The sequence below is a fragment of the Pseudomonas sp. RHF3.3-3 genome (assembly GCF_048069595.1).
Taxonomy (GTDB): Bacteria; Pseudomonadota; Gammaproteobacteria; order Pseudomonadales; family Pseudomonadaceae; genus Aquipseudomonas; species Aquipseudomonas fuscovaginae_B.
Genome location: NZ_CP182250.1, coordinates 877,698 through 934,720, shown reverse-complemented (window position 1 = coordinate 934,720; position 57,023 = coordinate 877,698). Strand labels below are relative to the sequence as shown.

51 protein-coding genes and 1 pseudogene (2 of these 52 cut by a window edge) are annotated in these 57,023 nt (G+C 65.1%); 37 read left to right on the top strand and 15 right to left on the bottom strand.

Annotated features, from left to right (window positions below; genetic code table 11):
• Together ACMGT0_RS04160 and ACMGT0_RS04155 are read left to right on the top strand one after the other, a co-directional pair.
• Positions 1–209, top strand: the 3' portion of a protein-coding gene (locus tag ACMGT0_RS04160) for an A24 family peptidase (RefSeq protein ID WP_054060087.1). Its footprint begins 262 nt before the window's first position; 209 of the gene's 471 nt are visible here — the last part of the coding sequence; its start codon lies off the left edge, out of view; it ends in the stop codon at positions 207–209.
• A gap of 111 nt (positions 210–320) precedes the next feature.
• A complete protein-coding gene (locus ACMGT0_RS04155) occupies positions 321–1,106 on the top strand; it encodes a response regulator transcription factor (protein WP_416771598.1) in 786 nt (261 codons plus the stop codon).
• Between the two features lie 162 nt (positions 1,107–1,268).
• Here ACMGT0_RS04155 and ACMGT0_RS04150 read toward each other — a convergent pair whose 3' ends face one another.
• From ACMGT0_RS04150 to cpaB, 5 genes are all read right to left on the bottom strand, one after another.
• Positions 1,269–2,159 carry a type II secretion system F family protein gene (locus ACMGT0_RS04150; protein WP_273822266.1) on the bottom strand — a complete coding sequence of 297 codons (891 nt, stop codon included), beginning with the start codon at positions 2,157–2,159 and terminating at the stop codon, positions 1,269–1,271.
• A 1-nt stretch (position 2,160) separates the two neighbouring features.
• Positions 2,161–3,057, bottom strand: a complete 897-nt coding sequence (locus ACMGT0_RS04145) for a type II secretion system F family protein (RefSeq protein WP_054060084.1) — start codon at positions 3,055–3,057, stop codon at positions 2,161–2,163.
• 12 nt (positions 3,058–3,069) lie between these two features.
• Positions 3,070–4,344: a CpaF family protein gene (locus tag ACMGT0_RS04140; RefSeq protein WP_054060083.1), complete on the bottom strand. Its 1,275-nt coding sequence runs from the start codon at positions 4,342–4,344 to the stop codon at positions 3,070–3,072.
• Complete coding sequence (locus ACMGT0_RS04135; RefSeq protein WP_054060082.1) at positions 4,344–5,531, bottom strand: AAA family ATPase; 1,188 nt, start codon at positions 5,529–5,531, stop codon at positions 4,344–4,346. The genes ACMGT0_RS04140 and ACMGT0_RS04135 overlap by 1 nt, the downstream gene beginning before the upstream one ends.
• 104 nt (positions 5,532–5,635) lie before the next feature.
• Positions 5,636–6,562 (bottom strand): Flp pilus assembly protein CpaB, encoded by a 927-nt coding sequence (cpaB, locus tag ACMGT0_RS04130; RefSeq protein WP_416771594.1) that lies wholly within the window; start codon positions 6,560–6,562, stop codon positions 5,636–5,638.
• 304 nt (positions 6,563–6,866) lie between these two features.
• Here cpaB and ACMGT0_RS04125 point away from each other — a divergent pair, with 304 nt between their 5' ends.
• From ACMGT0_RS04125 to ACMGT0_RS04110, 4 genes are all read left to right on the top strand, one after another.
• Positions 6,867–7,058: a Flp family type IVb pilin gene (locus ACMGT0_RS04125; RefSeq protein ID WP_054060080.1), complete on the top strand. Its 192-nt coding sequence runs from the start codon at positions 6,867–6,869 to the stop codon at positions 7,056–7,058.
• Between the two features lie 68 nt (positions 7,059–7,126).
• Complete coding sequence (locus ACMGT0_RS04120; RefSeq protein ID WP_026007664.1) at positions 7,127–7,540, top strand: response regulator; 414 nt, start codon at positions 7,127–7,129, stop codon at positions 7,538–7,540.
• Positions 7,541–7,736: 196 nt separating this feature from the next.
• Positions 7,737–8,030, top strand: a complete 294-nt coding sequence (locus ACMGT0_RS04115; RefSeq protein ID WP_054060079.1) for a hypothetical protein — start codon at positions 7,737–7,739, stop codon at positions 8,028–8,030.
• A 51-nt stretch (positions 8,031–8,081) separates the two neighbouring features.
• Positions 8,082–9,431: an MATE family efflux transporter gene (locus tag ACMGT0_RS04110; RefSeq protein WP_416771592.1), complete on the top strand. Its 1,350-nt coding sequence runs from the start codon at positions 8,082–8,084 to the stop codon at positions 9,429–9,431.
• On the opposite strand, the gene ACMGT0_RS04105 is transcribed toward ACMGT0_RS04110, so the two are convergent.
• The 6 genes from ACMGT0_RS04105 to ACMGT0_RS04080 all read right to left on the bottom strand — a co-directional run bounded on the left by ACMGT0_RS04105 (position 9,432) and on the right by ACMGT0_RS04080 (position 16,116).
• Positions 9,432–10,211: a DUF4123 domain-containing protein gene (locus tag ACMGT0_RS04105; protein ID WP_081006054.1), complete on the bottom strand. Its 780-nt coding sequence runs from the start codon at positions 10,209–10,211 to the stop codon at positions 9,432–9,434.
• Entirely contained in the window at positions 10,208–11,500 is a 1,293-nt protein-coding gene (locus tag ACMGT0_RS04100) for a contractile injection system protein, VgrG/Pvc8 family (protein ID WP_416771589.1), read from the bottom strand. The genes ACMGT0_RS04105 and ACMGT0_RS04100 overlap by 4 nt, the downstream gene beginning before the upstream one ends.
• Positions 11,501–11,751: 251 nt before the next feature.
• Positions 11,752–13,665, bottom strand: a complete 1,914-nt coding sequence (speA, locus tag ACMGT0_RS04095; RefSeq protein WP_054060075.1) for an arginine decarboxylase — start codon at positions 13,663–13,665, stop codon at positions 11,752–11,754.
• 289 nt (positions 13,666–13,954) lie between these two features.
• On the bottom strand, positions 13,955–14,326 hold the full coding sequence (locus ACMGT0_RS04090; protein ID WP_017903778.1) for a translation initiation factor Sui1: 372 nt from the start codon (positions 14,324–14,326) through the stop codon (positions 13,955–13,957).
• 173 nt (positions 14,327–14,499) lie between these two features.
• Positions 14,500–15,045, bottom strand: coding sequence for an NUDIX hydrolase (locus ACMGT0_RS04085; RefSeq protein ID WP_054060073.1), 546 nt, complete (start codon positions 15,043–15,045; stop codon positions 14,500–14,502).
• 3 nt (positions 15,046–15,048) lie between these two features.
• A complete protein-coding gene (locus tag ACMGT0_RS04080; protein WP_017903776.1) occupies positions 15,049–16,116 on the bottom strand; it encodes a DUF2333 family protein in 1,068 nt (355 codons plus the stop codon).
• A gap of 325 nt (positions 16,117–16,441) precedes the next feature.
• Between ACMGT0_RS04080 and ACMGT0_RS04075 the strand changes: the two genes are divergently transcribed.
• The 13 genes and pseudogenes from ACMGT0_RS04075 (at position 16,442) to ACMGT0_RS04015 (ending at position 33,550) form a co-directional block, all read left to right on the top strand.
• Positions 16,442–18,103 carry a response regulator gene (locus ACMGT0_RS04075; protein WP_054060072.1) on the top strand — a complete coding sequence of 554 codons (1,662 nt, stop codon included), beginning with the start codon at positions 16,442–16,444 and terminating at the stop codon, positions 18,101–18,103.
• Between the two features lie 1,509 nt (positions 18,104–19,612).
• Positions 19,613–20,119, top strand: a pseudogene (locus ACMGT0_RS04070) (methyl-accepting chemotaxis protein); the annotation flags it as partial.
• Between the two features lie 266 nt (positions 20,120–20,385).
• Complete coding sequence (gene aroQ, locus ACMGT0_RS04065) at positions 20,386–20,838, top strand: type II 3-dehydroquinate dehydratase (RefSeq protein WP_054059592.1); 453 nt, start codon at positions 20,386–20,388, stop codon at positions 20,836–20,838.
• Positions 20,839–20,886: 48 nt separating this feature from the next.
• Positions 20,887–21,351, top strand: a complete 465-nt coding sequence (accB, locus tag ACMGT0_RS04060; protein ID WP_017903772.1) for an acetyl-CoA carboxylase biotin carboxyl carrier protein — start codon at positions 20,887–20,889, stop codon at positions 21,349–21,351.
• 17 nt (positions 21,352–21,368) lie between these two features.
• A complete protein-coding gene (accC, locus tag ACMGT0_RS04055; RefSeq protein ID WP_054059593.1) occupies positions 21,369–22,727 on the top strand; it encodes an acetyl-CoA carboxylase biotin carboxylase subunit in 1,359 nt (452 codons plus the stop codon).
• Between the two features lie 254 nt (positions 22,728–22,981).
• Positions 22,982–23,860: a 50S ribosomal protein L11 methyltransferase gene (gene prmA, locus ACMGT0_RS04050; protein ID WP_054059594.1), complete on the top strand. Its 879-nt coding sequence runs from the start codon at positions 22,982–22,984 to the stop codon at positions 23,858–23,860.
• Between the two features lie 30 nt (positions 23,861–23,890).
• On the top strand, positions 23,891–25,219 hold the full coding sequence (locus ACMGT0_RS04045) for a DUF3426 domain-containing protein (RefSeq protein WP_416771585.1): 1,329 nt from the start codon (positions 23,891–23,893) through the stop codon (positions 25,217–25,219).
• A gap of 174 nt (positions 25,220–25,393) precedes the next feature.
• Complete coding sequence (gene dusB / locus ACMGT0_RS04040) at positions 25,394–26,407, top strand: tRNA dihydrouridine synthase DusB (protein WP_054059595.1); 1,014 nt, start codon at positions 25,394–25,396, stop codon at positions 26,405–26,407.
• Entirely contained in the window at positions 26,404–26,724 is a 321-nt protein-coding gene (gene fis / locus ACMGT0_RS04035) for a DNA-binding transcriptional regulator Fis (protein ID WP_003186237.1), read from the top strand. Before dusB ends, fis begins: the two co-directional genes overlap by 4 nt.
• 80 nt (positions 26,725–26,804) lie before the next feature.
• The gene (purH, locus tag ACMGT0_RS04030; RefSeq protein ID WP_054059599.1) at positions 26,805–28,412 is read left to right on the top strand and encodes a bifunctional phosphoribosylaminoimidazolecarboxamide formyltransferase/IMP cyclohydrolase; all 1,608 of its coding nucleotides are present in this window, start codon (positions 26,805–26,807) and stop codon (positions 28,410–28,412) included.
• Between the two features lie 154 nt (positions 28,413–28,566).
• On the top strand, positions 28,567–29,862 hold the full coding sequence (purD, locus tag ACMGT0_RS04025; RefSeq protein WP_416771582.1) for a phosphoribosylamine--glycine ligase: 1,296 nt from the start codon (positions 28,567–28,569) through the stop codon (positions 29,860–29,862).
• A 100-nt stretch (positions 29,863–29,962) separates the two neighbouring features.
• On the top strand, positions 29,963–32,743 hold the full coding sequence (locus ACMGT0_RS04020; protein WP_054059597.1) for a hybrid sensor histidine kinase/response regulator: 2,781 nt from the start codon (positions 29,963–29,965) through the stop codon (positions 32,741–32,743).
• 210 nt (positions 32,744–32,953) lie between these two features.
• On the top strand, positions 32,954–33,550 hold the full coding sequence (locus tag ACMGT0_RS04015; RefSeq protein ID WP_054059598.1) for a MarC family protein: 597 nt from the start codon (positions 32,954–32,956) through the stop codon (positions 33,548–33,550).
• A gap of 7 nt (positions 33,551–33,557) precedes the next feature.
• On the opposite strand, the gene cobJ is transcribed toward ACMGT0_RS04015, so the two are convergent.
• The 4 genes from cobJ to cobG are packed head-to-tail and all read right to left on the bottom strand — an operon-like array spanning position 33,558 to position 37,990.
• Positions 33,558–35,258 (bottom strand): precorrin-3B C(17)-methyltransferase, encoded by a 1,701-nt coding sequence (gene cobJ, locus ACMGT0_RS04010; RefSeq protein ID WP_416771580.1) that lies wholly within the window; start codon positions 35,256–35,258, stop codon positions 33,558–33,560.
• Complete coding sequence (locus ACMGT0_RS04005) at positions 35,255–35,986, bottom strand: precorrin-2 C(20)-methyltransferase (RefSeq protein WP_054061570.1); 732 nt, start codon at positions 35,984–35,986, stop codon at positions 35,255–35,257. The genes cobJ and ACMGT0_RS04005 overlap by 4 nt, the downstream gene beginning before the upstream one ends.
• The gene (locus tag ACMGT0_RS04000) at positions 35,986–36,612 is read right to left on the bottom strand and encodes a precorrin-8X methylmutase (RefSeq protein ID WP_054062177.1); all 627 of its coding nucleotides are present in this window, start codon (positions 36,610–36,612) and stop codon (positions 35,986–35,988) included. Before ACMGT0_RS04000 ends, ACMGT0_RS04005 begins: the two co-directional genes overlap by 1 nt.
• On the bottom strand, positions 36,605–37,990 hold the full coding sequence (gene cobG / locus ACMGT0_RS03995; RefSeq protein ID WP_416771577.1) for a precorrin-3B synthase: 1,386 nt from the start codon (positions 37,988–37,990) through the stop codon (positions 36,605–36,607). Before cobG ends, ACMGT0_RS04000 begins: the two co-directional genes overlap by 8 nt.
• A gap of 135 nt (positions 37,991–38,125) precedes the next feature.
• Here cobG and cbiE point away from each other — a divergent pair, with 135 nt between their 5' ends.
• The 18 genes from cbiE to urtD all read left to right on the top strand — a co-directional run.
• A complete protein-coding gene (cbiE, locus tag ACMGT0_RS03990; RefSeq protein ID WP_416771575.1) occupies positions 38,126–39,328 on the top strand; it encodes a precorrin-6y C5,15-methyltransferase (decarboxylating) subunit CbiE in 1,203 nt (400 codons plus the stop codon).
• A gap of 90 nt (positions 39,329–39,418) precedes the next feature.
• A complete protein-coding gene (locus ACMGT0_RS03985; RefSeq protein WP_416771574.1) occupies positions 39,419–40,516 on the top strand; it encodes a cobalt-precorrin-5B (C(1))-methyltransferase in 1,098 nt (365 codons plus the stop codon).
• An 8-nt stretch (positions 40,517–40,524) separates the two neighbouring features.
• The gene (locus ACMGT0_RS03980) at positions 40,525–41,250 is read left to right on the top strand and encodes a cobalt-precorrin-6A reductase (RefSeq protein ID WP_416773411.1); all 726 of its coding nucleotides are present in this window, start codon (positions 40,525–40,527) and stop codon (positions 41,248–41,250) included.
• Positions 41,251–41,305: 55 nt separating this feature from the next.
• Positions 41,306–41,641 (top strand): type II toxin-antitoxin system RelE/ParE family toxin, encoded by a 336-nt coding sequence (locus ACMGT0_RS03975; protein WP_416771572.1) that lies wholly within the window; start codon positions 41,306–41,308, stop codon positions 41,639–41,641.
• A 5-nt stretch (positions 41,642–41,646) separates the two neighbouring features.
• A complete protein-coding gene (locus ACMGT0_RS03970) occupies positions 41,647–41,970 on the top strand; it encodes a DNA-binding protein (protein ID WP_416771570.1) in 324 nt (107 codons plus the stop codon).
• Positions 41,971–42,132: 162 nt separating this feature from the next.
• Entirely contained in the window at positions 42,133–42,537 is a 405-nt protein-coding gene (locus tag ACMGT0_RS03965) for a DUF2946 domain-containing protein (RefSeq protein ID WP_054060497.1), read from the top strand.
• Positions 42,538–42,584: 47 nt separating this feature from the next.
• The gene (locus ACMGT0_RS03960) at positions 42,585–43,070 is read left to right on the top strand and encodes a copper chaperone PCu(A)C (RefSeq protein WP_416771568.1); all 486 of its coding nucleotides are present in this window, start codon (positions 42,585–42,587) and stop codon (positions 43,068–43,070) included.
• A gap of 21 nt (positions 43,071–43,091) precedes the next feature.
• Positions 43,092–43,565, top strand: a complete 474-nt coding sequence (locus tag ACMGT0_RS03955) for a DUF2946 domain-containing protein (RefSeq protein ID WP_416771566.1) — start codon at positions 43,092–43,094, stop codon at positions 43,563–43,565.
• A 143-nt stretch (positions 43,566–43,708) separates the two neighbouring features.
• A complete protein-coding gene (locus ACMGT0_RS03950) occupies positions 43,709–45,742 on the top strand; it encodes a TonB-dependent copper receptor (protein WP_416773409.1) in 2,034 nt (677 codons plus the stop codon).
• Between the two features lie 113 nt (positions 45,743–45,855).
• Entirely contained in the window at positions 45,856–47,238 is a 1,383-nt protein-coding gene (locus ACMGT0_RS03945) for a PepSY-associated TM helix domain-containing protein (RefSeq protein WP_416771564.1), read from the top strand.
• Positions 47,239–47,389: 151 nt separating this feature from the next.
• Positions 47,390–49,510: a TonB-dependent receptor gene (locus ACMGT0_RS03940; protein WP_416771562.1), complete on the top strand. Its 2,121-nt coding sequence runs from the start codon at positions 47,390–47,392 to the stop codon at positions 49,508–49,510.
• A 14-nt stretch (positions 49,511–49,524) separates the two neighbouring features.
• Positions 49,525–50,313: an ABC transporter ATP-binding protein gene (locus ACMGT0_RS03935; protein WP_054061146.1), complete on the top strand. Its 789-nt coding sequence runs from the start codon at positions 49,525–49,527 to the stop codon at positions 50,311–50,313.
• The gene (locus tag ACMGT0_RS03930) at positions 50,310–51,260 is read left to right on the top strand and encodes an ABC transporter substrate-binding protein (RefSeq protein ID WP_054062168.1); all 951 of its coding nucleotides are present in this window, start codon (positions 50,310–50,312) and stop codon (positions 51,258–51,260) included. Before ACMGT0_RS03935 ends, ACMGT0_RS03930 begins: the two co-directional genes overlap by 4 nt.
• Positions 51,257–52,267: a FecCD family ABC transporter permease gene (locus ACMGT0_RS03925; RefSeq protein WP_416771559.1), complete on the top strand. Its 1,011-nt coding sequence runs from the start codon at positions 51,257–51,259 to the stop codon at positions 52,265–52,267. Before ACMGT0_RS03930 ends, ACMGT0_RS03925 begins: the two co-directional genes overlap by 4 nt.
• A gap of 288 nt (positions 52,268–52,555) precedes the next feature.
• Positions 52,556–53,821 carry an urea ABC transporter substrate-binding protein gene (gene urtA / locus ACMGT0_RS03920; RefSeq protein WP_054061503.1) on the top strand — a complete coding sequence of 422 codons (1,266 nt, stop codon included), beginning with the start codon at positions 52,556–52,558 and terminating at the stop codon, positions 53,819–53,821.
• A 177-nt stretch (positions 53,822–53,998) separates the two neighbouring features.
• Positions 53,999–55,504: an urea ABC transporter permease subunit UrtB gene (urtB, locus tag ACMGT0_RS03915; protein WP_416771557.1), complete on the top strand. Its 1,506-nt coding sequence runs from the start codon at positions 53,999–54,001 to the stop codon at positions 55,502–55,504.
• A complete protein-coding gene (urtC, locus tag ACMGT0_RS03910) occupies positions 55,504–56,583 on the top strand; it encodes an urea ABC transporter permease subunit UrtC (RefSeq protein ID WP_054062165.1) in 1,080 nt (359 codons plus the stop codon). Before urtB ends, urtC begins: the two co-directional genes overlap by 1 nt.
• Positions 56,580–57,023, top strand: the 5' portion of a protein-coding gene (urtD, locus tag ACMGT0_RS03905; protein WP_054061351.1) for an urea ABC transporter ATP-binding protein UrtD. Its footprint extends 417 nt past the window's final position; 444 of the gene's 861 nt are visible here — the first part of the coding sequence; the start codon lies at positions 56,580–56,582; its stop codon lies beyond the right edge, outside the window. Before urtC ends, urtD begins: the two co-directional genes overlap by 4 nt.

Sequence of the window (57,023 nt, the reverse complement as noted above, 5' to 3'; positions counted from 1 at the left end):
CCAGCGACAGCCGCTACCTGCTCGGGACGGTCATCGGCGCCGGCGTCGCCAGCCTGCTCTGGCTCTGGCTGGGCCCGCGGCTCTGGCCACTGCTGGGCAAGCCGCTGAAGCGGATGCTGCACAACCTCGAGCCGGGAACCTCGGACAAACAGCCGTTCGCGCCTTTCCTGTGGGTCGGCCTGCTGTGCATGACCACCAGCCTCCATTAGGGGCCGCGATGTACAGCGGGCGAAAGTGCGTCTACTTTTATCTCAGGCCCCCAGGCTGCGCGCGTGGGCAGGGAACTCGTGGTCATTGGCTTGCAAAGCATGGAGTAGCGCGTGAACAGGCTTGTCTCTGAGATGAAGGTGCTGGTGGTCGATGACGAACCGCTGATCGTGGAAGAACTCTGCGAATTTCTTGAAAAAAGCGGCTATCGCTGCGTGCCCGCCCTGACCAGCCAAGTGGCCATCGACCGTTTCAGGGAAGACTCCGGGATCGCCCTGGTGCTGTGCGACCTGCATCTGCCCGACCTCGATGGCGTCGAGCTGGTGCATGAGCTGCAGCGCCTGGCCGGCAAGCGCCGGATCTTCGAGTCGATCATGCTGACCGGGCGCGCCGACAAGCAGGACGTGATCAAGGCCCTGCGTGCCGGGATCGCCGATTACTACCAGAAACCGGTGGACCTCGCGGAACTGCTCGAAGGCATTCAACGCCAGGAGGCGGTGATCGCCGAACGCCTGCACCATGAAAGTCTGGGTCACCTGAATCAGAAGCTGCAATTTCTCGCCGAGTCCATCGATGACCTCTATCACGACCTGGACAGTGTCCGACGCTCGCCCCAGGGGCGTCGCGAGGAGGCCGCCGAAGACGCACCGAACACGGCGCAGGGCCCGGCGGATGCGCAGATCTTCAGCCAGTTGTCACCGCGCCAGATCGAGGTGGCGCGCCTGGTGGGCAAGGGCCAGACCAACTACCAGATCGCCTGCGAACTGGGCATCACCGAAAATACCGTGAAGCTCTATGTGTCACAGGTGCTGCGACTGACCCACATGCATAACCGCACGCAACTGGCCCTGGCACTGTCGCCCACCGGGCCAAGGCAGCGGGATGCGGCGGCTCACTGAACCCGCCTAGGCTGTGTACGAAATTGTTTGAAACGCAGGTTAGGCAAGGCAAAAACCGGCGAGGAACGGCCGGGGTCGCGCCCGACTTTACTGGAGTAAATGAGCATTCCGAGCCGGTTTTTAACGCCGCATAACCAAGTTTCAAGCGATTTCGTACATAGCCTAGGACGTGCCGAAGGCCTTGCTCAGGGCGGTAAAACCCGGGCCGGCGAGCACGATCAACAACGCCGGAAACAGAAACACCATCATCACCACCGACATCTTCGCCGACATCTTCGAGATGTACTCCTGCAAGCGGGTCAGGCGTCGGTCATCGAGCAGTTGCTTGAGCGCCAGCAACGACTTCATCGCCCCACCGCCCTGCTGGAGCAGTTGCTGGAGAATGACGCAAGTGTCGTCGAACTCGTCGACCGCCAGAAACCGCGCCATCTTGCCCAGTTCCTCGCTCAACTCCAGACCGGAATCGACCCTGGCCAGGACCAGTTGCAACTCGCCGCTCAGCACCGGCAGCAGTTGCCGGGATTCGCTGGCGAGCACCCGCAACGCCTGCTCCACGGCCATGCCCGACTCGAAGAGGATGCGCAACAGCGGAATGAAGGTCGAAACCTCGACAGTGACCTGCCGCTGCCGACGCGTGGCGGCCATGACCAACAGGCGCTTGGGCAGCAGATAGCCGGCGGCCAGCCCGAGGAACGGCGCGATCCACGGTGATTCCAGCTCGGTAAAGAACAGCCCCTGTACCAGCAGGACGAGCACCAGCACCAGTATCGGCGTGCCGATCTGGCAGGCGGCGAACAACGAGCGCTGGTTCGCCTTGCGCCAACCGATACGGTTGAGCAGCACTTGGGTTTCGTTGTCGATACTCACCGAGCGCTGGCCGAAACGGGTTTCACCCAGAACACGCAGCCAATCGCTCAGCTTGTGTCGCTCACGCACCATGTGCCCCTGCAAACGCTCGGTCACCGCCCGTTCGCGCTGGCGCCTCTGCAGCCTGTCGCCGACGATCAGCACCAGGGCGGCGAGAAACAGCAGCACACTCATCAGCAGGGCCATGTCATACGCTCCGCAGCATGCGCCACAGCGCCAGGCAACCGAGCGCCTGCAGACCAAAGGAAAACAGCAGCATCCGCTGGCCGCTCGGATCCTGCCACATGTTCAGCAGATACCCCGGGTTGGTCACCATGAAGTAACCCGCCACGCTGATCGGCAGGAGCGCCAGGACCACCGCGGTCATGCGGGTCTCGCCGGTCATCGCGCGCAGTTGCCGCGCGGCCTGATCGCGCTCGCGGATCAGCTTCATCAGGTTTTCCAGCAGTTCGCTGGCATTGCCGCCGTAACGGTGGTTGACCTTCAGGCCAAGGGCCAGGAAGCGAAACTCCTCGCGCTCGTAGAACTCGGCGAAATCGCTGGCCGCCTCCGGCAGGCTGACGCCCAGTTCGACGTTACGCCGGATACGCGCCATGGACTCGCGCAGCGGATCGGCCGACGCCTCGATGCCACCGAGGATCGCATCGGCCAGGGTCCGCCCGGACTTCAGGCTGCGCACCGCATAGTCGAGCATCTGCGGCAATTGCTCGACCATCCGCCGCACCCGCCGCCGGTAACGCCAGCCCACGAACAGCCTCAGGCCTAGCGGCGGTATCAGCAACACCAGCACCAGACCGACCACCCCCACTGACAACCCTCCCAGGAAGACCAGCGCCATCCAGACGACCAGCCACAGGACCAGCCGCTCACCCGGACGATCCAGCCCGGCACGCAGGAACAGCCGGTCCAGATGGTTCCTCAGCGGGCCGGCGGGACTGGCGACAGTCACCAACTCCGGCTGCCCCTCGGTCAGACGGCTGAGCACCCGCTCGTTGCCGGTCTTGCGCATCGCCAGGTAGAACAGCCGCAGCGAGAGCCCGAGCAGCAGCAGGCAGGTGAGCCCAAGCAACAGCGGAGCGAACATGGCCAGACCTCCTCAATCGTCGAAACCCAGGTGCAACTCGCGCCGCAGCTTGTCGCCCGCCGGGTTGACGGCATCGCGCTGGAAACTGAAGCCGTTGCGGCGATCGAGCCGGAACAGGGTGTTGGTGACATAGATGTCATCGCGAACCCCGACCACCTCCACCACTTCGCTGACACAGCGACGGCCATCGGGCAGGCGGGTCAACTGGATCACCACGTCCAGCGCCGCGCAGATCATCTGGCGCAGGGTCTTCTCCGCCACTTGGCGTCCGGTCAGCCCCACCAGGGTTTCCAGGCGCAGCAGGGCGTCCTGGGCATTGTTGGCGTGCACCGTGCTCATCGAACCGTCGTGGCCGGTGTTCATCGCCGTCAGCACGTCGAGCACTTCCACGCCGCGAATCTCGCCGAGGATGATCCGATCCGGGCGCATCCGCAGGGCGTTGCGGATCAGGTCGCTGGACCTCACCTCGCCATGGCCCTCGGCGTTCGGCGGACGGGTCTCCAGGCGCACCACATGGGGATGGTTGAGTTGCAGTTCGGCGACGTCCTCGATGGTGACCAGGCGCTGGTGACGGTTGATCAACTGGCTGAGGATATTGAGCAGGGTGGTCTTGCCGGTGCCGGTGCCGCCACTGATCAGGATGTTGCAGCGCTTGCCCACGGCGTCCTGGAAGAATTCGAGAATGGCCTGGTCGATGGTCTGCATCGCCACCAGATCGTTGCTCTTGAGCATGTCCTTGCGAAACTTGCGGATCGACAGGCAAGGACCGTCCAGGGCGATCGGCGGAATGATCGCGTTGACCCGGCTGCCATCGGGCATCCGTGCGTCGACCATCGGTGACGACTCGTCCAGGCGTCGACCGAGGGGCGCGAGGATCCGCTGGATGACCCGTTCCACGTGGTGGTCGTCGATAAAACGCAGGTCGCTCTGGTGCAACAGGCCATCGCGTTCGAGAAACACCCGATGCGGTCCGTTGACCAGAATCTCGGTGACCGCCGTGTCACGCAGCAGCACCTCCAGCGGACCGAAGCCGGTCAGTTCATCGACGATCTCCTCCGCCAGCCGCTCCATCTCGTAACGGGAAATCGCCAGGTGCAGGCGCGACACATACTCGCCGACCTTGTCGATGACGAACTGCGCCAGGACCTGGCGCGAGCCTTCCAGCAGGTTCTTCCCCGACTCCTCGATGGCATCAATGATGTAGCGATGCAAAACCAGCTTGAGCCCTTCATGATCGGTGTTGCCGGCCGCTCCACGGCTCTGGCCGCCGAACAGTTTCTCGCTCATCACTTATGCCCCCAGATCCGGTTGAGCCAGCCCTCGGCGGTCCTGGTACGGCCCTCGGAGCGCTTGGCCAGGTGCTCGCCCAGGGACTTGAGGCCCTGGGTCAGGGCTTCGCGCGGGGCCAGCTCGAACAGCGTCTGGCCCTGGTTCTTCGCATTCAGCCGCACCTCGACATTCAAGGGCAGTACCGACAGGACCGGCAGCCCGAACGTCTTGCCCAGGGTTTCGGAGTCCGGTGAAACATTCTTGAGATAACGGTCGACCAGCAGCCGCGCGTGGTCGAGCTTCATGCCCTTTTCCCGCCACAGGTTGAGGATCGTCAGGTTGCGTCGGCAATCGAGCACACTCTGGTCGGTGTACCAGAGCAGCTTGTCGCAGTGACTGACGAAAGTGCGCAGGGCCTCGCTGTCGGACTGTCCGGTGAGATTGACGATGATGTGCTGGAAGTGCTGGCGCAGGGCGCTGAGCAACATGTACAACTCGGCGGCGCTGGTGCGCTTGAGGGGCTCGTCGGCACTGGCATAGGCGAGGATGCGCAGCCCCTCTTCGGTGCGGGTGAAGGCGCTGTCGATCATCGTCGAGTCCAGGCGGCGCAGGTGGCGCAGCGCGTCGCCAAAATGGAACGAGCTTTCCAGACCGAGCAACGCCAGGCTGTCGCCCCGGGGCAGGCCGAGGTCGAGCAGCAGGGTCTGTTGCCCGCTTTTCTGCACTACCAGTGCCAGGTGAGTGGACAACAGTGCCCCATCGGCATTGCCCTGGGCGCCGTACAGAACGGTGAAACCGCCCATCTGCGCACTCGGTGCCACCGCCGGCAGGCGCTTGCTCAGGCGTCGGACCAACCCGGCCACTTCGCTGGAGCGCGAGCCGTAGGCGACGAAGTCCCGGGCTCCGGCGCGCATTGCATTGAGCACCAGCTGGTTGTCCATGCCGTCGCCGAGGGCGACGATCGCCAGCATCGGCTTGGCCTCCAGCAACCCTTCGATCAGGGCGCTCTGGGCCACCAGGTTCTCCCGGTCGAGGCCGACGAAAATCAGCCCGGCAAAGGTGACGTCCACCAGCGACAGCAACTCGTCGAGACTGCCGCCGGCGCTGACCACCTGGCCCAACGGCGCCAGGGCGCCCTGCAGCCATTCCAGGTCGGTGGTGTTGCGGGTGATTGCCAGGAAGGTCTGGCTCAGGCTCTGGCTCATTTCGATAATCCGCTACGTTGCACCGACAAACGCCACCGGAACAAGGCCCGGGCCACTCGTTTGACGCTCGACAGGGATCCACTCATCCGAAGCTTCCTTGCAGATCAGGGTGTTGATTGACTGACTTGGTTGCCACGGATCACCACGGCCCCCTGGCCACGCCCGCCGCTCTCGACAACCGGGGGCTGGCCCCTGGGGGCCCCGGCCAGGGCCAACTGGTTGAACTGGAACAGCTCGGCGCTGGCCGCCTTGAGGTTGGCGGCACCGACCTTCTCGCCAGCCCAGTAGCGAGGCAACAGGTGCTCATCGGCACTGCGCACCGCCAGGCGCAGGGTGCCGACCTGAGTCGCCAGCATCAACCGGCTCAACAGCGGTTCGGGAACCGCCAGCACCACGGTGCGGGCAGACGCGCGACGCAGTTCCTGATTGGCCCGCTCACTGGCACTGGCGCCCGACGCGGGCTTGCCATCATTGGTCAGGCCCAGTTGCTCGCCGACGCTGAGCAGACGCATCGCCGGAATCACCACCTGGGCCGACTGCTGCAGATTGCTGGCATCCTGGCGCAGGAACAGCAGCACATCGACATAGTCCCCGGGCGTCAATTGCCCGCCGGCCCCGATCACCTCGTCCACGGCCACTGCCAGCGCGCGCTCGTCGGAACGGATCATGCGTGCCAGCGGGCCACCGGCCTGGAAACTCTCGTCACTGAGCCAGGTCCCGGCCTTCAGGGGCCGCCAGGGAATGCGGTCCACCGCTTCCTGCAACGAACCGAAGCTGCCGGGTGGGGCGATACGCAGGCGCTCGATCACCAGGTCGGCGGCCGTCAGGGGAACGAAGGGAGGGACATCGTGGGCCAGCACCACCACCGGCTGGCGCGCCGGTTCCTCGGCAGCGGCCGGGTTGTCCACAGGTGCGCTGACGGCCGGAACCACAGGTGCCGGCGGATGACTGAGCATCAGCCCCCAATATCCGACAACCAGCGCTGCGATCAACAAGATGGCCGCCAGCCCCATGGTCACTCGACTGTTCATGACGGCTCTCCCTTTCCGACTGCGCGACCCGCGAAACCCTCGCATTCAGGCAGCTATGAACATCAACTTTTTCGCTATTTGAAGGTAGTCCAGCTAGGACGAAATGCCATTACCCAACCGAAAATATCCGCAGATTAGAGAAAGGAAACCGACGTTTATTGACGCCAACCTTCGGACTAATACTTTGTGATTAATCCTTTCTTACAGTTGTTGCCCGCCGCTTTGTTGACGATGCTGTGATGGCATAGGGAAACCATGTCGTAAGGCGGCTGATACAGCGTTTAAAGACGTAAGGAGTTGTCAGATGATCCTTGATTTCATTACCAGGCTGTATGTTCAGGTTCAGCTTTTCATGAGTCGCAAGGAGGGTGCTTCGGGTATCGAATATGCGATTGTGGCGGCGATGGTGGCGGTCGTGATTGCAGGACTGTCGACTGGAATCGGTGACAAGATCAAGACAGTTTTCACAAACCTGTCCTCAGGCTTGGGGACTTGAATTCAGCATTCTTTTCTACCTCGAAGAGGCGCTACACTCTCAAGACGAATCAGCCACAGGAATCGTTCATGACTTCCTCTGTTCCCCCACGCCAACAGCTCCTTCTAGTGGATGACGAAGAGGACGCACTCCTGGAGCTGGCCGAGTTGCTGGAAGGAGAAGGGTTCTCCTGCTTCACCGCGACCTCGGTCAAGCAGGCCCTGTTCCACTTGACCAAGCACCCCGACATCGCGCTGGTCATTACCGACCTGCGCATGCCCGAGGAAAGCGGCATGTCGCTGATCAAGCGGCTGCGCGAGCACACCTCACGCCAGCACCTGCCGGTGATCGTGACCTCCGGGCATGCCGACATGGACGATGTCAGCGACATGCTGCGCCTGCAGGTGCTGGACCTGTTCCGCAAACCCATCTATCACGTGCGCCTGCTGGAAACCCTCAACAACCTGTTCCCGCAGCCGCGGATCCATGTCGTGGGCTCCTGACAACCCGCGTTTGCGAGAGCGGGCCTGCCTGCGAAGAATGCCGCCTGGCCCGCCAGCCTGAAATGACCACCGCCGCTCCAGGGACCGCCCCCAGCGATCAGCCCCTGTTCTCCACACGCCATGCCAGCGGGAACCTTGCTGCCAGTTCCACAGCCAAAGGCTACAATCCGCGCCACACGCTCACCAGGGTACGCATATGCAGGTAGAAGGCTTTTTCGAGTGGCTGGGTCGGGTGCTCGGCTCGGTGATCCGCTTCATCGTCGATGGCCTGGGCGGACTGTTCAGCCTGCTGGCCAACGCCGGCGGCAACTTCATCGACGGCCTGGCCCGGGCCCTGGGCATGGACACCTCGCTGATCAGCATCCTGGCCCTGATCGTCGGCCTGATGTTCCTCTACTCGGCAGTCCGGGCCTTCATGCGCGCCTCGATCTTCCTCGGCATCATCTGGCTGCTGCTCGGGCTCTGGCTGCTGAGCTGGATCATTCACTGACGACCGCTGCGCGACCGACGGCTACAATGCGCGCTCTTGCGAGGAGCCTGCATGTCCACCCTGCTCACTGACTGGCGCGACCGCCCCACCCATCGGCGGGTTTGGGCGCTCGCCGCACCGATGATTCTGTCGAATATTTCCGTTCCACTGGTGGCGCTGGTCGACAGCACGGTGATCGGTCACCTGCCCCATGCCCACCAGTTGGGCGCCGTGGCGGTGGGGGCCAGCCTGTACATTTTCCTGGCCTGGGCCATGGGTTTCCTGCGCATGGGCTCTACCGGCTTCGCCGCCCAGGCCGCCGGACGCGGCGACGGGACCGCGCTGCGGCAGGTTCTCCTGCAGGGGCTTCTGCTGAGTCTGCTGCTGGCGCTGTTTCTCGGGGTCATCGCACTGCCCTTCAGCCATCTGGCGCTGCAAGTCATGCAACCCTCGGTCGAACTGCGGCAACTGACCCTGGACTTCTTCCATACCCGCCTGTTCGGGCTGCCGGCGGCACTGGCCAGCTACGCGCTGGTCGGCTGGTTCCTCGGCACCCAGAATGCCCGGGCGCCGCTGGCGATCCTGCTGACCACCAACCTGATGAACATCGCCCTGAACCTGTGGTTCGTACTCGGCCTGGAATGGGGCGTGGTCGGCACGGCGCGGGCGTCGGTCGTCGCCGAATGGAGCGGTGCCCTGCTCGGCCTGGCGCTGACCGGCGGCGCCCTGCGCAGCTACCCCGGCAAGCTGGCCTGGGCAGCCTTGGCCCTGTGGCGCAACTGGCGTCCCTTGCTGACCGTCAACCGCGATATCTTCATCCGCAGCATGGCCCTGCAATCGGTGTTTTTCCTGATCACGATACAAGGTGCCCGCCTGGGCGACGCCACCGTCGCCGCCAATGCCCTGCTGCTCAACGGCCTGCTGCTGACCGCGCACGCCCTCGATGGCCTGGCCCATGCGGTCGAAGCCCTGTGCGGGCACGCGATCGGTGCCGGGGATCGTCAGACCCTGCGTCGCTCGCTGGTCGTTGCCGCGGGTTGGTCACTGCTGGCCAGTCTCGGCTTCGCCTTGCTGTTCCTGCTCGGCGGACATCTGTTCATCACCCTGCAGACCGACATCCCCAGTGTGCGCGAAACCGCCTTTGGCTATCTGCCCTACCTGGCCGCGCTGCCGCTGGTCGCGGTCTGGAGTTATCTGCTGGACGGCTTGTTCATCGGTGCCACCCGCGCCCGTGAGATGCGCGACGCGATGCTCGCCAGCGTGCTGATCGCGTTGCCCTTCGCCTGGATCCTGAGCCGCTACGGCAATCACGGCCTGTGGATCGCGTTCCTGCTGTTCATGTCGCTGCGCAGCCTGACCCTGGGCGCTAGTGCCTGGAAACTGCAGCGGCGGGATCGCTGGTTCAACAGCCCGACGCACTAGTCAGCCCCGCGCCCGCATCCAGGCCTGGCGCAGATGCTCCAGGCGCTCGCCCGGCGTATCGCCCGGTAGGCCGGATGGAAATGGCGCCGCTGGATACTGCGCCCGCAACCATAGCCAGTCATCGAGGCTGGCACTGTCGCGAAAGCCCTGGGCGACGCCCTCCTGCAGATGACCCCAGGTCCTGGCGTAATCGTGGCCGCTGGCCCGGCTCCACTGGTAGGCATGCCGCTCCAGCAGACACACCTGCAGCCGCCGCTGCTGAGCGGCACTGAGGGGTTCCCCGGCGCCGAGGGCCGCCCCTTCCAACTGCGGATTGATCAACTGCTGCCAGCCGAGACAACCGGCAGCCTTGTCGGCCCAGGTGCCGCCGTACCAGTAGAGAAGACTGATCGGCCCAAGCCAACGGCTCAGTTCACGGCTATCGGTACCGTCAAAAAAATAGCTGGCGGTCTGCGGGTTGTAATAGCTGACCACGCCCTGACGCTCGCCGTCGAAGCGCACCACCAGCATCTGCCGCAAATGGGCCAACAGGACGGGGACGGGAGCCCGGCTACGCAGGAACAGCCCACCCCAGGCCGTGGGCCGGGCCTGGCTCAGCGTCGCCAACGGACAATCCGCCGCCAGTCGCAGCAGCCGCGGCCCCCAGTCACGCACACCGTGGAACGGCGTACCCTCGAACAACGGGTAGCTTTCGTAGTGCGCATAGCGCTCCCGCAAGGCCGCAACCAGGCCGGGTGCCGTGGGGATATCCAGCAGCAGCCATGTCGCATTCGTGTTCACGGCAGGCAACCCCGGCAACCGCAGGAAGCTGGCCGGCTATCGCTTGCGGGGGGGCACAGCAATACCAGTGGATGCCCCATACGCAACAGTTCACATACCGGGTCACCGGCAGACTGCGCCTGCCACTGCCGGGTCTCGGCGCGCCCGACAATGTGCGGCCGGTCCGGGTCGCCATCGGCAAACCGCACCCAGAGCGGCGTCCCCACCTCCAGCCCTGCAACGAATGCATCGGCGTCGGCCATCGCCGAGCGGTCGAGCGGCAGGTGGCAGGTGCTCTGCCGGGCACCCTCGCCCTGATAGAAGACCAGCAACTGCACGGCGAGCCGCACTTGCCCGTCCGGGCTGGCGCGCCTCTCGCCAGCGGCCAGCCGGGCCCGAAACAGGCCGGACAACCGCGGTTTCGGATAACGGCGGGAGGTGCGCAGTGCCACCTCCCAGGAGGTCGCGCTGAACAGGTTGCGGTAGAACAACCTCCAGGGTTCGCGCAGGCTGCTGTCGCCGCGATGCTCAAGCGCCGTGATCAGCCACAGGCGGTTCCACGCCGCGCAGGGGTGCCCGGACAGCGGCATAAAGGCTGCACAATGAAGCCCCGGCAAATCGCTTTCGCCCTGCGCCAACTCCTGGCCGCGCCCGCCACGGCGGGGCAGCCGCCCCGACAGGGCGACCTGGAAATCCTCGACCCCGGGTCCGTCATCCGGGCAGAAGCGCGCTTCCCGGGTCCGCCGCAAGGCACCCAGCCCATCGGTGAATACCAGGCGATGATGGTTCCGCGAGTGCTGGAAGTGAAAGTGGATGCCTTCCTCGGCACAGAGTCGCTGGACGAACGCCAGGTCGGATTCGTCGAACTGCACGCAATACGGTCGCGGGACACAACGCGCCTTGAGGGAGAAACGAAACGCGTCATCCCGCAGGCCGTGCTCACCCAGCACCTGGGCAATGATCCCCGGTACCGTGCGCTGCTGGAACAGGCGCCGACGCAGGCGCTGCGCCAGCAGCCCCAGGCGCGGCCCGAGAAACAGCCGGCAGTGGCCCGGAGCCAGGCCGGAACAACGCAGGTTGACGCCCTGGATCTGTGCATGGATACCCTGATCGGCGGCCCCCAGGCACAGAAAACAACTGCGGTACATCAGCCTGCCCGGATCCGTTCCAATGGTCTCGTCGGGCACGTCCAGTTCGAAGGCGAACAGCTCGCTGACCGCCTCGCGACCGCTGAAGGAAGTGACAGCCAGAGGACGGGACAAGCCGGCAACATCCAGACGGAAAAACGGCTGGTTGGCTGGATCGAACATGGATATTCCTCTACATGGGCCCGACGTGGACCGGGGATTTTCGCCGAGGGAAAAGAGCGAGTAGAGGGGCAAACAGGCGTTAGAGAAATCACCTACACAAAACACGGAAGCGATGAAGCCATCACTTTGCCGTTAGGCAATAAAAAACCCACCGCAGAGGGTGGGTTTTCGAGATTCAGACCAAGCCTACACGATCAAAGGAAAAAGCCCTTTATTGAAAGGGCTGGTTCCGAGGAACTATCGGCCTTGCCTCATGAGGACAGGTAGGACGAACGGGTCAGGCCCAGACGCAATGCATCGAGGAACTGGGTCCGCTCCTTGACGCTGATGCTGGCACTGGCGACCTTGTCGCGGTAGTGGGTCATCAGTTCCTCCGGCGACAGGTGCACATAACGCAGCATGTCCTCGATGGTGTCGTGGGTTTCGATACCGGCGTGGTACACGCTGCCGTCGGCATTCTGGTAGATGTTCACCGAGTCGGTGTCACCGAACAGGTTGTGCATGTCGCCGAGAATTTCCTGGTAGGCACCGACCAGGAAGATCCCCAGCAGGTAGTCTTCGCCTTCGTTCACCGCGTGCACCGGCAGGCTGGTCTCGATGCTCTGCTCGTCGACGTACTGCTTGATCTTGCCGTCGGAGTCGCAGGTCAGGTCCTGCAGCACCGCACGCCGCAGCGGCTCCTCGTTCAGCCGATGCAGCGGCAGGATCGGCAACACCTGGCCGATGGCCCAGGTATCGGGCAGGCTCTGGAATACCGAGAAGTTGCAGATGTACTTGTCGGCGAGCTTGTCGTTGAGTTCGTCGAGCACCTGGCGGTGCGAACGCTGGCGGGCCTTCAGCGAGTTGTGCAGGCGCCGGCACACGGCGAAGTAGCACTGCTCGGCCAGGGCCTTCTCGGCCAGGGTCAGCTTGCCATCGGCGTACTGGGTGGCCACGTCGCTCATGTAGTGGGTGGCGCGCCAGTAGGTTTCGGTGACCATCTCGATATCGGTCGGGCCCAGCAGTTCCACCAGCCACTGCACGGTTTCCGGCAGGTTTTGCGGATTCTCGATGTGCGGCACGTCGTCGTTGTGTTTCTCGACGTCGGTCACCTGCACCACCAGCATCGCGTGGTGGGCGGTCAGCGACCGGCCACTCTCGGAGAAGATGTTCGGATGCGGCAGGTTCTGCGCGTCGCAGAACTCCTTGAGCATGCCGACCACGACACCGGCGTAGTCATCCATGTCGTAGTTGATCGAACTGGCGTTACGCGAGTGGGTACCGTCGTAGTCGACCCCCAGGCCGCCACCGACGTCGATGTGATCCACCGGCAGGCCGAGGTTGCGCAGCTCGCCATAGTAGCGGATCGCTTCCTTGAAGCCGTACTGGTAGTCGGCCAGGTTGGCGATCTGCGAACCCATGTGGAAGTGCAGCAGGCGGATGCCCTGGTCGAGGCCGGCCGCGCGGAAACGCTCGACCACCGACAGCAGTTGCGCCGCCGACAGGCCGAACTTGGATTTCTCGCCACCGGTATCGGCCCACTTGCTCGACGCCAGGGACGACAGGCGCACCCGCAGGCCGACCTGGGGCTTGACCTTGAGGGAGGCGGCCTCCTCGATCACCAGTTCCACCTCGGACTCTTTCTCGATCACGATGAACACGTTGTGACCGAGCTTCTGGCCCATCAGCGCCAGGCGAATGAACTCGCGGTCCTTGTAGCCGTTGCAGACGATGGTGCCGCCTTTCGGCGCCAGCGCCAGCACCGCCAGCAGCTCGGGCTTGGAGCCGGCCTCCAGGCCGATGGAGACGTTCTGGGTGGCGATGATGTTCTCGATCACCGCTTCCTGCTGGTTGACCTTGATCGGATACAGCGCGGTGTACTTGCTCTGGTATTCCAGGCGCGCGATGTTCGCGTCGAACGCGCCGGTCAGTTGGCGGACGCGGTCCTGCAGGATATCCGGGAAGCGCACCAGCAGGGGCAGGGACAAGCCGCTCTTGCGCAGCTCGTCGACCTGCTCGAAGAGATCGATGGGCGAACTGTTCGGGCCGTTCGGACGAACCTCTACGCGACCGGCATCATTGATCGCGAAATATCCGGCCCCCCAATGGCGAATCCCGTAAACACTGCGGCTGTCCGCAACTGTCCATTGGCTGCCATCGTCTTTGCGTGTGCGTCGTACGGACATCGAAGTCCCCTATAGAAGAAGTCAGGTAGCGCCGCCTGGACCCAGGCTGCGCGCAGTCTAAAGAATGAAAATGACGATTCGCCTGTATCCGTGTGAGACCACGGATACAGCTCCGAGTTTAGGCTCTGTACACTATGTATCCGCGCTCGCCCAGGCTGCGTTGAAAACATTTCGTACAGCCCCCAAGAGGCTGTGCGGGAACAGGCTCTGTGAAAACCATGGGCGCGACTGCCAGGCCGGGTTCATCCGGGCTGGCGGGTCGACTGCACGGTGGTTTTCACAGAGGCTGCTAGCCGCCGGACTTCTTCGCCTTGAAACCGTGTTTGACCAGCTCGCCCAGCAGCAACTCGACATGGTCGCCCTGGATCTCGATGACGCCGTCTTTCAGGGCGCCACCGGTACCACAGCGTTTCTTCAAGGTACTGGCCAGTTCCTTGAGGGCGTCTTCGGCCAGGGGCACGCCGGTGATCGTCGTCACCGTCTTGCCGCCACGGCCCTTGCTTTCGCGGCGCACGCGGGCAATACCGTCGCCTTCGGGGATACGGGTCTGTTTGCAGGTACAGGCGGCCACCGGCTGGCTACAGTCGGGGCAATGTCGGCCTGCGTCGGTGGAAAACACCAGGCCGCCGAGAGCGGCGAAGGATGCGGCTTTTTTGGCCACCGGCAATCCTCTTGGGAGGACGAAAGACTGGTCGAAAGCCATGACGGGCGACGACCGCGAAGCCCCACTCAGGCAGGGGCAGCGCTACTCAAGGCGGCCAGGCCGCTTGAGCTTGAAAAGTCGCGCAGTGTAACGGCAAAAGGCCGATGACCCAAGAGCCAATCGGCGCCATTTCATGAAGGTTTTGCGACGCCCTGCAAATAGCGCTTCAGGGCCGCCAGGGAGTCCGGGCAGTAGGGCTTGCGCGCGCTTTCCTCCACGGCGGTATCCACCGCGACGAAACGTGCCTCCAGCACTTCTTCCGGTTGCAGGCGCAAGGGCCCGTCCCAGACAGCACTGAACACCGCACACCAGAGCCGGTTGCCCGGCTGATCGAAGAAGAAACGCTCGTGGGCGGTCAAGGGTACGCCACTGACGCCCAGCTCCTCCTCCAGCTCGCGGGCGGCCGACTCGGCGTAGCTTTCATCGGCCTGGACCATGCCGCCGGCCGCCACGTCCCAGTAGCCGGGATAGATGGCCTTGCTCAGGGTCCGCCGATGCACGCACAGCTCACCGGCCGAATTGAACAGCAGGATATAGGTGCCACGTCCGATCAGGCCGCGCTCACGCAACTCGGCGCGGGCGAGGCTGCCTTGCAGGCGATCGTCGTCGTCGACCCAGGCGATCAGCTCGGCATCGGAGGCGGCGCGATGCGCCACCTCGTTCGGGGAGACATTCATCGATCAACCCTGGTTGAGCAGTTGGCGCAGGTCGATCACCGCGGCGTTGGCCCGCGAAATGTAGTTGGCCATGACCAGCGAGTGGTTGGCCAGGACGCCGAAGCCGCTGCCGTTGAGGATCATCGGGCTCCAGACCGGCTCCTGCGAGGCTTCCAGCTCGCGGATGATCTGCCGCACGCTGACCGTCGCATTCTTCTTCGCCAGCACGTCGGCGAAGTCGACCTCGATCGCCCGCAGCAGGTGCGACAGCGCCCAGGCCTGGCCACGGGCTTCGTAGAACACGTTGTCGATCTGCAGCCACGGCGTCTCGACCACTTCTTCGTCAACCTGCGGCACCTGGCCCGGGGCCACGCTTTCGGTTTTCAGCGCGGAGTTCAGCTTGACCCGCCCGACACTGGCCGACAGGCGCTGGGACAGCGAGCCCAGGCGCGTGGCGACATCGCCGAGCCAGTTGTTCAGGTTGTCGGCACGGGCGTAGAACAGCGCGTTGTTCTGGTTAGGGTCGGACAGCCGGGCCTGGTAGCGATCCAGGGAGTTGATGCCCTCCTGGTACTCCGCCTCACTGGACGGCAGCATCCAGCTGCGGTTGTCGAAGTTGAAGCGCGGCTCGGCCTTGGCCAGGTCGGCGTCTTCGGCCGACTGCGATTGCGAGCGGGCGAAATCCTTGCGCAGGGCGCGAGTCAGGTCGCGCACCTGGACCAGCACGCCGTATTCCCAGCTGGGAATGTTGTCCAGCCAGACACCAGGCGGGAAACGATCGTTGGAGAGATAGCCACCCGGCTTGTTCAGCAGGGTACCGACCACCGTCTTGAGGGTCTCGACCGTGGTATAACCGACGACCATCTTGCGCCCCTGCTTCTCGGCGGCCATCTGCGCGTTCTGCTGGACGGGAAACAGCGCCGGCTCCTGGCTCCAGTACCAACCGAGCAGAATCGTCACCACCAGGTACAACCCGACCAGGGTTGCCAGGGCACGACTGAACAGCAGGCCGGCAAAATAGCCGCGGGGTGCCGGCGAGGGTTCTGCAGCGCGTTCCGGCGCGCTGCCTGCGCGTTTTTTCCAGTCCAGCATGGCTCTATTCCTTTCGATCGCTTGAGTTCATCGGTTGACCACAACCCTGGCCCATCGTGCCCTGCCCAACCGAATTCGCCTCAAGGCCGGCGTTCGTCGGGCAAGGCACGGCCGCGTTGCCATCCATCGCCCCACTATAAATCAAGCGGCTGCGGGACGCTTCATGCAAGCGCCGCCCAATTGACCATCTCCGTCACTCCGGACGCTGACCAGAGGGTCACGAAATGAATTCGAGAAGTTGACGCATGGCACATATACCGCGACCACAGAAGTGCTAGCATAGAGCCACTATTTCCTCCGCCGTTCGTCTAACCAGTAGCCCGATATGAGCGAGCCAGAAGACCCCAACCGCGAGCGCCTCAGGCAGCACTTTGCCCAGCGGGTCATTCACCAGGCCCGCCAGATCCTGGAGATATGGCAACGCCTGCAGCGCAGCGAATGGTCGAGCGGCGACATGTCCGAACTCAATGAGGCGAACCTGCGCCTGCTGCGTTTCGCCGAACGTTTCGAACAACCGGAACACGTCCAGCTGGCCCATGGCATCCATCGCTCGCTGGAGGCGGTCGACGCCAACCGTGGTCGTCTCAGCAGCGGCCTGATCACCGAACTCAATCGCCTGATGCAGCGTCTGTCGCGCACCGGCCTGCGCCATGGCGACCAGCTTGAGCACACCTTCCTGCCGCCGTTGCGCAAGCCGGTCTATGTGATGCTGCAGGATCACGAGCGCGCCGAGCGACTGGCCAAGCAACTGGAATTCTTCGGCCTCGGCGCCCAGGCGCTGGAAAATGTCGCGGCGTTTCGCTCGGCCATGGCCGAACGCCTGCCGGCCGCGATCGTCATGGACGTCGACTTCAGCGGCAGCGGCATGGGCCTGCACCTGGCGGCCGAAGCCCAGCTCGGCCTGGAACAGAAGCTGCCGCTGCTGTTTTTCAGCCTGCATGAAACCGACACGCCCACCCGCCTGGCCGCCGTGCGCGCCGGTGGCCAGGAATTCCTCACCGGAACCCTGGAGGCTTCCAGCCTGCTGGAAAAGATCGAGGTGCTGACCTGCGTCGCCCAGTACGATCCGTACAAGGTGCTGATCATCGACGATTCACGCGCCCAGGCCCTGCACACCGAACGCCTGCTCAACAGCGCCGGCATCGTCACCCGGACCCTGATCGACCCGATCCAGGCCATGGCCGAACTGGCGGACTTCCAGCCGGACCTGATCATCCTCGACATGTACATGCCGGCCTGCACCGGTACCGAGCTGGCGAAGGTGATCCGCCACAACGACCGCTATGTCAGCGTGCCGATCATCTACCTGTCCGCCGAGGACGACCTGGACAAGCAGCTCGACGCCATGAGCGAAGGCGGCGACGACTTCCTGACCAAGCCGATCAAGCCCCGCCACCTGATCACCACCGTGCGCAACCGCGCGGCCCGGGCGCGCAACCTCAAGTCGCGGATGATCCGCGACAGCCTGACCGGCCTCTACAACCACACCCATATCCTGCAACTGCTCGAGGACTGCAGCTTCCGCGCCCGCCGCGAATGCAAGCCGCTGAGCTTCGCGATGCTCGACATCGATCACTTCAAGCGGGTCAACGACAGCCACGGCCATCCCATGGGCGACCGGGTGATCAAGAGCCTGGCGCTGTTTCTCAAGCAGCGCCTGCGCAAGACCGACTTCATCGGCCGCTACGGCGGCGAAGAGTTCGCCATCGTCATGCCCGATACCGACCTGGAATCGGCCTATAAGGTGCTCGAAGAAATCCGCCAGCGCTTCGCGGAAATCCATTACCCGGCCCAGCCGGAAGACCTGTGGTGCACCTTCAGCGCCGGCGTGGTCGAACTGCAGGAGGACAGCGACAGCCTGATCATGGCAAGCCAGGCCGATGAAGCCCTCTACCGTGCCAAGCATGCCGGGCGCAACCGGGTGCAGGTGGCGAGGCAAAGTGCCACTTTTTCATCGGATTCGACGGAGTCCGTCATAACGCTGTAATTAAACAGCAATAAATTCAGGCGCTTACCACTCTTGTCGTGGATAGGATCGAGAATGCGCCTGAAGTTGCTGACCAATCTCAACACCCTGCTGCTCGTTGCCGTCTGCCTGGCACTCGGGGCCACGCTCTGGTGGTCGCAGCGGGCGCTGGAGCGCCCCTATCAATTGATGGAACGTTATCTGGGCCTGTCGCAGCAGTTCCAGAACCAGGCCGCGCGTAATATCGAAGACTACCTGGGCAGCGGTGACGCCCTGCGCCTGAGCAGCGCCGGACAGTCCATCGAAGCGATGGACAAGGAAATCACCGCCCTGCCGCCGTCGATGACCGAAAGCCTGCGCGCCAGCCTGGCCGCCCTGAACGACTTCAGCAAGACCGACCTGCTGGCCGCCGGCAAGCTGGCCGGCGATCCACAGGCCCTGTTGCTGCAGGCCGAACGCGAGCTGGGCGGCAACCTCGAACAGTTGACCCGGTACGCCACCGGCGTCAGCAGGCCCGAGGCCGCGGCCTATCTGCCCCCCCTGCTGGCGGCCTCCTCGCACCTGGCGAAACTGTCGCTGGCGCGGGAAAAGCTGGTCAGCAGCGGCCGCAGCGAGCTGGCCGCCGACGTCGAGCGCGAACTGGCCAGCATCCGCAGCCAGGCCGAACAGCTGCAAGCCCTGCCCCTGCTCGGCGTGACGTCCAGCAGTGAGTCCGGCGCGGACGACTTCAACGCCATGATGGGCCTGGAGGCCACAGAGAAGGCTGCGGCCGAAGACACCGGCGTCGGCCTCAAGCGCGAGCTGCACAGCCTGCTGAACCGCTACCCGGCCGAATTGGCCCGCACCCGCGAGCAGATCCAGCGCCGAGCCGACCTGGCGGCGGCGACCCACCAGAAAATCAGCGCCGTGCAGCAGGCGATCGCCGCCATGGAGCCGCTGGTCCGCGCCCAGCACGGCCAGATCGAGAGCGAGGTACGCCTGATGCAGGGCGCGATGATCGGCCTGATCCTGCTGATCGCCCTGTTGATCGACACCCTGCAGCGCAAGTTGGCCCGGGTCCTGACCAACCTCGCCCCAGCTCTTTCGATCTGGGCCGAAGGCGACTTCAGCCGGGACATCCAGTTGGGCAGGACCAACCGCGAACTGCACGATATCGAAGCCTCGCTGAATCGCCTGCGCGCCTACCTGGTGGATCTGGTGGGCACCATTCGCGAGAACGCCGAGCAGGTCGCCGGCAGCAGCCGTACCCTGGCCGACCTCAGCCGCGGCCTGCACAGCGGCGCCGAACGCCAGGCCGGCGACACCGGACAGATCCGCGATGCCCTGGGGGAACTGGAGGCGACCATCCAGCAGGTCAGCGGCGATGCCAGCCAGGCGGCGGACGCCAGCCGCAGTGCCGGCCTGGCGGTCGAGCACGGCCAGACGGTCATCGCCCAGAGCCTGGCCGGCCTGCATGCGCTGGTTGGCGAGGTGCAGGGCAACGCGCAGATGATCGAGCACCTGGCCGAGGAATCGGCGACCATCGGCGGCGTGCTGACGGTGATCCGCTCGATCGCCGACCAGACCAACCTGCTGGCGCTCAACGCCGCCATCGAGGCCGCCCGCGCCGGGGAAATGGGCCGAGGCTTCGCGGTGGTAGCCGAAGAGGTGCGAACGCTCGCCCAGCGCACCGCCGGTGCCACCGGAGAAATCCAGACCCTGATCGCCGGGCTGCAGAGCGCCGCCCGCGAATCGGTGGAAGGCATGCGCACCCAGGTCGAACACGCCGAGGCCACCGCCAGCCAGGCCCAGGCGGCCGACGGCGCGCTGGATGAAATCGTCGGGGCGATCCAGACCATCTCCGACACGGCGGTACGCATCGCCGACGTCACCGCCCAACAGAGCGGCGCGGTCAGCGAGATCCGTGACCACAGCGAACGTATCCACCAACTGGGCGAGGACAATCTGCTGCGCATCGGCGAAGGGCGCAGCCAGGGCGAGCGACTGCTGGAACTGGGTAAACAGCTGAATACGGCGGTGCAGGCTTTCCGCGTCTGAGCAGGCAGGCCTGCCATTTTCTCCATGCCCGCACAGGGTATTCTCACGGTCCGGCCGGTCGTTCCATGAACCTCTGGTCAGCCCCTGTAGGCAACGTCGCCGAACCGGCACTGAACGTGAATGACCGGTTTTCGTATATGAGTCACAAACTTTTCGCGAACATCGGACATCGTGCTGGCTATTGCGGTCAACTGGACAGTCGCCGGCCCTTTGCGGCATAGTCGGCGCGCATTGACACCTGCGCACCGATGACAAGGAAACAGCCGATGGCGACCCTACTGGTCCTGAACGGACCCAACCTGAACCTGCTGGGCACCCGCGAGCCGGGCGTCTACGGCGCGGTCACGCTGGCCGAGATCAACCAGGACCTGGAGCGCCGGGCCCGGGAGGCCGGGCACCATCTGATGTATCTGCAAAGCAATGCCGAGTACGAGTTGATCGATCGGATCCATGCCGCCCGAGACGAAGGCGTGGACTTCATCATCATCAATCCGGCAGCTTTTACACATACAAGTGTCGCATTACGTGACGCATTGCTGGCAGTGAGCATCCCATTCATCGAAGTGCATCTTTCGAACGTGCACAAACGCGAACCTTTCCGCCATCACTCCTACTTTTCCGATGTCGCGGTAGGAGTGATCTGCGGCCTTGGCGCCAGCGGTTACCGACTGGCCCTGGAGGCCGCCCTAGAGCAGCTTGAAAGACTGGCAACAGCTTGAACGACAAGCGATAAACGCCCCTGACCGACCCTTGGGAGTTGACGATTCATGGATATCCGTAAAGTTAAGAAACTGATCGAATTGCTGGAAGAGTCCGGCATCGACGAGCTCGAGATCAAGGAAGGCGAAGAGTCCGTACGCATCAGTCGCCACAGCAAGGCCCCGGCGCAACAGTACTACGCGCCCGCACCGGTACAGGCTCCGGCTCCAGCCGCCGCGCCGGCCGCTCCAGCTGCCGCCGCTGCCGCGCCTGAAGCTGCCGCCGCACCGAAGCTGAACGGCTTCGTGGTCAAGTCGCCGATGGTCGGTACTTTCTACCGCACCCCGTCGCCAACCTCGGCTCCGTTCGTCGAAGTCGGCCAGACCGTCAAGAAAGGCGACACCATCTGCATCGTCGAAGCGATGAAGATGATGAACCACATCCAGGCCGAAGCCAGCGGTGTGATCGAATCCATCCTGGTAGAAAACGGTCAGCCGGTTGAGTATGACCAGCCGCTGTTCACCATCGTTTGAACCGCGGAGTGCCTTCGATGTCCAAACCTGCGAAGCTGGAAAAAGTCCTGATCGCCAACCGTGGCGAGATTGCTCTGCGTATCCTGCGCGCCTGTAAGGAACAGGGCATCAAGACCGTAGCTGTTTACTCGACGGCCGATACGGAACTGATGCATGTGAAACTGGCGGACGAAAGCATCTGCATCGGCCCGCCCCTGGCCACCCACTCGTACCTGAACATCCCGAACATCATCGCGGCTGCCGAAGTCACCGGCGCCACCGGGATTCACCCAGGCTACGGCTTCCTCGCGGAAAACGCCGACTTCGCCGAACAGGTCGAGAAATCCGGTTTTGCCTTCATCGGCCCGAAAGCCGACACCATTCGCCTGATGGGCGACAAGGTTTCGGCCAAGGCAGCCATGATCGCCGCCGGCGTTCCGACCGTACCCGGCTCCGACGGCCCGCTGCCTGAAGACCCGGAAACCGCTCTGCGCATCGGTCGTGAAGTCGGTTACCCGGTGATCATCAAGGCCGCTGGCGGCGGCGGTGGTCGCGGCATGCGCGTGGTGCACAGCGAGGAAGAGCTGGTCGAAGCGGCCAAGCAGACTCGCGAAGAGGCCGGCGCCTGGTTCAGCAACCCGATGGTCTACCTGGAGAAGTTCCTGACCAACCCACGTCACGTGGAAGTTCAGGTGATTTCCGACGGCCAGGGCCATGCGATCCACCTCGGCGACCGCGACTGCTCGCTGCAGCGTCGTCACCAGAAGGTCCTGGAGGAAGCTCCGGCACCGGGTATCGACGAAAACGCGCGCAAGGAAGTCCTGGCCCGCTGCGTCCAGGCCTGTATCGACATCGGCTACCGCGGCGCCGGTACGTTCGAGTTCCTGTACGAGAACGGCCGCTTCTACTTCATCGAGATGAACACTCGCGTGCAGGTGGAGCACCCGGTATCGGAAATGGTCACCGGCATCGATATCGTCAAGGAGATGCTGAGCATCGCCGCTGGCAATCCGCTGTCGTACACCCAGGATGACGTGAAGATCCACGGTCACGCGCTGGAGTGCCGGATCAACGCCGAAGACCCCAAGACCTTCATCCCGAGCCCTGGCCTGGTCAAGCATTTCCATGCTCCAGGCGGCAACGGCGTGCGGGTCGACTCGCACCTGTACAGCGGCTACAAGGTTCCGTCGAACTACGACTCCCTGATCGGCAAGCTGATCACCTGGGGAGCCACTCGCGACGAAGCCATGGCGCGCATGCGCAACGCCCTGGACGAAGTCGTGGTGGACGGGATCAAGACCAACATCCCGCTGCACCGCGACCTGGTTCGTGACGCAGGCTTCTGCGAAGGTGGTGTGAACATTCACTACCTGGAACACAAGCTCGCCCACCAGTGAGTCGGTGATCCGAACGACAAGGCCGCTTTCGAGCGGCCTTGTCGTTTTCTGCAGGAGCGGGCTTGCCCGTGAAGCGGTGCGGCGCAGGACACGGAGGCCAGTCGGTGGATAACCTTCGCCAACAAGCCCGCTTCCAACCCGACAGGCCCGTTCCCGGCAGAGCAAGCCCACTCCCACAAAACATCGCGCTGGCGTAAACTGCCGCGTTTCTCGCGACCACCCCGGTCGCACACTCATTTTCACAGGTGCCCGCCATGCCTTGGCTGCAAGTACGCCTCGCCATCAGCCCGGAACAAGCCGAAACCTACGAAGACGCTTTCCTGGAAGTCGGCGCTGTTTCGGTAACCTTCATGGACGCCGAAGATCAGCCGATTTTCGAACCCGAACTGAACACCACTCCACTGTGGTCCCACACCCACCTGCTGGCACTGTTCGAAGCCGACACCGAGGCCGCCAGCGTACTGGCGCACCTCGAACTGCTGACCGGTGCCCCGTTGCCCGACCACCACACCGAAGTGATCGAGGACCAGGACTGGGAACGCAGCTGGATGGACAACTTCCAGCCGATGCGTTTCGGCCAGCGCCTGTGGATCGTGCCGAGCTGGCATGCCGCACCGGAGCCGGGAGCGGTCAACCTGCTGCTCGATCCGGGCCTGGCCTTCGGCACCGGCACCCACCCGACCACCGCCCTGTGCCTGGAATGGCTCGACGGCCAGGACCTCAAGGACTGCAGCGTTCTCGACTTCGGCTGCGGCTCGGGGATCCTGGCGATTGCCGCGCTGCTGCTCGGCGCCCGCGAAGCGGTCGGCACCGACATCGACGTGCAGGCCCTGGAAGCCTCCCGCGACAACGCCGGGCGCAACAATATCGCCGCCGAACTATTCCCGCTGTACCTGCCCGAGCAACTGCCGAAGATGCAGGCCGACGTGCTGGTGGCGAACATCCTCGCCGGCCCGCTGGTCGCCCTGGCCCCGCAACTGTCGACCCTGGTCAGGCCCGGTGGGCGCCTGGCGCTGTCCGGCATCCTCGCCGAACAGGGCGAGGAAGTGGCCGCCGCCTATGCCAGGGACTTCGATCTGGACCCGATTGCCGATCGCGACGGCTGGGTGCGCATCACTGGCCGTCGGCGCTAGAATGGGCGCTTGCATGAACCGGATCGCCGCATGACCGACAGCTTCGTCACCCAGTGCCCGCATTGCCAAACCAGCTTTCGCGTCAGCCATGCCCAGTTGAGCGTGGCGCGTGGCGTCGTGCGCTGCGGTTCGTGCCTGCAGGTGTTCAATGCGGCGCGCCAACTGCTGGAACAGCGCGCGGCCCGGGAAGCGGCGGCCAATCCACCCGCAACGCCCGTCGCCCCCAGCCCTCCCCCGGCACCGGCGACACCCGCATCGCCGCCTCCCGCCGCGCCAATAGTGCCAGCCGTGCCACCTCGCGCCATCAGCCAGAAGCAATGGACGGCGCAGGAGCTGGACCTGGACGATCTGGATCTCGACGAAGAGCTGGCCCGCCTGGAACAGCGGGAAATCCAGCCGGCCCGCTCATTCGGCCAGGACCACCCGGGCAAGGACGAATCCTTCAGTGCCCGGCGCGACAACGACGATGACGACACCCAATGGTCCGGCAGCCTATTCAGCGCTCCGGCCAGCGAACCCGACGAAATAGCCGACGACGATCAGGAGCGGCCAGCGCCGCCCCCGAAAGCCGAGCGCAAGATCGAACGCAAGGCCGAACAGCCCAAGCCGGGCCGCACCGAGCCTTCGCTGTCTTTCGACCTCGCCGACCTGGACGACGAGCCCCAGGCGCCACGCCTGGCCATCGAAGACAGCGAACTGGAAGAGCTCACACCGCACGAACACGTGAGCGCCGACCAGGACGATGCGGATGAACCCGCCGCCGACCCGAAAAAACCCGCCCGCGCCCGCAGCGAACCCGGCGTCGGCGCACACGACGACGTGCTGCTGGACCTCGAGGACGACCCGATCCATCTCGACTGGCAACGCCGGCGCTCGCCCTGGGGCAAGCGCCTGCTCTGGCTGCTGCTGGTGCTGCTCGCCGGCGCCGCGCTGCTCGGCCAGTACGTCGCCTACCACTTCGACGAACTGGCGCGCCAGGACCAGTACCGGCCGTGGTTCCAGCAACTGTGCCCACAGTTGGGCTGCAAGGTGCCCTCCAAGGTCGATATCGCCCGGATCAAGAGCAGCAACCTGGTGGTGCGCAGCCACCCGGACTTCAACGGCGCCCTGGTGGTGGATGCGATCATCTACAACCGCGCGTCGTTTTCGCAGCCGTTTCCCCTGCTGGAGCTGCGTTTTGCCGATCTCAACGGCCATCTGATCGCCAGCCGGCGCTTCAAGCCCGGTGAATACCTGGGCGGCGATCTCGCCGAACAGAGCGAAATGCCGCCCCAGACCCCGATCCATATCGCCCTGGATATCCTTGACCCAGGCGCCAAGGCCGTGAACTACAGCCTCAGCTTCCATTCGCCCGAGTAGCCGGGGTTGTCAGGTTGTTTGACGGCAGTTTTCCGCCGACGACCAAACTGCTGGCGATAACAGATCAGCTGTTCAGATTTTATCCAATTTTGCCTTTATCCGGTCATCGAGAGCGGGTATTATGCCAACCCTTTTTCGAACTCCAATGATCCGGCCCCACAACAGGGAAGTCCTATGTCGGCGGTACGCATCGGCCCATACACACTGCAGAACGGTTTGATTCTCGCCCCGATGGCGGGGGTGACCGACCAGCCCTTTCGTCAGCTTTGCCGACGCCTGGGCGCGGGCCTGGTGGTTTCGGAAATGGTCACCAGCGACATGAGCCTGTGGAACAGCCGCAAGTCGCGTCTGCGCATGATCCACGAAGGCGATCCCGAGCCGCGCTCGGTGCAGATCGCCGGCGGTGATGCACAGATGCTGGCGGATGCGGCCCGGGCCAACGTCGAGCTGGGCGCACAGATTATCGACATCAACATGGGGTGTCCGGCCAAGAAGGTCTGCAACAAGGCCGCCGGCTCCGCCCTGTTGAAGGATGAAGACCTGGTGAGGGAGATCCTGCACGCCGTCGTGGCGGCGGTCGATGTCCCGGTCACCCTGAAGATCCGCACCGGCTGGGACCGGGAGAACAGAAATGGCCTGACGGTGGCGAAGATCGCCGAACAGGCAGGCATCACCGCCCTGGCGGTGCATGGACGGACCCGTGCAGACCTGTACACCGGCGAAGCCGAGTACGACACCATTGCCGCGATCAAGCAGGCGGTGTCGATTCCGGTTTTCGCCAACGGCGACATCGATTCGGCCGAGAAGGCCCGGTACGTGCTGAACGCCACCGGTGCCGACGGCCTGTTGATCGGCCGGGCCGCCCAGGGGCGGCCGTGGATTTTTCGTGAGATAGAGCATTTCCTGCGTACCGGTGAAACCCTCCCGGCACCGGAGCTGTTGGAAGTGGAACGCATTCTGCTAGAGCATCTGGCCGCGCTGCATGCCTTCTATGGAGAGGTCATGGGCGTGCGTATCGCCCGCAAGCATGTCGGCTGGTATCTCGCAACCTTGCCGGGCGCCAGGGAGTTTCGCGCCCACTTCAATCGTTTGGAAGATACGGAAGCACAGTGCGCCAACGTTCGTGAGTTCTTCGCCGGACGTTACAAGAGCCTGGTGACAGGGGACGGAGAGTGGGTGGCCGCATGACGATGATGACCGAGACTTTAGTGAGTGGAACAACGCCCGTGAGCGACAACGTCAATTTGAAACAGCACCTCAATACGCCGAGCGAAGAGGGCCAGACCCTTCGCGGCAGCGTCGAGAAGGCGCTGCACAATTATTTCGCCCACCTCGAGGGCGCGGCCGTCACGGACGTGTACAACCTGGTGCTCTCCGAAGTCGAGGCTCCCCTGCTCGAAAGCGTGATGAACTACGTCAAGGGCAACCAGACCAAGGCCAGCGAACTGCTCGGCCTGAATCGCGGTACCCTGCGCAAGAAACTCAAGCAGTACGATTTGCTGTAAGCATTCAATAAAACCAGAAAGGCGCCCGCGTAGAAACGGTCGCCTTTTTTGCTGACTCCCTTGTTTTGATGGACATCGAGATGACCGACCAGACTACCCGCCTGCCGATCCGCCGCGCCCTGATCAGCGTTTCCGACAAGACCGGAATCCTCGATTTCGCTCGTGAACTGGAAGCCCTGGGCGTGGAGATCCTCTCCACCGGCGGCACCTTCAAGCTGCTGCGGGACAACGGCGTCGCCGCCGTGGAAGTCGCGGACTACACCGGCTTTGCGGAAATGATGGACGGCCGGGTGAAGACCCTGCACCCGAAAATCCACGGCGGTATCCTCGGTCGTCGCGGCATCGACGATGCGATCATGAACGAGCACGGCATCCAGCCGATCGACCTGGTCGCGGTCAACCTCTACCCGTTCGAAGCCACCATCAGCAAGCCGGGCTGTGACCTGCCGACCGCCATCGAGAACATCGACATCGGCGGCCCGACCATGGTCCGCTCGGCAGCCAAGAACCACAAGGACGTCGCCATCGTCGTCAATGCCAGCGACTACGCCCAGGTCCTGGAAAACCTCAAGGCCGGCGGCCTGACCTACGCTCAGCGCTTCGACCTGATGCTCAAGGCGTTCGAACACACCGCCGCCTACGACGGCATGATCGCCAACTACATGGGCACCGTGAACCAGGCCGCCGAGACCCTGTCGACCGAGGGCCGCAGCGAATTCCCGCGCACCTTCAACAGCCAGTTCGTCAAGGCCCAGGAAATGCGCTACGGCGAGAACCCGCACCAGAGTGCGGCGTTCTACGTCGAGGCCAAGCCGGCCGAAGCCGGCATCGCCACCGCGACCCAGTTGCAAGGCAAGGAACTGTCCTACAACAACGTGGCCGACACCGACGCCGCGCTGGAGTGCGTGAAGAGCTTCGTCAAACCGGCCTGCGTGATCGTCAAGCACGCCAACCCATGCGGCGTGGCCGTGAGCCCGGACGCCGAGGGCGGCATCCGCCAGGCCTATGAACTGGCCTACGCCACCGACAGCGAATCGGCCTTCGGCGGCATCATCGCCTTCAACCGCGAACTGGACGCCGAGACCGCCAAGGCCATCGTCGAACGCCAGTTCGTCGAAGTGATCATCGCCCCTTCCGTCAGCGAGCAAGCCCGTGCCATCGTCGCCGCCAAGGCCAACGTGCGCCTGCTGGCGTGCGGCCAGTGGGACGCCGAGCGTGCGCCGGCCTGGGACTACAAGCGCGTCAACGGCGGTCTGCTGGTACAAAGCCGCGACATCGGCATGATCACCAGCGCCGACCTGAAGGTGGTGACCAAGCGCGCTCCGACCGAGCAGGAAATCAACGACCTGATCTTCGCCTGGAAAGTCGCCAAGTACGTCAAGTCCAACGCCATCGTCTACGCCAAGAACCGCCAGACCATCGGCGTTGGCGCCGGCCAGATGAGCCGCGTGAACTCGGCACGTATCGCCGCGATCAAAGCTGAACACGCCGGCCTGCAGGTGCAGGGCGCGGTCATGGCCTCGGACGCCTTCTTCCCGTTCCGCGACGGCATCGACAACGCGGCCAAGGTCGGTATCACCGCAGTGATCCAGCCAGGCGGCTCGATGCGTGACAGCGAAGTGATTGCAGCGGCCGACGAAGCCGGCATCGCCATGGTCTTCACCGGCATGCGCCACTTCCGCCATTAATGACAGGCGTGTGAACGCCACCGAGCTGTAGGAGCTGGGCTTGCCCGCGAAGGGGCCCTTGAGGCCGCCAAAAGCTTCGCGGGCAAGCCCGGCTCCTACAGTCAGGCGGTGGCCGACAGCGCTCCCAGAATTCTGCGTCATCGAGGTTTTTCAAATGAATGTCCTGATCATCGGCAGCGGCGGCCGTGAACACGCCCTGGCCTGGAAAGTCGCCCAGGATCCGCGCGTCGAGAAAGTCTTCGTCGCCCCGGGCAACGCCGGCACCGCCATCGAGGCCAAGTGCGAGAACGTCGCCATCGACGTCCTGGCCCTGGAGCAACTGGCGGACTTCGCCGAGAACAACGTTTCCCTGACCATCGTCGGCCCGGAAGTGCCGCTGGTGGCCGGCGTGGTCGACCTGTTCCGCTCCCGCGGCCTGGACTGCTTCGGTCCGACCGCCGGCGCTGCCCAGCTGGAAGGCTCCAAGGCCTTCACCAAGGACTTCCTGGCCCGTCACAAGATCCCGACCGCCGACTACCAGAATTTCACCGAGATCGAGCCAGCCCTGGCCTATCTGCGTGAAAAAGGCGCACCGATCGTGATCAAGGCCGACGGCCTGGCCGCCGGCAAGGGCGTGATCGTCGCCATGACCCTGGCCGAGGCCGAAGACGCCGTGCGCGACATGCTCGCCGGCAACGCCTTCGGTGACGCAGGTTCGCGCGTGGTGATCGAGGAGTTCCTCGACGGCGAGGAAGCCAGCTTCATCGTCATGGTCGACGGCAAGAACGTCCTGCCGATGGCCACCAGCCAGGACCACAAGCGCGTCGGCGACGGCGACAGCGGTCCGAATACCGGCGGCATGGGCGCCTACTCGCCCGCTCCGGTGGTCACCGCCGAAGTCCACCAGCGCGTGATGGACCAGGTGATCTGGCCGACCGTGCGCGGCATGGCCGAGGAAGGCAACGTCTACACCGGTTTCCTCTACGCCGGTCTGATGATCGACAAGGCCGGTAACCCCAAGGTCATCGAGTTCAACTGCCGTTTCGGCGACCCGGAAACCCAGCCGGTGATGCTGCGCCTGCAGTCGAGCCTGGTGCTGCTGGTCGAGGCCGCGCTGGCCCAGGCCCTGGACAAGGTCGAGGCCCAATGGGATCCGCGGCCGAGCATGGGCATCGTCCTGGCAGCCGGCGGCTATCCGGGCGACTACGCCAAGGGCGCGGCGATCAGCGGCCTCGACGCTGCAGCGAGCCTGGAAGGCAAGGTTTTCCACGCTGGTACCGCCCTCAAGGACGGCCAGATCGTCACTTGCGGCGGCCGTGTGCTCTGCGCCACGGCGCTGGGCGAGAGCGTTGGCGCCGCTCAGCAGCAGGCTTACCAGCTCGCAGCTAAAATCAATTGGGAAGGCTGCTTCTACCGCAGCGATATTGGGTATCGTGCAATTGCACGCGAACGCGCAGAAAGCCAGGAATAAGCTATTCGTTCGGATAGGCAGGGGCGTCAAGCCCTTGCCGTCTTATTCCCGCCCCGCGCATAGTTATGACTCAGGCATCAACCTACGAAGGGATTTCGCCGTGCGCTGGCTCAGGATCGCCATAAGCTTCACCGTCAGCCTGCTGACCCTGCTTTGCCTCGCAACGCCTGCCCAGGCCTCGCAAGGCAGTGGCTGGGCGGTATTGCTGGACGACCAGGCCGACCTGCAACTGAGCGATATCCGCTCTTCGCGCTACATCAATCAATTCAGTCCCATCGAACTCGATCGCCTCACCGCCGCCCCCTCCGACGGTGCGCTGTGGTTACGCTTTCGTCTGCAACCGGGCAAACACGAACAGATCCTGCGGATCTTCGCCCCGGACCTGGCCCGATTGGACCTGTACACCTTCGAAGGCGACACGCTGATCGACCAGGTACGCAGCGGCAATGAACTGTCCAAGGTCGAACGGCCACTGCCCAGCCGCGACTTCATGCTGCCGCTGGTGCAAAGTCCCAAGCCGCTGGATATTTACCTGAGGCTGGTTTCCAAGCATGAGCTGCGACCGCACATCACTCTCGAATCCGCGGTGATGAGCGCCGCCGATCGCGGCCAGAGCCTGCTCTACGGGCTGCTGTTCGGCTGCCTGGCGATGCTGATCCTGCACAACCTGACCCGCTTCGCCTACACCCGTTCACGCAGCAGCCTGTGGCTGGCTTCCTGCGAGTTCCTGCTCCTGCTCAGCGCGCTGTTCCTGTTGAACGTGATCGGCCCGTGGTTCCCCGGCTGGCAAGGGGCGCAGACCGCCGGTGCGTACATCGCCCTGTTGCTGACCGCCCCCTGCGGGCTGATGTTCACCCACAGCTTTTTCTCGCCCCTGGGCCCGCATCCGCTGAACAAGCTGCTGCTGGGCGATATCCTGGTGATCTGCCTGGGCGGGCTGTTGCTGCTGTTCGTCGACACCCTGCCGCTGAACGTGATGACCTACGGCCTGGTCGGGCTGGCCAGCCTGAGCATCCTGCTGGTTTCCACCTATCACTGGCAGAAGGGCTATCGCCCGGCGCGGCTGTTCGTCGTCGCCATGGTCATCTTCAACATCGGTACCCTGGTCATACTGCCCGCTCTGCTGGGCCTGACCCTGGTGGCCCCGGAAGGCCTGATCGTCGCCCTGCTGATCTTCATTTCCGTCAGCGGGCTGCTGATGAGCATCGCCCTGGGCGAGCGCCGCCGCAGCATCACCGAAGACCAGTTCAGCCTCAGCCGCGACCTGGCAGCCAGCAACGCCGAAATCGCCGCCAAGGCCGAGTTCCTGGCGAAGATCAGCCACGAGATCCGCACTCCGATGAACGGCGTCCTGGGCATGACCGAACTGCTGCTGGGTACGCCGCTGTCGGTCAAGCAGCGCGACTACGTGCAAACCATCCACAGCGCCGGCAACGAGCTGCTGACCCTGATCAACGAGATCCTCGATATCTCCAAGCTGGAATCCGGGCAGATCGAACTGGACGATGTGCAGTTCGATCTCAATGCCCTGATCGAGGATTGCCTGAGCATCTTCCGCGCCAAGGCCGAACAGCAGAACGTCGAGCTGATCAGCTTCATCCAGCCCCAGGTGCCGCGGGTGATCAGCGGCGACCCGACACGCCTGCGCCAGACCTTGCTGAGCCTGCTGGAAAACGCCATGAAGAAGACCGACGAGGGGGAAATCCTCATCGTCGTCGCGCTCGACGAACGCAGTGGCCAGCCGCGCCTGCGCATTGCCGTCCAGGACAGCGGGGTGCCGATGGACGAGGAGGAGCGCGACGCCCTCCTGCATGCCGAACTGCAGAGCAAGAACTTCCTCGCCGCGACCCGCCTGGGTGGCCACCTGGGCCTGGTGATCGCCCGGCAGTTGGTGCTGCTGATGCGTGGCGAGTTCGGCATCAAGACCGGTGCCAACCAGGGCAGCACCCTGTGGCTGACACTGCCGCTGGACCCCCAACACCTCGAACACCCGACCTCCGACCTCGACGGCCCGCTCAAGGGTGCCCGGGTGCTGGTGGTCGACGACAACGACACCTGCCGCAAGGTCCTGGTCCAGCAGTGCAGCGCCTGGGGCCTGAACGTCAGCGCCGTGCCATCCGGCAAGGAGGCCCTGGCCCTGCTGCGGACCAAGGCCCACCTGCGCGACTATTTCGACGTGGTCCTGCTGGACCAGAACATGCCCGGCATGACCGGCATGCAACTGGCGGCCAAGATCAAGGAGGACCCGAGCCTCAACCACGACATCCTACTGGTGATGCTCACCGGCATCAGCAACGCGCCGAGCAAGATCATCGCGCGCAACGCCGGCATCAAGCGCATCCTGGCCAAGCCGGTGGCCGGCTATACCCTCAAGACCACCCTGGCGGACGAACTGACCCAGCGTGGCAAGGGCCAGGTCGTGTCGACGCCCTCGAGCGCAGCCGTCGCGCCGGCGGTCACGGTACCCAGCGACTTCCGCATCCTGGTGGCCGAGGACAACAGCATCTCCACCAAGGTGATCCGCGGCATGCTCGGCAAGCTCAACCTGCAACCCGATACCGCCAGCAACGGCGAGGAGGCGCTGCGGGCGATGAAAGCCCAGCGCTACGACCTGGTGCTGATGGATTGCGAAATGCCGGTGCTTGACGGGTTCTCCGCCACCCAGCAGCTACGCGCCTGGGAGGTCGGCAACCAGCGGGTCCGCACGCCGGTGGTGGCCCTGACCGCGCACATCCTCAGCGAGCACAAGGAACGCGCCCGCCAGGCCGGCATGGACGGCCACATGGCCAAGCCCGTGGAGCTCTCGCAACTGCGCGAACTGGTCGAGCACTGGGTCGCCCAGCGCGACAGCCAGCAGGTCCAGGAACAGACCACCTCCTGAGCCGACAGACGGCCGAGTGGCCTGTACGGTTAATTCGAAGACTCAGATTCGGAACCAGGGTTTTGCCAGACAAGGCGCCATGACGAGTCGTGGCAGAATGGCAACGCAGCCTGGCGAAGCCATGGGCCCGGAGTGGGGTATGCGAATTAGCCACACAGGCCACTAGCGCCTGATAGACTGCCCGGGCCCTTCTCCGTTCGAGCTCAGACCATGCTCCACGTGTTGTTCAGCGTTTACCTGAAGATGCTGGTGCTCTACAGCCCGTTCTTCGTCCTGTCCTGCTTCATCAGCCTGACCCGCGGCTACTCCAGCAAGGAGCGCCGTCGCCTGGCCTGGAAAGTCGCCCTTGCCACCCTGGTGTCCAGCGTCCTGCTGTACCTGTTCGGACGGGTCATCTTCAGCGTGTTCGGTATCACCGTGGATGCCTTCCGCATCGGCGCGGGGAGCGTGCTGTTCATCTCGGCGCTGGGCATGGCCCAGGGCAAGTCGGCGGTACAGAGCGACAATGTGCAGCAGGACGTGACCATCGTGCCGCTGACCATCCCGCTGACGGTAGGCCCCGGCACCATCGGTGCGCTGCTGGTGATGGGCGTGAGCCAGCCGCACTGGGACGACAAGCTCACCGCTATCGTCAGTATCGCCCTGGCGAGCCTTACCGTCGGCGTGGTGCTGTACCTGTCGAACCGGATCGAACGACTGCTGGGCGACCAGGGGCTGCAGATCGTCAGCCGCCTGATGGGCCTGTTCGTCTGCGCCCTGGCGGCGCAGATCATCTTTACCGGGGTACGCGGCTACCTGGCGCCCTGAGGGCCGCTCAGGAACCCGGTTTCTCGCCGTACCAGCGTGGCGTGTAGACCCACTCGCCACCCTCGGCGCGGGGAAACACGCAGGTGGTGGACGAACCGACGATGACCAGGGTGCGCATGTCCACCTGGTCCGGAGTCAGCTTGCCCAGGGTGGTCACCCGCAGCGTCTGCCCTGGTCGACCGATGTCGCGCCCCAGCACCACTGGCGTCTGCGGCGTGCGATGCCGGGCCACGATCTCCAGTGCCCGGCCCAGTTGCCAGGGGCGGGAACGGGAAATCGGATTGTAGAACGCCAGGGCGAGGTCAGCCTCGGCGGCGAGATCGAGGCGTTTCTCGATGATCGTCCAGGGCTTGAGGTTGTCCGACAGCGACATCACGCAGAAGTCGTGCCCCAACGGTGCCCCGGCCTGGGCGGCGGTGGCCAGCGAAGCGGAAACGCCGGGCAGGATCTCCAGCTCGACACCCTGCCAGGCGGGATCGTCGGACTCGTGCAAGGCCTCGAGCACCGCCGCCGCCATGGCGAACACTCCCGGGTCGCCGGACGATACCACCACCACCGAACGCCCCGCGGCAGCCAGCTCGAAGGCGTGCCGGGCACGCTGCATCTCCTCGCGGTTGTCGGTGCAGTGCAGCACCTGGTCGGCCCGGAACGGTCCGGCCATGCGCACGTAGGTCTCGTAACCGAGCACATCATTGGCCCGATCCAGTTCGGCCCTGACCGCCGGCACCATCAGCTCGGCCGCACCGGGGCCGAGGCCGATCACAGCCAGGCGGCCGCGCGGACGGCCGATTTGCAGCGGGTCCAGCGGCTGCGCGGCAACGGCCAGCGTCAATTCCCCACTGATGCGAAGCGAGGCTGACGGGAGCGCCTGCCGCGCCAGCGTCTCGATGTCGGCGGCGGCCACGCCGAAACGCAGTGGCACCCCCAGTTGCCCGGCGGCCTCATGCAAGGCCGGGCTGGCCATCTGCGTGTCCGCAGCCAGCAGGCAGGCCAGGGACTGTTGTGCAATCCCCGCCTCCCGCAGCGCCGCACGCACGCGTTCGGCCAGCTCCGGCACCTCCGCCGAAACCGCCGCCAGCACGCAGCGCGGATAGATCAGCAGCTCGTCCGTGGTCGGCGTGCGCTCGGCGCTGCCCACGTGAATCGACAACCGGGCGTCCTGGTGCTCGGGCAAACGCGCCTCGGCCAGCCAGGGTGCGTCGCCCTCGACCCGCACGCTTTCGCCCGCCAGCAGATCCGAGACGAAACGCTTGCCCAGCTCCAGGTCGGCCAGGGCGTAACCGCTCGGCGGATTGAGCAGGCAGGTGCCGAAGCGCAGTTCGCCACTGGTGGTAATCGCGGCCGCCACCCCCAGGCCGGCGGCCATTTCCCGGGCCATGACGTTCACCCCACCCAGCCCGCCGAGCAACGGCACCACCGCGCTGCCATCCTCGGCCACCGCCAGCACCGGTGGCTCGGCGCCCTTCTCCAGCAGCACCGGGGCCAGGCTGCGGATGACGATACCGGCCGCACACAGGGCGATGATCGGCGTGTCCTGCTGATAGAGCTGGCGCAAGGTCGCGCCGAACTCGCTGTAGCTGCGGTCAGCGCCCTCGACCCGCTCGGCCAGGCCGTGGATCAGGGCATTCGGGTAGATCTGCTGAAGCCTGCGCGCGGTGGCCAGGCTGCCATTGCCGAGGATGACAATGGCCGGTGCCGGGCGACTCATCCCTGCCACCGTTCACCGGGCACGATGATCAGCGAGAAATACGGCGAGGACATCGGGTCCACCTCATCGAGCGGGACGATCTTCTGGTTGGCCATGGTGGCCCGTTCCACATACAGGGCGCGGCCAGCCAGCCCCAGTTCTTCCAGGACCTGGCGAACCTTGGGGAAGTTGCGCCCCAGCTTCATGACCACCGCCGCATCGGCGTCGGCCAGGCGGCGCTTGAGTTCGTCGTGGGGCAGCACGCCGGACAGCACCGACAGGCTCTGGTTGCGATACACCAGCGGCACGCCGAGCACCGAGGCCCCCCCGAGCATCGAGCAGACGCCAGGGACCACCTGGGCTTCGTAGCGGTCGGCCAGGCGGTCGTGCAGGTACATGTAGGAGCCGTAGAAGAACGGATCACCCTCGCAGATCACCGCCACATCGCGGCCGGCATCCAGGTGCGCGGCCACCTCCAGGCTGGCTTCGTCGTAGAAGTCGCTGATCACCTGCTCGTAGGACAGCGGTGCCGGCAGGGCTTCGGTGGTCACCGGGTAGACCAGCGGCAGCAGGGCCTGGGCCTGCTGCAGATGCCCTTCGATGATACCGAAGGCATTGCCCTTCTTGCCCTTGGCGACGAAGTACGCCACCACTGGCGACTCGCGCAGCAGGCGCAGCGCCTTCACCGTGATCAGCTCCGGATCACCCGGCCCCACGCCGAGGCCGATCAGACGTCCTGGCTTGTGCATCATTCCACCTCCGTAGCGAGGGCATTGACAGCCGCGGCGGCCATGGCGCTGCCGCCGAGGCGGCCCTGCATGATCACGAACGGCACGCCACGGCTATCGGCGGCGAGCATCGCCTTGGATTCGGCGGCGCCGACGAAGCCCACCGGGAAGCCGAGGATCAGCGCCGGTTTCGGCGCTCCGGCATCGAGCATTTCCAGCAGATAGAACAGCGACGTCGGCGCATTACCGATCACCACCACGCTGCCTTCCAGATGCGGCCGCCACAATTCCAGGGCCACCGCCGAGCGGGTATTGCCCAGTTCCTGCGCCAGCGCCGGTACGCGCTCGTCACGCAGGGTGCAGATCACCGGGTTGTCGGCCGGCAGGCGGGCACGGGTGATCCCCTCGGCCACCATCCGCGCATCGCAGAGGATCGGTGCCCCGGCCGCCAGGGCCTCGCGCCCGGCCTTGCCGGCCCCCGGCGAAAATTGCAGGCCATCGATGGCATCGACCATGCCGCAGGCATGGATCACCCGCACGGCCAGTTTTTCCAGGTCGGCGGGGATTCGCGCCAGGTTCGCCTCCGCGCGAATGATCGCGAAGGAGTTGCGATAGATCTCCTGACCATCGCGGATGTAATCAATCATCGGTACTGCTCCGTGAGCGGGCTTCGAGCAGGGCGCCCGCCGCATCAATAGTAAGGTTGCGCGCGTGCAGCAGGCCGAAGCCGGGCTGGGCTGCATCACGAAAATAAAGGTCGTAGCGGCCCGGGCCGACCGCCAGCAACGTGGCCGGGGCCACATGGGCAGCGGCGCAGGAACGTTGGCAGCCGGACAGGTGCACGGCCAGGGCAGGCACCGGCAGAAGTGTCGCCAGACGGCGGGCATCGGCCTTGGTGTCGGCCTGCCCCTTGGCGCAGCCGGCAGAACCGGTGCAGGCGATGATGCGTGCCAGCGGCTGGTCGGCATCGCAGAGCAGGCCAAGCTGTTGCAGCCGTGCGCTGACCTGGCTCGCCTGTTCCTGGCGGATGCCGGGCAGCAACAGGCTTTGCCAGGGCGTCAGGCGCAGGTTGCCGTCACCGTATTGCTGCGCCAGTTGGGCAACGCCCTCAAGCATTGCCGTATCGAGGCGGCCCAGGGGAAACACCGCGCCGACATGGACCAGGCCCGGCTGGCGCTGTGGATAAGTTCCCACATGCAGCCCGTCGGTGGCGGGCGCCCGACGCCAGTCGCCAACGGCCAGTGGCGTGAAGCCGAGCCGTTCGGCCAGTTGTGCCAGGAGCGCGGCGCTCGACATCTCGGCCAGGAGATGCCGCATGCGTGTCTGCTCGGGACGGGCCAGGTCGAGAAACAGCTCCAGTACCGCCACCACCAGCGCATGCCCGTGCTCCAGAGGCACCGCCGCCAGCGGCGCATCAGCGGCCGGACAGCCGGCGAGACCGAAGGCCAGGCAAGGGCGGTTCTCGATCGACAGGGCCGAGAGCCACAGGTCATGGGGATGTTCGAGCATCGCCAGGGCCTCGCCGCCGTCGAGCTGGATGGCGAACTTGGCCGACAGCTCATGGAAGCGCGCCCGGCCCTGCAGGCTGGCGAGAATCTGCGCCGCCAACGGGCGCATATCGATCAGCATCCGCGAGTCGATGCCGGCACCGGGGCTGAGCATCAGGTTGCGCACATCGTCGGCCCCACTGACGCGGGATACCTCCGTTCCGGTGGCGGGCTCCCTTCCCATGGCTGCCTCTGCTCCTGCGGGAGCGGGCCCAAGCCCGGCCGCCAGCAGGCTGTCGATCAGGGCCTGATGCGCCGCCCCGATCCCGCGGATCTGCAGATTGGCCCGGTTGGTCGCCTCGATCACTCCGCCGGCATAACGCGCGGCCGCCTGGGCCACGGCCCGGGCCTGATCGGCACTGATCACCCCACCAGCCAGCTTGATCCGGCAGATGCCGCCATCCAGTGCCGGGACGATGCGCAACAACCCCGGACAGGCCGAGGGGCGGACAGCGTTGGCAAGCGGGTGTTCGTTCAAGGGGCTACCGGCAGTCAGGGAAAGTGTTCGTTGTCATCCAAAGGCGTTTCGCCGTCGAAGGCGCGGTATTATGCCTGCTTTGTCCGAAGGCATGAAAAGACTGCCGGTCGGAACGCTGCGTTTTGAGGATTCTAGATGGCGCCCTGGCTGACAGTAGTGGGAATCGGTGAAGACGGCTTCGATGGCCTCGGCAAAAACGCCCGGCAGGCACTGCTGGGCGCGGCGCGGGTATTCGGTGGGCCGCGCCAGCTCGACCTGCTGCCTGCGAGCGTGACGGCCGAGCGCCAGGCCTGGCCGAGCCCGTTCTCTCTCGAACCGGTACTGGCCCTGCGCGGCACGCCGGTGTGCGTGCTGGCCAGCGGCGATCCGATGCTGTTCGGCGTCGGCGCCAGCCTGGCGCGTCAGGTCGAGCCACAGGAAATGCACGTGCTGCCCGCTCCGTCCGCCTATTCGCTGGCCGCTGCCCGCCTGGGCTGGGCCCTGCAGGATGTGGTGTGCCTGTCGGTGGTCGCCCGTCCCGTCGCCGCGCTCGGCGCGCACCTGCACACTGGGTTGCGCCTGCTGGTGCTGAGCAACGACGAACACAGCCCTGCCGCCATCGTCGCCCTGCTGCGCGAGCGTGGCTTCGGCCCCAGCCGGGTCAGCGTGCTGGAACATCTGGGCGGGCCGCTCGAACGGCGCATCGATGGCCGTGCCCGGGGCTGGCAGGAGCAGCCGTTCGCCCGCCTCAACCTGGTCGCCATCGAATGCCAGGCCGACCCGGCCACGCCCCGCCTGTCGCACATCGGCGGGTTGCCGGACTCCGCCTTCCGCCATGACGGCCAACTGACCAAGCGCGACGTTCGCGCCATTACCCTGGCCCGCCTCGCACCGGTCCCCGGCGAACTGCTCTGGGACGTCGGCGCCGGCAGCGGCTCCATCGGCATCGAGTGGATGCGTACCCATCCCTCCTGCCGGGCCATTGCCATCGAAGCGGACGCAGGCCGCCAGCAACTGATCGAGCACAATCGCGACGCCCTGGGCGTCCCCGGGTTGCGCCTGGTCCGCGGCAATGCCCCACAGGCCCTGGACGGGCTGGAACAGCCGGATGCGATCTTCATCGGTGGCGGCGTGACCGTTCCCGGTGTTGTCGAGACCTGCTGGGCCCGGCTCAAGCCCGGCGGACGGCTGGTGGCCAATGCCGTGACCCTGCAAAGCGAACTGCTGCTGATGAACTGGCGACAGAGCCACGGCGGCGAACTGACCCGCCTCCATGTCGCCCAGGCCCAACCCCTGGGCGACTTCGATACCTGGCGCCAGGCCTTGCCGATCACCCTGCTCGACGTGGTGAAACCTTGAATGCCCTGAAAGCCCCGAGCCTTGCGGGAGCGGGCTTGCCCGCAAAAAGTTGCCTGGACCCCGCCTCGCTCGGAGCCGGAGCACGTAGCCATGCGTGACGAAACCGCCGAACAACCCGCGCCCCTGCGCAGCGGCCTGACCACCGGCAGTTGCGCCACCGCCACCGCCCTGGCGGCGGCGCGCCTGCTGCTGAGCGGCGTCAGCCACGATGCGGTGCGGATCATCCTGCCCAAGGGCAAGCAGGTCGAGATGCGCCTGGAGTTCTGCCGCCGGCACGAGGACGGTGCCGAGGCCGGGACCCTCAAGGATGCCGGCGACGATCCGGATGTCACCCACGGAGCCCTGCTGTACACACGGGTACGACTGACCGCCGAGCCTGGCGTGCACTTCCACGCCGGCAGCGGCGTCGGCACCGTCACCCGCCCCGGGCTGGTGCTGGCGGTCGGTGAGCCGGCGATCAATCCGGTGCCGCGCAGGATGATCACCGAACACCTGCAGCAACTGGCGGCCGAACACGCCTACGACGGGGGCTTCTCGGTCACCGTCAACGTCGAGGGCGGCGAAGCGCTGGCGCTGAAAACCATGAACCCGCGCCTGGGCATCCTCGGCGGGCTGTCAATTCTCGGCACCAGCGGCATCGTCCGGCCATTTTCCTGCTCGGCCTACATCGCCTCGATCCACCAGGGCATCGATGTCGCCAGGACCAACGGCTACCTGCATATCGCCGCCTGCACCGGCAACGCCAGCGAAGACACCATGCGCCGGGTGTACGACCTGCCGGAAATCGCCCTGATCGAAATGGGCGACTTCGTCGGCGCCGTACTCAAGCACCTGCGCAAGGTGCCTGTGGATAAGCTGAGCCTGTGCGGCGGCTTCGGCAAGATCAGCAAGCTGGCGGCCGGACACATGGACCTGCACAGCCGGCATTCGAGCATCGACCTGCCGCAACTGGCCGAATGGGCCGCCGCGGTGGGTGCCGACGAGGCCCTGCAACAGGCCATCCGCCAGGCCAACACCAGCCAGCAGGCCCTGGCGATGGCCAGCGCCGCCGGGATCGCCCTCGGCGATGCGGTCTGCCAGCATGCCCTGGAGTTCGCCCGCAGCGTGGTCCCGGCCCAGGTGCAGGTGGAGGTTTTCGCCATCGATCGCCAGGGCGGCATCGTCGGCCATGCCGGAGCGTTTCAATGAACCAGCCGATCAAGCGCCTGCTGTTGCTGGGTGGTGTCACCGAAGCCCTGGCGCTCGCCCGTACGCTCGGGCCGCAGCATATCTACAGCCTCGCCGGTGTCGGCCGGGTGCCCACCGACCTGCGCTGCCAGGTGCGTGTCGGTGGCTACGGCGGCGCCGAAGGCCTGGCGCAGTTCATCCGCGAGCAGGGCATCGACCTGCTGCTCGATGCCACCCATCCCTACGCTGCGCAGATCAGCCGCAATGCGGCGGCGGCGGCTCACTCGAGCGGCATCCCCTGCTGGGCCCTGCGCCGCCCGGCCTGGGCCGCCGAACCCGGCGACGACTGGCGGGAAGTGGCGGACTGGGCCGAATTGATCAAGGCCCTTGAGCCGTTCCGCCGACCGCTGTTCACCCTCGGCCGCGAGCCCTTGCAGCACCTGGATGAAATCCCCGGGAACCAGTTCTGGACCCTGAGGGCCCTCGACCCCTACCCTGGCAACGCGCGCTGCGAAGTGATCGGCGCCCGCGGCCCCTTTCACCTGGAAGAGGAACGAGCCCTGTTCGAACAGCGCGCCATCGACGTGCTGATCAGCAAGAACAGCGGCAGCGGCGCCACCGAACCCAAGCTGCAGGTGGCCCGGGAACGCTCGCTGCCGGTCCTGATCCTCAAGCGTCCCTCCCTGCCGGCGGTGGACCGGGAGTTCCGGACGCCAGAGGAAACACTTGCCGCCTTGGCAACGGCACTCCAATAGATCACGATCCCGGCTTGTCAAATCAGTAACCTATTTGTTACCTTTAGAAGCAGGGATGATCGACCTCGAAGAATACGTGCGGGACAACCACAGCAACCCGTTCGAGCGCTGGTTCTCTTCACTGGATGTGCAAGCGGCCGCCAAGGTTTCCACCGCCCTGCTCCGACTGGAGATGGGCAACACCTCGAACATCAAATGGTTCGAAGGCCTCGGGGAGTACCGCATCGACTGGGGCCCTGACTATCGGATCTACCTGATACGCGAAGGCACGCGCCTGATCATCCTGTTGGGTGGCGGCGACAAGTCGACTCAGAAAAGAGACATCCAGCAAGCCAGGCAGTTGGTTGAAGAATACAAACGTCGCAGACGCATAGAACCGCAAACGAGGTAAATCCCATGGTGCTGAGCCGCAGCTTCAAACAGACCATCGCCGAGCGCGCGCAACGCGACCCGGCATTCGCCGAGGCACTGCTCGACGAGGCCGCCAGCCTGTTTCTCAATGGCGAGCCGGAAATGGCGCGGGTCATCCTGCGCGACCTGGTCAACGCCACGGTGGGTTTCGAAGGCCTCGCCCGGGAAACCGACAAACCGAGCAAGAGCCTGCACCGGATGCTTTCGGCCAATGGCAATCCCAGCATGGACAACCTGGCCGCGATCTTCGCCGTCATACGTACCACACTGGGCGTCAACATCGAGGTGCATAGCGTTCCGCTGAGTTGACCGACTTCGCCATCCCGTCAGGGCTGCTACGCTTTCCCGGAGCGCCTGCGGCAAACAGCCTACAAAGTATTGCGACCTTTCACCGCAGCCCGTGCTTTTACTTATGCAGGACGTTCAGGCTAAATAACCCACCGGTTTGAAACATCCGACGGAAACCCTTCCATGTCCCGACAACGGCTCGCCGCAGCTACCTGGATCGCCTGCCTCGCAGTGCTGTTCAATCTGCTTGCCATGCCGATTTCCGGGGCCATGGCGCCAGCGGCGGATCGCTCCGCCACCGACCAGCTGCTCTGGGGCAGTTTCTGCTCGGCCAGCGGTACCAAGCTGGTTGCCACCGTCATCGGCAAGCTGGAGCAGAAAGCGCCCCCGGGCGATGACCACTCCAACATGCAGCATTGCTGGTGCTGCTCCGGCTCCGCTCCACTGGTGGCCTTGCCCGGCCATGTGCCGCAACTGGCACTTGCGCCGACCGAAAGCGGCCCGCTGCACGCGGCCCTCCCGGTCGACTCGCCGACACCGCGACAACAGTGGCCCTCACTCAATCCCCGAGCCTCTCCAGCGGCCTGATTCACACTCGCAACCCTTTGCGTTTCGAATCGTTATGGAGAACTCCCATGCTCAAGAATGCCCTGCTTCTGGCCGCCTTGCTGCTGCCCGTCGGTTTTGCCGATGCCCACGAATTCACCGTTGGCGACCTACGGATCGACCACCCATGGTCCCGGGAACTGCCACCCAACGCGCCCACGGTCGCGGCCTATTTCACGCTGCATAACCAGGGGACAACGGCCGACCGCCTGACCGGCGTCGACAGCCCCATCGCCGGCAAGGCCGAACTGCACGAGCATGTGATGCAGGCGAACCTGATGAAGATGCAACAGGTGCCGGACGTGACCATCCCCGCCAAGGGCGAGGTCAGGTTCGCGCCCATGGCCTACCATGTGATGCTGCTCGATCTGCGCGACCGCAGCCTGCTGCAGGACGGCCAGCATTTCCCGCTGACCCTGCACTTCGAGAAGGCCGGCGCGGTCACCGTCGAGGTCTCGGTGCAGAAGCAGGCACCTGCCGCGACCCCGGACAAGATGCACATGCACGCCCAGTAAGCCTCGGCCCCGTTGCACGCCATGCGCACTCGCCGCAGCAGCTCCAGCCACTCCCGCACCCAGGTACGCGGCAGTTGGCTGAGCCTGTTCGCCATGCTGATGATCTTCATCGGTCCGCTGATTTCCCAGGCGATGCCGATGGACCGGCACGCCATGTCGATGGCGATGAACATGGACATGGCAATGCCCATGGACATGCCCGGTCACCACGGCACACAGGCCGGGAAAGACGCCAGCGAGCACCACGGCAATAGCGCCGAACACCATGCGCTCTGGGAAAAATGCGGCTACTGCAGCCTGCTGTTCAGTTGCCCGGCACTGCCGCAGACCCTGAGCTTCGCCGCCCTCGACGGCCCCCGACCGGTCCCCACGGTCGACTCCCGAACCCGTCTGGGACATGCCCGGCAGAGCATCTTCCCCGGTGCCCGCACCCGCGCGCCGCCAGCCTTCCATCAGGTAACGAGCTCTCTCTCACCCGGCTTGACCGCCCTGTAACCGCAGCGCGGTGGCCGTGTTGTATTCGCTTGAATGATGGAACACCTATGTCCACTGCAAAGACTCGCCTGCGCGCTGCGCGGGCGAAAAACCCTTTCGTCCCGAACGAGCTGCACCTGAGCCTGCGCCAGGCCACTGCTCTCATGTGCGCAGCGCTGCTGGCACCGACGGTGTTCGCTGCCGATGCCGCAGACGACCACGACCAGCACGCCCGGGAAATCAGTCCGACCGTGATCACCGCCGTCGCGCCCAGCTCGCCGCTGACGGTCATCACCAACCCCAGGGACCCGCGCCAGCCGGTACCGGCCAGCGATGGCGGCGACTACCTCAAGACCATTCCCGGCTTCGCCCTGGTGCGCAATGGCGGCACCAACGGCGACCCGGTGCTGCGCGGCATGTTCGGCTCGCGCCTGAACATCCTCACCAACGGCAGCATGATGCTCGGCGCCTGCCCGGGCCGGATGGATGCACCGACCTCCTACATCTCGCCGGAAACCTACGACAAGCTGACCGTGATCAAGGGCCCGCAAACCGTGCTCTGGGGCCCGGGCGCCTCCGCCGGGACGATCCTGTTCGACCGCGAGCCGGAACACTTCGGCGAACTCGGCAGCCGGATCAACGCCAGTGTCCTCGCCGGTTCCAACGGCCGTTTCGACAAGCTGGTGGATGCCGCCGCAGGCGGCCCGCTCGGCTACATCCGGGTGATCGGCAACCAGGCCCACGCCGATGACTACAAGGATGGTCACAACGACACCGTGCCCTCGCGCTACGACAAGTGGAACGGCGACGTCGCCCTCGGCTGGACCCCGGACGCCGACACCCTGCTGGAACTCACCGCCGGCAAGGGCGACGGCGAGGCCCGCTACGCCGGGCGCGGCATGGACGGCGCACAGTTCAAGCGCGAAAGCCTCGGCCTGCGCTTCGAGAAATCGAACATCGGCGACGTGCTCGACAAGCTCGAAGCCCAGGTCTACTACAACTACGCCGACCATGTGATGGACAACTACACCCTGCGCCAGCCGTCCGGCACCGGGATGATGGCCGGCCCCATGGCCTCCAACGTCGACCGCCGCACCCTGGGCGCGCGGATCAAGGCCACCTGGCACTGGGCCGACTGGCAACTGATCGGCGGCCTCGACGCCCAGACCAACGAGCACCGCCAGCGCAGCAGCATGGGCATCGACACCTACAAGGACCTGCCACGGACCAGGGACGCCGATTTCCACAACTACGGTGTGTTCGGCGAGCTGACCTGGTACGCCGCCGAGCGCGATCGCCTGATCAGTGGTGCACGACTGGACCGCGCCTCGGCCCGGGACTTGCGGCAGACCCTCGGCTCCGGCATGAGCGCGCGGGCCAATCCGACCGCCGACGACACCCGCGCCGACACCCTGCCCAGCGGCTTCGTCCGCTACGAGCACGACCTGGCCGAGACACCGGCCACGTTCTACGCCGGCCTCGGCCACGCCGAACGCTTCCCCGACTACTGGGAGCTGTTCTCGCCCAACAGCGGCCCGGGCGGGTCGCTCAATGCCTTCGACGCGATCAAGCCGGAGAAGACCACGCAACTGGACTTCGGCGTGCAATACAAGACCGCCGACCTGGAAGCCTGGGCCTCGGGCTACATCGGCCAGGTGCGCGACTTCATCCTGTTCGACTACCAGCCCGGCATGATGGGCATGACCTCCCAGGCACAGAACGTCGATGCGCGGATCATGGGCGGCGAACTCGGCGCGGCCTATCAACTGACCTCCAACTGGAAGGCCGACGCGACCCTGGCCTATGCCTGGGGCAAGAACACCAGCGATGGCAAGGCCCTGCCGCAGATCCCGCCGCTCGACAGCCGCTTCGGCCTGACCTACAGCGAGGACGACTGGAGTGCCGGCGCCTTGTGGCGGGTGGTCGCGGCGCAGAACCGCATCGACCAGAACAAGGGCAACGTGGTCGGCAAGGATTTCTCCAAAAGTGCCGGCTTCGGCGTGTTCTCCCTCAACGGCGCGTACCGCCTCAACAAACACGTGAAGCTCAGCACGGGCGTCGACAACCTGTTCAACAAGGCCTATGCCGAACACCTGAACCTGGCGGGTAACGCCGGCTTCGGCTACCCGGCCAATGACCCGCAGGCGATCAACGAACCGGGGCGGACCTTCTGGACCAAGGTGGACATGGCTTTCTAAAGAACACCACCGACTTTGTAGGAGCAGGCGATGCGGCGACCCGACTTGCCTGCTCCTACAAAAAACAACCACATATCCAATACCCGAATCATCAAACCTTGCGGAGCGCTCCCATGAGCCAACCGAAAATCTCTTTCTACAACCTGGCCTGGCGCTGGCATTTCTACGCCGGGCTGTTCGTCGCCCCGTTCATGATCCTGCTGGCGCTGACCGGGATTATCTACCTGTTCAAGCCACAGCTCGACCCGCTGATGTACGGCCACCTGCTCAAGGTCGAGCCCGGCCATCAGCTGATCAGCGCCGACGAGCAGATGCGGCGGGTCCAGGCCACTTATCCACAGGCGCGGATCAAGCAGTACCTGCCGCCCGCCACTGCCGGGCGCAGCGCGCAGTTCGTGGTGATCCGGGACGGCCGCGAACTCAACGTGTTCATCGATCCCTACCGCGGCAACGTGCTCGGCGAACAGGACGCCAAGCTCAACCTGCAGGCCGTTGCACGCGCCCTGCACGGCGAACTGATGATCGGCACCGTCGGCGACCGCCTGGTGGAACTGGCCGCCGGCTGGGGCGTGATGCTGGTGGTGTCCGGGGTCTACCTCTGGTGGCCGCGCGGCCGTTCCCAGGGCGGTGTGCTCTGGCCGCGCCTGAACGCCCGGGGCCGGGTCCTGTGGCGCGACCTGCATGCGGTCAGCGGGTTCTGGGGCTCGATCCTGCTGCTGTTGATGCTGCTCAGCGGCATGACCTGGACCGGCTTCTGGGGCAAGCAGTACGCCGAGGTCTGGAACAGGTTTCCGGACCCGATGTGGAACAACATGCCCAAGTCCGACGTCGAGGCCCGCAGCCTGAACACGGCAGCACGCCAGACCGTGCCCTGGGCCATGGAAAACACGCCGATGCCGATGTCCGGCGACCACGCCGAGCACATGCATCACGGCGGCGCCTCGGCCGGCCCGGCGGCACCGGGCATCGCCCTGCAGCAGGTGGTCGACATCGCCACCGCGCGCCAGGTCGAGCGCGGCTACAGCATCACCCTGCCGACCACCGCCGAGGGCGTCTTCACCATCGCCGTGTTCGCCGACGACCCGCGCAACGACGCGACCCTGCATGTCGACCAATACACCGGCACGGTCCTGGCCGACGTGCGCTGGCAGCAATACGGCAACGTCGCCCGGGCCACCGAGATGGGCGTGATGCTGCACGAGGGCAAGCTGTTCGGACCGATCAACCAACTGGTGATCCTGCTGATCTGCCTGATGATCCTGCTGGGTTCGGTCAGCGGCCTGGTCATGTGGTGGAAGCGTCGCCCGCAGGGCAGCCTCGGCGTGCCACCGCTGCGCCACGACCTGCCACGCTGGAAGAGCGCGATGCTGGTGATGCTGGCACTGGCGGTGCTGTTCCCGCTGGTGGGGGCATCGCTGATCGTGGTCTGGCTGCTCGACAAGCTGCTGTTGTCGCGCCTGGGCCGTCAACATGAACCGGCCTCACCTTCAGCCTGAAGAACGTGAGATGCGTGGAATAGAGGGATCTATAGACTTCGGAGGCTATCCACTTGCAATCACATATTGTTATATTATAACAATATCGCAAGGTTCCCGCCCGCGGCCACAAGCCGCGGGACTCTCCGAAAAAAAGCGACTCACTACCCCGATGAACAAGTATTTCGTCTCCGGCCTCTGCCTGCTGGCGTTCAACCACGCCCACGCGGATGCCACGTTGACCCTGCCCACCGGCACCATCACCGCGCCTGCCGTCGACCCCGACAGCATCGACCTGAAAACCCCGACCAGCGCCGGTTCGCGCCTGGGGCTCAGCGCCCTGGAAACCCCGGCCAGTACCGAAAGCCTGAGCGGCGCACGGATTCGTGAACGCGGTGATGCCAGCGTACAGGATGCGGTCTCGCGCAGCACCGGAATCAGCCGCACCGGTACGCCGGGCGACGGTGGCACCTCGTTGCAGGCCCGCGGCTTCACCGGCCAGGGCTCGGTGATGCAGTTGTACGACGGCAACCGGATGTACACCGGCATGGGCACCGTGACCTTCCCGGTGGACACCTGGTCGGTGGAACGCGTCGACGTACTGCGCGGCCCGGCCTCGGTGCTGTATGGCGAAGGGGCGACCGGCGCGGTGATCAATACCATCCCGAAGAAGCCGTTCGAAGGCGGGATCGAAAACCACCTGCGCCTCGGCTACGGCTCCTACGACAGCCAGCAGCAGGCCTTCGACAGCGGCGGCTCGCTGAGCGACAACCTGAGCTACCGGGTCAACCTCAACCGCCTGCGCAGCCATGGCTGGATCGACCGCGGCGACTCCGCCAGCGACTTCGTCAGTGCCGCGCTGCGCTGGCAGGCCAATGACAACCTGATGTTCACCCTGGCCCACGACTACGGCGACCAGCAGCCAATGAACGATTTCGGCGTACCGCTGATCAACGGCCGCTACCAGGGCCATCTGCGCGACCGGAACTACAACGTCGGCAACGACACCCAGCACTACAACGACCAGTGGACGCGCCTGACCACCGAGTGGCAGGTCTCCGACAGCGTCAGCTCGAACAACGAGCTGTATTACCTCAAGGCCCGGCGTCGCTGGCAGAACGCCGAGAACTACAGTTTCGACCGCGCCAGCCAGCAGTTGCTCAGGAGCGGTTTCCTCGGCATCGGCCACCACCAGGAACAGCTCGGCGATCGCCAGACCTTCACCTTCAGGCACAGCCTGTTCGGCCTCGACAGCCAGACCCTGGCCGGGGTGGACGTCAACCGTATCCGCTTCAAGCTCGCCAGCAACTCACCGTTCGAGGACCTGCTGCCGAGCGGCCAGCCGATCGACATCGAGCACCCGACACCGGGTGCCTTCGACAGTGCCAGCCCCTACCGCGAGCAGTTCAAGAGCAGCACGCGGCAGTTCTCGGTGTTTGCCGAAAACCGTACTCACCTGACGGAGCAGTGGTCGCTGGTGACCGGTGTGCGCCGGGACTTCGTGCACATCGATCGCGACAACCTGGTCGACGGCAGCGACAGCGACAAGAGCCTGGTCGGCAGCAACTGGAAGGTCGGCCTGGTCTACGCCATGACGGCCGACACCTCGCTCTACGGCCAGTACTCCACCAGCACCGACGGCGTCGGTGGCCTGATTTCCCTGAGCCCGAGCCAGCAGCAGTACGACCTGTCCACCGCGAAGCAGACCGAGGTCGGTCTCAAGCAGATGTTCTGGGACCAGCGCGGCGAGTGGACCCTGGCGGCCTACCACATCGTCAAGAAGAAGCTGCTGACGGATGACCCCGGCAATACCCAGAACAAGCTGCAGGTCGGCCAGCAATCGTCCGACGGCCTGGAGGCCAGCCTCGACCTGAAACTGGCCCACGACTGGCAGTTGCAGGCCAATGCCGCGATCGTTCGGGCGCAGTACGACGACTTCCAGCAGAAAGTCGAGGGTGTCTACGTTTCCCGCGACGGCCAGCGCCCGGTGGATGTGCCGCGGCGGACCGCCAATCTGTGGTTGAGCAAGGCCCTCGGCGACGATGTGAAGGCCGGCGCCGGCGTACGGTATGTCGATGCCCGCTATGCCGACCTGGCCAACAGCACCGAGCTGCCGAGCTACACCGTGGTCGACGCGAACCTGTCGTGGAAGGCCCTGCGCAATACCACCCTGGGGCTGCAATTGAACAATCTGTTCGACCGCCAGTACGCACAAAGCCAATACAATGACGGCCAGCAATGGATTCCGGGACAGCCGCGCTCGCTCTTCGTGACGGCCGATTACACCTTTTGACCACAGAGCAGACAATGACCTCGCTGACCCTCGCCAACCTGGCCTGGACACCCCCGGACCAGGGCCACTGCCATCACCGGTTCCAACTGCGTGACGCCCACCTGCAGGTGGCGGCGGGCGAGTTCGTCGGCCTGATCGGGCCCAACGGCAGCGGCAAGACCAGCCTGCTCAAGTGCGCCTATCGCTTCAGCCAGCCGGAAAACGGCGAGGTCCTGCTCGAACACCGGAACGTCTGGCAGCAGTCGCCACGCTGGTGCGCCCGGCGCATTGCCGTGGTCCTGCAGGAATTTCCCGATGCCTTCGGCCTGACCGTCGAGGAAGTGGTCGCCATGGGCCGCACACCGCACAAGAAACTGTTCGACGGCGAAACCGGGCACGACCGCCAGCTGATTCACCAGGCACTGCAGTCGGTGAACATGCTCGGCTTCGAGGACCACGCCTTCGCCACCCTCTCCGGTGGCGAAAAGCAGCGGGTGATCCTCGCCCGCGCCCTGGCACAGCAACCGCAACTGCTGATTCTCGACGAACCGACCAATCACCTCGACCCACGCTACCAGCTGGAATTGCTGACCCTGGTCAGACGCCTGAACATCGGCACCCTCGCCAGCATCCACGACCTCAACCTGGCCGCCGCCTTCTGCGATCGGCTGTACGTGCTCGACCAGGGCCGCATCGTCGCCAGCGGTACCCCGCAGGCGGTGCTGAACGCCGACCTGCTACGCGAGGTGTTCGGCGTCGAAGCCCTGGTCGACAACCACCCGCTGGGTGGCTACCCACGCATCACCTGGATAACCCAACCATGAAGAGACTGCGCCTGGCGCTCTGCCTCGGCTCCCTGTTCGCCTCGACGGCCTGCCTGGCCGAATCGACGCACTACCCGTTGACGATCCACAGTTGCAACCGCGAGGTGACGTTCCAGCAAGCCCCCCGCCATGCGCTCAGCCACGACATCAACATGACCCGGATGATGCTCGCCCTTGGCCTGAAGTCGCGCATGGTCGGCTACAGCGGCATCAGCGGCTGGAAGTCGGTCACCCCGGAAATGGCCAGGAGCCTCGACGGCCTGCCCGAGCTGGCGGCCAAGTACCCGTCGGTGGAGACCCTGCTCAACGCCAACGTCGACTTTTTCTTCGCCGGCTGGGACTACGGCATGCGCGTCGGTGGCGACCTTACGCCACAAACCCTGGCGCCGCTGGGCATCAACGTCTACGAGCTGACCGAGTCCTGCGCCTTCGTGATGAAGCGTCCGGCCGCCAGCCTCGACGACACCTACAACGACCTGCGCAACCTCGGACGGATCTTCGACGTGCAGGACCGCGCCGAAGCGCTGATCGCGCAGATGCAGGCCCGCGTCGCCGACGTGCAGAAAGACCTGCCGGCCGATCGGCCGCGGGTCTTCCTCTACGACAGCGGCGAAGACCGTGCCATGACCTCCGGTCGCCTGGCCATGCCCCAGGCACTGATCGAGGCGGCCGGCGGGCGCAACGTGCTGGATGACGTCGAGGCGAGCTGGACCCGGGTGAACTGGGAAAGCGTGGTGGAGAAGAACCCACAGGTGATCGTCATCGTCGACTACAGCGAAATCACCGCCGAGCAGAAACAGCACTTCCTGGAGAGCAACCCGGCCCTGCAGTCGGTGGAGGCGATCCGCAATAAACGCTTCGTGGTCATCCCCTATGTCGAGGCGACACCGGGCATCGATAACGTCCACGCCATCGAAACCCTGGCCAAGGCGTTCCATCCACGATGATGAGCCGTCGCTATACCCTGCTGCTGGTCGTGCTCAGCGCACTGCTGCTGGTGTCCTGCGTGGTGTCGCTGGGCTTCGGTCCGGCGCGGCTGCCGGTGGACCTGGTGTGGCGCATCCTGGCGTACAAGCTGTTGGGCAGCGGCACACCGGACTGGAGCCCCGGCCAGGACCATATCGTCTGGCTGATCCGCGTCCCGCGCATGCTGCTGGGGGCCCTGGTCGGTGCCGGCCTGGCGCTGATCGGCGCGGTGCTGCAGGCGGTGACCCGCAACCCGCTGGCCGACCCGCACCTGCTCGGCGTGACATCCGGGGCCACCCTCGGTGCGGTGATCGTGGTGCTGCATGTCGGTGAAATTGCCGGCCTGCTGAGCCTGCCCATCGCCGCCTTCATCGGCGCCCTGGGCAGCATGCTGCTGGTGCTGGGCATCGCCAGCCGCAATGGCCGGCTGGACAGCGAGCGCCTGCTGCTGTGCGGGGTGGCGGTGTCCTTCGTGATGATGGCGCTGGCCAATCTGCTGCTGTTTCTCGGCGACCACCGGGCCAGTTCCGCGGTGATGTTCTGGATGCTCGGCGGCCTCGGCCTGGCGCGCTGGGAGTTGCTGCTGGTGCCGATGCTGAGCGTGCTCTGCGGGCTGCTCCTGCTGCTCGGCATGGCGCGGTCGCTGAACGCGCTGATGGCCGGCGAACAGACCGCCGTGACCCTCGGCCTGAGCGCACGCCATGTGCGCCTCAAGGTGTTCCTGATCGCTTCGCTGATGACCGGCGTGCTGGTCTCCATCAGCGGTTCGATCGGCTTCGTCGGGCTCATGGTGCCGCACATCGCCCGCTACCTGGTGGGCGCGGAACACCGCAGGCTGCTGCCGGTGTCGGCGTTGCTCGGCAGCCTGTTCCTCATCTGGGTCGATGTCGCCGCACGCACCCTCATCGCCCCGGAGGACCTGCCGATCGGCGTAGCCACCGCGGCCATCGGCGGCCTGTTTTTCATCGGCCTGATGCGGCGCCGGTAAGGGCGCTACTCCATCCTGTGGGAGCGGGCTTGCCGGGGCACCGCCCCCCCGGGGCCCGCGATACGGCTGACAGCTTCGCAGGCAAGCCCGCTCCCACGGAGCACCAATCTGGCGCTCCCGGCGCACCGCGCAGCTCACGCCGCCCCCGCTTGGTGCGACTGTTCAGACCAGCTACCGGGCAAAGCGCGCTGTTGCGGCCCTCCGCGAACTCGGCACACCCCTTGCAAAACCCTCTTCAGCATCTGCATCTGCCAACCCCAAAAAAATTGAGACCCTGGAGATCGCAACATGAAGCGTCGTAGTTTGATCAAGGCTTTTACCCTGACGGCATCGATTGCCGCCATGGGCCTGACCTGGACCGTCGAGGCCGCCGAGACCATCAAGGTCGGCATCCTGCATTCGCTTTCCGGCACCATGGCGATCTCCGAGACTTCGCTCAAGGACATGGCGCTGATGACCATCGACGAGATCAACGCCAAGGGCGGGGTCAACGGCAAGATGCTCGAGCCGGTGGTGGTCGACCCGGCCTCCAATTGGCCGCTGTTCGCCGAGAAGAGCCGCCAGTTGCTGACCCAGGACAAGGTCGCGGTGGTGTTCGGCTGCTGGACCTCGGTATCGCGCAAATCGGTGCTGCCCGTATTCGAGGAACTCAATGGCCTGCTGTTCTACCCGGTGCAATACGAAGGCGAAGAAATGTCGCCAAACGTCTTCTACACCGGCGCCGCGCCGAACCAGCAGGCGATCCCGGCGGTGGAATACCTGATGAGCGAGGATGGCGGCAGCGCCAAGCGCTTCTTCCTGCTCGGTACCGACTACGTCTACCCGCGCACCACCAACAAGATCCTGCGCGCGTTCCTGCATTCCAAGGGCGTGGCGGACAAGGATATCGAAGAGGTCTACACCCCGTTCGGCCATGCCGACTACCAGACCATCGTCGCCAACATCAAGAAATTCTCCGCCGGCGGCAAGACCGCGGTCATCTCCACCGTCAACGGCGACTCCAACGTACCGTTCTACAAGGAACTGGCGAACCAGGGCCTGAAGGCCACCGACGTACCGGTGGTGGCCTTCTCCGTCGGCGAGGAAGAACTGCGTGGCATCGACACCAAGCCACTGGTGGGCAACCTCGCCGCCTGGAACTACTTCGAGTCGGTGAACAACCCGGTGAACCAGAAGTTCGTCGCCGACTGGAAGGCCTATGCCAAGAAGAAAAACCTGCCGGGCGCCGACAAGGCGGTGACCAACGACCCGATGGAAGCCACCTACGTCGGCATCCACATGTGGGCCCAGGCGGTGGAAAAAGCCAAATCCACCGATGTCGACAAGGTCCGCGAAGCCCTCGCCGGGCAGACCTTCGCCGCACCGTCGGGCTACACCCTGACCATGGACAAGACCAACCACCACCTGCACAAGCCGGTGATGATCGGCGAGATCCAGCCGGACGGTCAGTTCAACGTGGTCTGGCAGACCGAAGGGCCGATCCGTGCCCAGCCCTGGAGCCCGTTCATTCCGGGCAACGACAAGAAGCCGGACTATGCGGTGAAGAGCAACTGAGTCATCGGGCCTGGAACAGCTGTCCAGGCCCGATCCACACCCTGTGGGAGCGGGCTTGTCGCGGCGCCGAACCGCCGCGAAGAACGATGACGCGATGCACCTGACACACCGCGTCGCCCTTACGCTTCGCCGGCAAGCCGGCTCCCACGGTGTACGTGCGTTTTCAAGGACCTCGTTATGCCCACTGCCCTTCGTCGCCTGATCCTCACCGCACTCCTGGCGCTGCCCATGGCCGCTCACGCCAGCGATGCCAGCGACTTCATCGCGGCCAACCCGACCCAACAGGCCAGGCTGCTGGAAAGCTGGGCCGCCCAGCCGGACCCGGCCCGTATCGAGTTGATCGCCAGCCTGCAACAGGGCGAGATCAGCGTCGACGGCGCGCCGGCCCAACCGGTACGCCTGAACAACCGCCTGCGCGGCCTGATCGACACCGCGGTCGCCGCCCAGCAACTGCTCGCCGCCGATGCCAAGGTGCGCCTCGCCGCCGCCCTGCAACTGCAGAAAAGCGCCAAACCGGCACAGCTTCCCTTCCTCGACCGGCAACTGGCCGGGGAAACCAACCCCGACGTGCATACCGCGCTGAGCCTGGCCCTGGCCAACCTGCAACTGGTCGACCCCAACCCCGGCATCCGCCTGGCCGCGGTGCGCCTGCTCGGCGAGAGCGGCGATCCCCTGGCCCGCACCCGCCTCGAAGACCTGCTGCAACCCGGCGTGGAGTCGGATGCCGGCGTGCACACCGCCGCCGAGACCAGCCTGGCCCAGGTCAAGCGCAAGCTGATGGTCGGCGAACTGCTCGGCCAGGCCTTCAGCGGCATGTCCCTGGGCTCGATCCTGCTGCTGGCGGCCCTCGGCCTGGCCATCACCTTCGGCCTGCTCGGGGTGATCAACATGGCCCACGGCGAGATGCTAATGCTCGGTGCCTACGCCACCTACGGCGTGCAACTGCTGTTCCAGCGCCTCATGCCCCAGGCCCTCGACTACTATCCGCTGGTGGCCCTGCCGGTGGCGTTCTTCGTCACCGCCGCCATCGGCATGGCCCTGGAGCGCACGGTGATCCGCCACCTCTACGGCCGGCCACTGGAGACCCTGCTCGCCACCTGGGGCATCAGCCTGATGCTGATCCAGCTGGTGCGCCTGCTGTTCGGCGCGCAGAACGTCGAGGTCGCCAACCCGAGTTGGCTGTCCGGTGGTATCCAGGTCCTGCCCAACCTCGTGCTGCCCTACAGCCGCCTGGTGATCATCGCCTTCGCCCTGTTCGTGGTGGCGCTGACCTGGCTGCTGCTGAACCGCACCCGCCTCGGCCTGAACGTGCGCGCCGTGACCCAGAACCGCAACATGGCCGCCTGCTGCGGCGTGCCCACCGGCCGCGTCGACATGCTCGCCTTCGGCCTCGGCTCGGGGATCGCCGGACTCGGCGGCGTGGCCCTGAGCCAGATCGGCAACGTCGGCCCCGACCTCGGCCAGAGCTACATCATCGACTCGTTCCTGGTGGTGGTGCTCGGCGGCGTCGGCCAGTTGGCCGGCAGCGTCACCGCCGCGTTCGGCCTGGGGATCGCCAACAAGATCCTCGAACCGCAGATCGGCGCGGTACTGGGCAAGATTCTGATCCTCGCGCTGATCATTCTGTTTATCCAGAAACGTCCGCAAGGGCTCTTCGCACTGAAAGGACGGGTGATCGACTGATGAACCAGCCCCTGCTGTTGAGCGCCACCCAAAAGGCCGGCCCACGCCTGACGATCGCCGTCGGCGGCCTGCTCCTGGCCCTGCTGCTGGCCCTGCCGCTGCTCTCGCTGCTGCCGGCGCAGAACCCGCTGCAGGTCTCGGCCTATACCCTGACCCTGGTGGGCAAGATCCTCTGCTACGCCATCGTCGCCCTCGCCCTCGACCTGGTCTGGGGCTATGCCGGGCTGCTGTCCCTGGGCCACGGCCTGTTCTTCGCCCTGGGCGGCTACGCCATGGGCATGTACCTGATGCGCGAAGCCTCCGGCGACCAGTTGCCGGCGTTCATGACCTTCCTGTCGTGGAGCGAACTGCCGTGGTACTGGGTCGGCACCGAACATTTCCTCTGGGCCCTGTGCCTGGTGGTGCTGGCGCCGGGACTGTTGGCGCTGGTGTTCGGTTTCTTCGCCTTCCGCTCGCGGATCAAGGGCGTGTATTTCTCGATCATGACCCAGGCCCTGACCTTCGCCGCGATGCTGCTGTTCTTTCGCAACGAGACCGGTTTCGGCGGCAACAACGGCTTCACCAACTTCCGCAGCATCCTCGGCTTCGGCATCACCGAGCCGGGCACCCGCGCCGCGCTGTTCCTGGCCACCGTGCTGCTGTTGCTGGCCAGCCTGTACAGCGGCTGGCGGCTGGCGCGCAGCAAGTTCGGCCGGGTGCTGACCGCCCTGCGCGACGCGGAGAACCGGCTGATGTTCTGCGGCTACGACCCACGCGGCTTCAAGCTGTTCGTCTGGGTCCTGAGCGCGGTGCTGTGCGGCCTGGCCGGGGCGCTGTACGTGCCCCAGGTGGGGATCATCAACCCCAGCGAAATGTCGCCGACCAACTCCATCGAGGCTGCCGTCTGGGTCGCCCTCGGCGGCCGCGGCACGCTGGTCGGCCCGCTGCTCGGCGCCGGCCTGGTCAATGGCATGAAGAGCTGGTTCACCGTGGCCTTCCCGGAATACTGGCTGTTCTTCCTCGGCGCACTGTTCATCGTCGTCACCCTGTACCTGCCCAAGGGCGTGATCGGCCTGCTGAAGAAAAGGGGCGAAGCATGAGAATCACACCGACCGCCGAGTTCATGCTCGAGCCCGTATTCGACGCCAACCGCGATGCCGGCACCGGCCGCGACGCCATCGGCCTCGGCCAGGCCGCCGGCAAGGGGCTCGATACCCGCCATGGAACCATCCTGACCCTGGAGGGCATCAGTGTCAGCTTCGATGGTTTCAAGGCGCTGAACGACCTCAACCTGTACATCGGCGTCGGCGAGCTGCGCTGCATCATCGGCCCCAACGGGGCCGGCAAGACCACCCTGATGGACGTGATCACCGGCAAGACCCGGCCCGGCCAGGGCAAGGCCTGGTTCGGCGAAACCCTGGACCTGACGCAGATGAGCGAAGTGCAGATCGCCCAGGCCGGGATCGGCCGCAAGTTCCAGAAACCCACGGTGTTCGAAGCCCTGAGCGTGTTCGAAAACCTCGAGCTGGCGCAAAAGACC

What these genes read in the sequence shown, in the direction of transcription:
- ACMGT0_RS04150 (WP_273822266.1), bottom strand. Translation starts at nt 2,159, where the DNA reads ATGGCCCTGCTGATGAGTGTGCTGCTGTTTCTCGCCGCCCTGGTGCTG.
- ACMGT0_RS04145 (WP_054060084.1), bottom strand. Translation starts at nt 3,057, where the DNA reads ATGTTCGCTCCGCTGTTGCTTGGGCTCACCTGCCTGCTGCTGCTCGGG.
- ACMGT0_RS04140 (WP_054060083.1), bottom strand. Translation starts at nt 4,344, where the DNA reads ATGAGCGAGAAACTGTTCGGCGGCCAGAGCCGTGGAGCGGCCGGCAAC.
- ACMGT0_RS04135 (WP_054060082.1), bottom strand. Translation starts at nt 5,531, where the DNA reads ATGAGCCAGAGCCTGAGCCAGACCTTCCTGGCAATCACCCGCAACACC.
- cpaB (WP_416771594.1), bottom strand. Translation starts at nt 6,562, where the DNA reads ATGAACAGTCGAGTGACCATGGGGCTGGCGGCCATCTTGTTGATCGCA.
- ACMGT0_RS04125 (WP_054060080.1), top strand. Translation starts at nt 6,867, where the DNA reads ATGATCCTTGATTTCATTACCAGGCTGTATGTTCAGGTTCAGCTTTTC.
- ACMGT0_RS04120 (WP_026007664.1), top strand. Translation starts at nt 7,127, where the DNA reads ATGACTTCCTCTGTTCCCCCACGCCAACAGCTCCTTCTAGTGGATGAC.
- ACMGT0_RS04115 (WP_054060079.1), top strand. Translation starts at nt 7,737, where the DNA reads ATGCAGGTAGAAGGCTTTTTCGAGTGGCTGGGTCGGGTGCTCGGCTCG.
- ACMGT0_RS04110 (WP_416771592.1), top strand. Translation starts at nt 8,082, where the DNA reads ATGTCCACCCTGCTCACTGACTGGCGCGACCGCCCCACCCATCGGCGG.
- ACMGT0_RS04100 (WP_416771589.1), bottom strand. Translation starts at nt 11,500, where the DNA reads ATGTTCGATCCAGCCAACCAGCCGTTTTTCCGTCTGGATGTTGCCGGC.
- speA (WP_054060075.1), bottom strand. Translation starts at nt 13,665, where the DNA reads ATGTCCGTACGACGCACACGCAAAGACGATGGCAGCCAATGGACAGTT.
- ACMGT0_RS04085 (WP_054060073.1), bottom strand. Translation starts at nt 15,045, where the DNA reads ATGAATGTCTCCCCGAACGAGGTGGCGCATCGCGCCGCCTCCGATGCC.
- ACMGT0_RS04080 (WP_017903776.1), bottom strand. Translation starts at nt 16,116, where the DNA reads ATGCTGGACTGGAAAAAACGCGCAGGCAGCGCGCCGGAACGCGCTGCA.
- ACMGT0_RS04075 (WP_054060072.1), top strand. Translation starts at nt 16,442, where the DNA reads ATGAGCGAGCCAGAAGACCCCAACCGCGAGCGCCTCAGGCAGCACTTT.
- aroQ (WP_054059592.1), top strand. Translation starts at nt 20,386, where the DNA reads ATGGCGACCCTACTGGTCCTGAACGGACCCAACCTGAACCTGCTGGGC.
- accB (WP_017903772.1), top strand. Translation starts at nt 20,887, where the DNA reads ATGGATATCCGTAAAGTTAAGAAACTGATCGAATTGCTGGAAGAGTCC.
- accC (WP_054059593.1), top strand. Translation starts at nt 21,369, where the DNA reads ATGTCCAAACCTGCGAAGCTGGAAAAAGTCCTGATCGCCAACCGTGGC.
- prmA (WP_054059594.1), top strand. Translation starts at nt 22,982, where the DNA reads ATGCCTTGGCTGCAAGTACGCCTCGCCATCAGCCCGGAACAAGCCGAA.
- ACMGT0_RS04045 (WP_416771585.1), top strand. Translation starts at nt 23,891, where the DNA reads ATGACCGACAGCTTCGTCACCCAGTGCCCGCATTGCCAAACCAGCTTT.
- dusB (WP_054059595.1), top strand. Translation starts at nt 25,394, where the DNA reads ATGTCGGCGGTACGCATCGGCCCATACACACTGCAGAACGGTTTGATT.
- fis (WP_003186237.1), top strand. Translation starts at nt 26,404, where the DNA reads ATGACGATGATGACCGAGACTTTAGTGAGTGGAACAACGCCCGTGAGC.
- purH (WP_054059599.1), top strand. Translation starts at nt 26,805, where the DNA reads ATGACCGACCAGACTACCCGCCTGCCGATCCGCCGCGCCCTGATCAGC.
- purD (WP_416771582.1), top strand. Translation starts at nt 28,567, where the DNA reads ATGAATGTCCTGATCATCGGCAGCGGCGGCCGTGAACACGCCCTGGCC.
- ACMGT0_RS04015 (WP_054059598.1), top strand. Translation starts at nt 32,954, where the DNA reads ATGCTCCACGTGTTGTTCAGCGTTTACCTGAAGATGCTGGTGCTCTAC.
- cobJ (WP_416771580.1), bottom strand. Translation starts at nt 35,258, where the DNA reads ATGAGTCGCCCGGCACCGGCCATTGTCATCCTCGGCAATGGCAGCCTG.
- ACMGT0_RS04005 (WP_054061570.1), bottom strand. Translation starts at nt 35,986, where the DNA reads ATGCACAAGCCAGGACGTCTGATCGGCCTCGGCGTGGGGCCGGGTGAT.
- ACMGT0_RS04000 (WP_054062177.1), bottom strand. Translation starts at nt 36,612, where the DNA reads ATGATTGATTACATCCGCGATGGTCAGGAGATCTATCGCAACTCCTTC.
- cbiE (WP_416771575.1), top strand. Translation starts at nt 38,126, where the DNA reads ATGGCGCCCTGGCTGACAGTAGTGGGAATCGGTGAAGACGGCTTCGAT.
- ACMGT0_RS03985 (WP_416771574.1), top strand. Translation starts at nt 39,419, where the DNA reads ATGCGTGACGAAACCGCCGAACAACCCGCGCCCCTGCGCAGCGGCCTG.
- ACMGT0_RS03975 (WP_416771572.1), top strand. Translation starts at nt 41,306, where the DNA reads ATGATCGACCTCGAAGAATACGTGCGGGACAACCACAGCAACCCGTTC.
- ACMGT0_RS03970 (WP_416771570.1), top strand. Translation starts at nt 41,647, where the DNA reads ATGGTGCTGAGCCGCAGCTTCAAACAGACCATCGCCGAGCGCGCGCAA.
- ACMGT0_RS03965 (WP_054060497.1), top strand. Translation starts at nt 42,133, where the DNA reads ATGTCCCGACAACGGCTCGCCGCAGCTACCTGGATCGCCTGCCTCGCA.
- ACMGT0_RS03960 (WP_416771568.1), top strand. Translation starts at nt 42,585, where the DNA reads ATGCTCAAGAATGCCCTGCTTCTGGCCGCCTTGCTGCTGCCCGTCGGT.
- ACMGT0_RS03955 (WP_416771566.1), top strand. Translation starts at nt 43,092, where the DNA reads ATGCGCACTCGCCGCAGCAGCTCCAGCCACTCCCGCACCCAGGTACGC.
- ACMGT0_RS03950 (WP_416773409.1), top strand. Translation starts at nt 43,709, where the DNA reads ATGTGCGCAGCGCTGCTGGCACCGACGGTGTTCGCTGCCGATGCCGCA.
- ACMGT0_RS03945 (WP_416771564.1), top strand. Translation starts at nt 45,856, where the DNA reads ATGAGCCAACCGAAAATCTCTTTCTACAACCTGGCCTGGCGCTGGCAT.
- ACMGT0_RS03940 (WP_416771562.1), top strand. Translation starts at nt 47,390, where the DNA reads ATGAACAAGTATTTCGTCTCCGGCCTCTGCCTGCTGGCGTTCAACCAC.
- ACMGT0_RS03935 (WP_054061146.1), top strand. Translation starts at nt 49,525, where the DNA reads ATGACCTCGCTGACCCTCGCCAACCTGGCCTGGACACCCCCGGACCAG.
- ACMGT0_RS03930 (WP_054062168.1), top strand. Translation starts at nt 50,310, where the DNA reads ATGAAGAGACTGCGCCTGGCGCTCTGCCTCGGCTCCCTGTTCGCCTCG.
- ACMGT0_RS03925 (WP_416771559.1), top strand. Translation starts at nt 51,257, where the DNA reads ATGATGAGCCGTCGCTATACCCTGCTGCTGGTCGTGCTCAGCGCACTG.
- urtA (WP_054061503.1), top strand. Translation starts at nt 52,556, where the DNA reads ATGAAGCGTCGTAGTTTGATCAAGGCTTTTACCCTGACGGCATCGATT.
- urtB (WP_416771557.1), top strand. Translation starts at nt 53,999, where the DNA reads ATGCCCACTGCCCTTCGTCGCCTGATCCTCACCGCACTCCTGGCGCTG.
- urtC (WP_054062165.1), top strand. Translation starts at nt 55,504, where the DNA reads ATGAACCAGCCCCTGCTGTTGAGCGCCACCCAAAAGGCCGGCCCACGC.